The organism is Streptomyces sp. UF-297 (assembly GCF_058245575.1).
Genome location: NZ_JBSIBZ010000078.1, coordinates 1 through 45,587, shown reverse-complemented (window position 1 = coordinate 45,587; position 45,587 = coordinate 1). Strand labels below are relative to the sequence as shown.

Genomic DNA, 45,587 nt, shown 5'->3' with positions numbered 1-45,587 from the left:
CCCCCCCCCCCCCCCCCGCGCCGCGTCCCGTATCCCCGTCCAGCCCGCGTGCGGGCGCGGCGGCGCCCAGCGCAGCTCGCCGACCGGCGAGGCCGCGTACCCGATCCCCCGGAAGGCCGCCACCGGCCCTTCGGTCACGCCCCGCACCCGTCCGCGATCGGTCGCCACGACCGGCGCGACTGCTGTCGTCGTCATCTGCCCCACCTTCTCCGTAGGTGCCCGGTTCCCCTGCCGCCCCCGCTCCGCGTACGCGCCCAGGCCCGTAACCCGTCATCCGTAACGCGTCTCCCGTTGTACGAGCACCGGGCGGCAGACCGCCAGAGGCACCCTCCTGCGAGCAGAAAGTGCGCCATGGCACCCGCCTAGAATGCGACTCATGCGCCACGCGCTCGATGACACGGACCGCCGGATCGCCGCCGCCCTGCTGGCCTCGCCGCGTGCCTCGTGGCGTACGGTCGCCCGCTGTCTGGGCGTCTCCGAGCGCACCGTCGTACGCCGGGCCGGGCCGCTCTTTTACGACGGCGTGCTGCGCGCGACCGCCGTAGGCAACCCCGCCTGCTTCCCCGGGCTGTTCCCGATGGCGCTGCGCATCCGCTGCCGCCCGCGCCGCATCCGCGCGGTCGCCGCCACGCTGGCGCGGCGCCCGGACACCGTGTGGGTCGATGTGCTCGGCGGCGGCGACGAGATCTGCACGGTGGTCTTCCTCGACGGGCCCGACGCCCGCAACGACCTGCTGCTGCGGGACCTGCCCGCGACCGCCGCCGTGGACAGCTGGACCTCCCACACGCTGCTGCGGGTCTTCCCGGCCGGCTTCGCCTGGACCGGCGGCCTGCTCTCCCCGCAGGAGCTGGAGTCTCTGCGCCCCGATCAGCCGTGGACGCCGACCGCCCCTCCCGCGCCGCTCGGCATCGACGACGCCCTGATCGCCGCCCTCACCGAGGACGCGCGCACCCCCTGCACCGAGCTGGCCCGCCGCGCGGGCACCTCCGCCCTCACCGCCCGCCGCCGCCTGGACACTCTGGTACGCGGTCACGTCCTACGCCTGGCCACCGAGGTGGACCTCGCCCTGCTGGGCGCTCACACCCAGATGCTCCTCTGGCTGACCGTCGCCCCCGGCGCCCTTGAGGAGACCGCGCGATCCCTGGCCGCCCATCCGCAGGTCTGGTTCACCGCAGCCACCACCGGCCACGCCAACCTCCTCGTAGCCCTGGCCACATCCGACCCCACCGCCACCTACACCTTCCTCACCGACACCATCGGCCCCCTCCCCTCCATCACCACCACCGAGACCACCCCCATCCTCACCACCCACAAACGCACCGGTCTCCCCCGCCACCCGTCGCCCTGACCCTGGCCCCGTAAGGCGCGCGGGGAACTGCGCGGCCGGCCCCCACCGGCCCGCGGTTCCATGCCCGGCCTTCCAACGGAGCGCTCAGAGCTCCGGGCCGGGCCGGGCCAATACACGCCAATGCACAAGGCCAGCCCTGCGCGCAGGGCTGGCCTTGTGATCAGAGGCGACGGCGGGCGTCAGAGATAGCCGAGGGCGCCCAGGCCACCTATGGCGCCGAGGAGCATGAAGACGGGCATGAGCACCTTCAGCTCGACCCAGCTGCCGGCGCGAAAGCGCATGCCCTTGGGCGGACCGAGGGGGTACCAGCGCTTGCCGGCTATGGGGATGGGCCACAGGACGGGGCAGCCGGAGACGGTCAGGGCGTCGCCGATGTCGTGGACGAGCGCGCCCAGGATGATCGGGAGGCCGAGCCAGAGGTACTCCATGCCCGGCTCGGTGAAGAGCCAGTCCGCGCCGTTGCCCGGCTGGTCCAGGACTCCGGCCAGGATCCAGGCCGCGGCCGCGCCCAGCAGCCACACCAGGATGTCGCTGGAGACCCGGGCCGCCCGCCACAGCAGGCCTTCGATGGCCAGCACCATGTGGACGAAGAGGATGCCCAGCACCGCCCAGCGCCCGCCGCGTACGGCCAGCAGCGACATTCCGGCGCCCACCAGCACCGCCCACAGCCACGTATGGGTGAGGGTGCGGTGGCCGCCCGAGCGCCGTGGGTCGTGCCGCGACTTGGTGGCCTTGTAGACCGCGTAGGAGATGTTGTCGACCACCTCGCACACCATCCGCGACAGCGGTCCGAAGGCGCGCGAGATGGTGGCGGACTTGTGGTCCAGGTCAGGGGCGAGGGCCGCCCCGGCGCAGATCAGAGCACCGACGACGAGCACCGGCCAGGGCATCGGATGCCCCGCGGCAGCGGCCGCCGCGCCCACCCCCAGCCAGGCAGCGGCGCCGGACAGCGAGTGCGCCGGTCCCATCATGGTGCTTCCCCACCCCTTGTTCCCTTGAGTCTGTTCGTTCGGTTTCCACGCTCGGACCGGCCGTTTCTGACACCCGGTCGGCGACTCAGCGTAGCGTCAGATGATCACCGTCCGACCGGCCGGTTCCCTGATCCGGTGCAAAGGAAGGCAGTATGGGGGCGTGACCCTCATCGATCATCTCCCGAACGACGCCGACCCCGATGCCCTCTTCGAAGCCTTTTCGAGCTGGGCCGAACAGCAGGGCATCTCGCTCTACCCTGCCCAGGAGGAGGCGCTGATCGAGGTGGTCTCGGGGGCGAACGTCATCCTGTCCACCCCCACCGGCTCCGGCAAGAGCCTGGTCGCGGCGGGCGCCCACTTCACCGCCCTGGCCAATGACCAGGTCACCTTCTACACCGCGCCCATCAAGGCGCTGGTGTCGGAGAAGTTCTTCGACCTGTGCAAGCTCTTCGGCACCGAGAACGTCGGCATGCTCACCGGCGACGCCTCCGTCAACGCCGACGCCCCGGTCATCTGCTGCACCGCCGAGGTGCTGGCCTCCATAGCGCTGCGCGACGGCAAGGACGCCGACATCGGCCAGGTCGTCATGGACGAGTTCCACTTCTACGCCGAGGCCGACCGCGGCTGGGCCTGGCAGATCCCGCTGCTGGAGCTGCCGCAGGCACAGTTCGTACTGATGTCGGCGACGCTCGGCGATGTCGCGATGTTCGAGAAGGACCTCACCCGCCGTACGGGCCGGGAGACCTCGGTCGTCCGCTCGGCGACCCGCCCGGTACCGCTGTCCTACGAGTACCGCAGCACCCCGCTCACCGAGACCCTGACCGAGCTGCTGGAGACCCGGCAGGCCCCGGTCTACATCGTCCACTTCACCCAGGCCGCGGCCGTGGAGCGGGCGCAGGCGCTGATGAGCATCAACATGTGCTCGCGCGCCGAGAAGGACGAGATCGCCAAGCTGATCGGCAATTTCCGCTTCACCACCAAGTTCGGGCGGAATCTGTCGCGTTACGTCCGGCACGGCATCGGTGTGCACCACGCCGGCATGCTGCCCAAGTACCGCCGGCTGGTCGAAAAACTCGCCCAGGCGGGCCTGTTGAAGGTCATCTGCGGCACGGACACCCTCGGCGTCGGCGTCAACGTCCCCATTCGTACGGTGCTGTTCACGGCGCTGACGAAGTACGACGGAAGTCGCGTACGCACGCTGCGGGCGCGGGAGTTCCACCAGATCGCGGGCCGCGCCGGGCGGGCCGGGTTCGACACCGCCGGCTTCGTCGTCGCCCAGGCCCCCGAGCACGTCGTGGAGAACGAGAAGGCGCTCGCCAAGGCCGGCGACGACCCCAAGAAGCGCCGCAAGGTCGTGCGCAAGAAGGCGCCGGAGGGCTTCGTCAACTGGGGCCAGAACACCTTCGAGAAGCTGATCGCCTCCGAGCCGGAGCCGCTGACCTCCCGCTTCCGTGTCACCCACGCCATGCTGCTGTCGGTCATCGCCCGGCCGGGCAACGCCTTCGAGGCGATGCGCCGCCTGCTGGAGGACAACCACGAGCCGCGCAAGAAGCAGCTGGCGCACATCCGCCGGGCCATCGCGATCTACCGGTCGCTGCTGGACGGCGGGATCGTGGAGCGCCTGGAGACCCCTGATGCGGAGGGCCGGATCGTCCGGCTGACCGTCGATCTGCAGCAGGACTTCGCGCTCAACCAGCCGCTGTCCACCTTCGCGCTGGCCGCCTTCGACCTGCTGGACCCCGAGTCCCCCTCCTACGCCCTGGACATGGTCTCGGTGGTGGAGTCCACCCTGGACGACCCGCGGCAGATCCTGGCGGCGCAGCAGAACAAGGCGCGCGGCGAGGCCGTACAGCAGATGAAGGCCGACGGCGTCGAGTATGAGGACCGCATGGAGCGCCTCATGGACGTGGAGTACCCCAAGCCGCTGGAGGAGCTGCTCTTCCACGCCTACAACCTCTACCGCAAGAGCCACCCCTGGGTCGGCGACCACCCGCTGTCGCCCAAGTCGGTCATCCGCGACATGTACGAACGCGCCATGACCTTCACGGAGTTCACCTCCTTCTACGAGCTCGCGCGCACCGAGGGCATCGTGCTGCGCTACCTGGCGAGCGCGTACAAGGCGCTGGACCACACCGTGCCCGACGACCTGAAGTCCGAGGACTTCGAGGACATCATCGCCTGGCTCGGCGAGATGGTCCGCCAGGTGGACTCCAGCCTGCTGGACGAGTGGGAGCAGCTGGCCAACCCGGCGGAGGAGACGGCCGAGGAGGCCGCCGAGCGCGCCGACCAGGTCAAGCCGGTCACCGCCAACGCCCGCGCCTTCCGCGTGCTGGTGCGCAACGCGATGTTCCGCCGGGTGGAGCTGGCGGCGCTGGACAACGTCCGCGAACTGGGCGAGATGGACGCCGAGTCGGGCTGGGACGCGGACGCCTGGGGCGAGGCCATGGACGCGTACTGGGACGAGTACGAGGAACTGGGCACCGGCCCGGACGCACGCGGCCCCAAGCTGCTGCGGATCGAGGAGGAGCCCGAGCACGGACTGTGGCGGGTGCGGCAGACGTTCGCCGACCCGAACGGCGACCACGACTGGGGCATCTCCGCCGAGGTCGACCTCGCCGCTTCGGACGAGGAGGGCCGCGCTGTCGTGCGCGTCACCGAGGTGGGACAGCTGTGACGGTACGGGCGGCGTGAGCGCGCCGCCCGGAATCAACGGAGGATCACAGGCCATGACCAATCCGGCGGAAAGACTGGTCGATCTGCTCGACCTGGAGCAGATCGAGGTGAACATCTTCCGGGGGCGCAGCCCGCAGGAATCCCTGCAGCGCGTCTTCGGCGGACAGGTCGCCGGGCAGGCCCTGGTGGCCGCCGGGCGCACCACGGACGGGGAGCGGCCCGTGCACTCGCTGCACGCGTACTTCCTGCGCCCCGGCCGCCCCGGAGTGCCGATCGTGTACCAGGTGGAGCGGGTGCGCGACGGGCGCTCCTTCACCACCCGCCGGGTCGTGGCCGTCCAGCAGGGCCGCACGATCTTCAATCTGACCGCCTCCTTCCACCGGCCGGAGCCGGGCTTCGAACACCAACTGCCGATGCGCCGCGAGGTCCCCGACCCCGAGGAGCTGCCGAAGGTCGCCGACGAGGTCCGCGAACACCTGGGCGCACTGCCCGAGGCGCTGGAGCGGATGGCGCGGCGGCAGCCCTTCGACATCCGCTATGTGGACCGGCTGCGCTGGACCCCGCAGGAGATCGAGGGCGCCGAGCCGCGCAGCGCGGTGTGGATGCGGGCCGTCGGGCCGCTGGGCGACGACCCGCTCGTCCACACCTGCGCCCTGACCTACGCCAGCGACATGACCCTGCTGGACGCCGTCCGCATCCCCATCGAACCGCTCTGGGGCCCGCGCGGCTTCGACATGGCCTCCCTGGACCACGCGATGTGGTTCCACCGCCCCTTCCGCGCCGACGAGTGGTTCCTCTACGACCAGGAGTCCCCCATCGCCACCGGCGGCCGAGGCCTGGCCCGGGGCCGCATCTACGACCGCGACGGCCGCATGCTGGTCTCCGTCGTCCAGGAAGGTCTCTTCCGCAAGCTGGGCGGCTGACGCGTCGGCTCGCTCCTGGCCGGGCCATGGCCCGCGCCGTTTGAAGAAGGTGTGCGGGCCTGGTGGCGGGTAGGGCATCGGACTGCCCGTCCGGTTGAGCGCTGGTTACGGTTCGGTCCAGGTAGAAGTCCCGAGAGGGTCATTCCGTCGAGGACAAGCCGTTCGTCCTATGACCGACTCGCCCCGCTTTTGCTGTTCCGGGCGACGTAGTTCAGCGGGCAGAATCGGTGGCACGACCGGATGCACATCGCCGGACGCCATCCCGCCATCACACAACAGGGGCGACGCCATGCCCAAATATCCTGCACGTCCGTACTTCGAGCTGCGCATCGGCGGATTCCGTATGACCGCCGAACGCGTCCCCGCACGCCTCATCACCGCGCTGTCGACGGCCGTGACCGTCAGCTTGGGGACTTGGTGGTGGGCACGGTAGGACAGGACCGAACCACGCACTGTGAAGCGGGGTCTTTCTCCGTGCAGAAGCCGGAAATCCAGAAATGGCACGCTCCTGTCGGGCCTTACCAGGAAGCGGCGGGAGCCGACGTCAATTCGGGGCGGTCGGCGCTTGTGCTGATAGCTGTCCCCCGGGGCGTAGTGGCTGTGTGTCAGGAGAAGTGGGCGTGGTCGGCCACGGGTGGGAAGGGCGGGGCGGGCGGGGGGCCGGGCGGGTGTGGCGGGCGTCTTCCAGGGTGCGGGTGAGGCTGACGCGGTACCACATGACTTCGTCGAAGTCCTGTGCGGTGACGGCCTCTTCGAGTGCGGCGCGGGCCGCCGGGGTCAGGGCCGTCACCGCCGCCAGCTGGGGGCGCAGGCCGCGGAGGCAGAGGCGCTCGACGGGGTCGTCGACCAGGGAGGCGAGTTCCTCCGGGGGAAGTACGGCGGCGATCACTGCCGCGGCCTCCCAGGGGTCGTCGGTCCGGCCCATCAGCTGGGCGACGCGACGGGCGCGCCACTGCCGCCCGCGCCAGTCCTGCCCGGCCTCCAGCATGACCCGCATCGCGGGCGGGGTGTCGCCCCGCATCAACTCCGGCTCGCGGTCGGCGAAGTCCGCGGTCTCGGATGCCAGATAGAGCCAGACCACGGCGCCGTACCGGTTGACGTAGAACCGCACGGGGCTCAGGCAGCCGGCCCGGGCCAGGCGCAGGAAGCGGCCGGGGCTGATGCCCATCGCCTCGGCGGCCGCGGTCGCGCCGAGCGTACGGACCCGCTCACGCAGCGCGTCGGGGAAGCCGTCCTCGGCGCGCAGCCGCTCGATCTCCCGCGCGGGCACCCTCAGCCGCCCGGCTCCGCCCTCGCCGGCGGCCGGGACCACCCGCACCTCACCCAGCGCGCAGGCCAGCTCGAACTCCCCCGTGCGCAGCTCCAGTTCGCGGGCCGCCCGGCCCATCGCGAGGGTCTGCCGCCCGTCGCACTTCATCACTGTCATGTCGCTCACTCCCCCAGAGCCGGCCGATCACCGGCGCGATTACTGACAGTGACGACGATAGCGGCGGGGTGCGACAGTGCGTCAACTCCCGCCTCAAGCCTGTGGATAACTCTCCGGCTGTCGCGCCGCGACGCCCAGGTGCTCGCCCACCCGGTTGACCAACAGCGTCATCTCGTAGGCGATATGCCCCATGTCGGCGTCCGGGCCCGCCAGGACACACAGACAGCTGCCGTCGCCCGCCGCGGTCACGAACAGCACCGCGTCGTCGAACTCCACCATGGTCTGCCGCACCCGCCCGGCCCCGAAGTGGCGCCCCGAGCCCTTCGCCAGGCTGTGCAGCCCCGAGGCGACGGCGGCCAGATGCTCGGCGTCCGCACGCGCCAGACCCTGGCTCGCGCCCGTCACCAGCCCGTCGTTGGACAGCACCAGCGCGTGCCGTACCCGCTCCACCCGATTGGTCAGATCGTCCAGCAGCCAGCCCAGTCCGCTGCTCAGTGCCATGCCGCTTCCTCCCCGTGTCCCCGTGGCCCGCAGCCTCGCGGTCCGCTTCCCCGTTCCCCCGCGCTCCCCGTCGTCCCCACCCGCCGGCGGCTCCCGCGCGACGGTTGTGACTGCCGTGCCAGCCTGGCTCACCCTCCGCCGTCTCGGCAAGCGGTCCGTACGCGGCGGTGCGCCCGTCCCCTCGTATCGCGCCAAATGGCGCAAACTGGCCCCATGGCACGCAAGATGAGCAAGGGCGAGTGGCAGCGGTTCGTCTCCCAGGGCACCCGTACCGGCAAGCTGTCGACCGTACGCGCCGACGGCAGCCCGCACATCGCCCCGGTGTGGTTCCTCCTGGACGGCGACGACCTCGTGTTCAACACCGGCGCCGACACCGTCAAGGGGCACAATCTCGCCCGTGACGGGCGGGTCGCGATCTGCGTGGACGACGAGCGTCCGCCGTTCGACTTCGTCATCCTCCAGGGCCGGGCGGAGCTCAGCGAGGACCTAGAACAGGTCCGCCGCTGGGCGACACGGATCGCCGCCCGCTACATGGGCGAGGAGAAGGCCGAGGAGTACGGCGCGCGCAACGGCGTCCCCGGCGAACTGCTCGTACGGGTCCGTATCGACAAGGCGATCGCCCTCGCCGAGATCGCGCAGTGACGCGCTGAGGGCGCTCAGCCCACCGGGTCCGGCAGCCGGGCGGCCAGCGCCCGCCCGGCGTGCTCGACCAGCCGTATCAGCACTTCCTTGCCCGAGTCGCGGTCCCGGGCGTCGCACAGCACCACAGGGGTGCCGGGGGCCAGGTCCAGTGCGCCGGCCACCTCGCCGGCGCCGTACGCGCGGGATCCGGCGAAGCAGTTGACGGCCACCAGGAACGGGATCTCGCGGCGCTCGAAGTAGTCCACGGCGGGGAAGCAGTCCTGGAGCCTGCGGGTGTCGGCCAGCACGACGGCGCCCAGCGCCCCGTAGGACAGGTCGTCCCACAGGAACCAGAAGCGTTCCTGGCCGGGGGTGCCGAAGAGGTACAGCGACAGGCCGGGGCGGATCGCGATGCGGCCGAAGTCCATCGCCACCGTGGTGGTCTCCTTGCCCACCACGCCCCACACGTCGTCCGCCGCGCGCCCCTCGCCGCTGAGGTCCTCCTCCGTACGCAGCGGCCGGATCTCGCTGACGGCCCCGACCAGGGTCGTCTTGCCCACCCCGAAACCGCCCGCTATCAGGATCTTCAGCGTCGTCTCGGCCCCGGAGGGCGCCTCGCGGCGCGGCGGCCCGGGCGCGCGGCGCGCGGCATTCATCGGTGCGTCCCCGGGGCGGCGGTCCGGCTGCCCCGGCGCGGCGGCGGAATTCATGGCGAGGACCGTACTCCCCTCTCCCGGTGCCGCGCCCTGTAGTTGACGGAGTCCGCCCGGCGGCATCGCGCGAGCGGTACGCGGCGACATCGCGCGGGCACCCGCTCGGCGCCCGGACGGCCGTGCGGGATCATGACGTCATGACGCAGCAGCAGCCACCGCGACGCGCCCCGCGGTCCGGCCCGAACACCTCCGCGGGAGCCGTCGAGCGCAACGGCATCAACCCCGTGCCCGACTCCGAACGGCACGGCACCCCCGCCTCCCTGTTCTGGCCGTGGGCCGCGGCGGGACTCTCGCTCTTCGGCATCGCCTTCGGCGTCTACGTCGTCGGCCTGGGCCTGAGCCCGCTGCAGGCGGTGCTGGCCGGGACGATCGGCTATCTGCTGTCCTTCTTCCTGGTGGGCCTGGTCTCGATCGCCGGGGCCCGTACGGGCGCGCCCACCATGGCGATCGGCCGCGTCTCCTTCGGGCTGCAGGGCAACAAGCTGCCCACACTGATCAGTTATGTCTCCAACGTCGGCTGGGAGACCGTCCTGGTCACCCTCTCCTCGCTGGGCGGCTCCGCCATCCTGGCGCGGCTGGCCCCCGGCACCTTCGCGCGCGCCGACGGCAGCACGCCCACCACCGCGGCGCAGGCCCTGTGCTTCGTGGTGACCGCGGTGGCGGTCGTCCTGGTCGGCATCTTCGGCCATGCGCTGATCATGAAGGTGCAGAAGTATCTGACGGCGGCGATCGCCGTGCTGACGGTCCTCTACATGGTGCTGATGGCCGACCGGGTGGACCTGTCGGCGCTGGGGCGCGGGCCCTCGGCGGACGTGGCGACGTTCGTCGGCGGCTGCGTCTTCGCCATGACGCTGCTGGGTCTGGGCTGGGTCAACTGCGGCGCGGACTACAGCCGTTACCTGCCGCGGGAGAGCAGCGGGCGGGCGATCGCCGGCTGGACGACCTTCGGCGGGGTGCTGGCGCCGCTGGTCCTGCTGGTCTTCGGCGTCCTGCTGAACGCGGGCGACCCCGAACTCGCCGAGGCCGCGGCCGCCGACCCGGTCGGCGCGCTGGCGGCCCAGCTGCCCACCTGGTTCCTGGTGCCGTATCTGCTCACCGCCATCGGCGGGTTCGCCTCCGGCGCGATCATGGACATCTACAGCTCGGGCATGTCCATGCTGGCGCTGGGCGTGCCGCTGCGGCGCCATCTGGCGGTGCTGGTGGACGGCGTGCTGATGGCCGTCGGCGGCTGGTACCTGCTGTTCGTCTCGCCCAGCTTCTTCGCCACCTTCCAGGCCTTCCTCGCGGTCATCGGCGTGGCGATGGCGGCGTGGACCGCGGTCTTCCTGGTGGAGCAGTGGCGGCGGCGCCGCAGCGGCCCGGACCTGTCCCGTGTACGGGCCGTGGGCTGGCCCGCGGTGATCTCGCTGGCCGTGGCCACCGTCGTCGGGCTGGGGCTGATCACCTCGGCCGACCCCCACATCGCCAAGGTGGTGGGGTTCTTCCTCACCGACAGCGCCGCGCACGGCACGCTCGGCGCCATGAACCTCGGTGTCGTGGTGGCGCTCGTCGTCGCGGGCGCCCTCTACGCCGTCACCGCGCCACTCGCCGAGCGGCCCGCCTCCCCTCCCCGTACCCCTGAACGCCCCGAAGGAGCCCGATGAACCACCCCGACTACGACCCGCGGCACGTCAGGGAGTTCTTCGCCGCCCGCGCCGCGAACTGGGACGCCCGTTTCCCCGACGACGGGCCCGCCTACGAGGCCGGTGTGGGCGAACTGGGCCTGCGCGCCGGTGACAAGGTGCTGGACGCGGGCTGCGGCACCGGCCGGGCGCTGCCCGCGCTGCGCTCGGCCGTCGGCCCGGGCGGAGTGGTGCTGGGCGCCGACCTCACCCCCGAGATGCTGCGCGCGGCCGTGGCCGCGGGGCGGGACGGTGCCGCGCGCCTGCTGCTCACCGATGTCGGTGCGCTGCCGCTGCGCGACGGCTGTCTGGACGCGGTCTTCGGCGCCGGGCTCGTCGCCCACCTGCCGGGCCCGCTGAGCGGTCTGCGCGAACTGGCCCGCGTCGTACGCCCCGGCGGGCGCCTGGCCCTGTTCCACCCCATCGGCCGGGCCGCCCTCGCGGCCCGCCAAGGGCGGCGGATCACCCCCGACGACCTGCGCGCCGAGCCCCGCCTCGGCCCGCTGCTGGCCGACGCGGGCTGGCGCATGACCTCCTATACGGACCGGGACGACCGCTTCCTGGCCCTGGCGGAACGGGCGGGCTGAGAGGTACGCGCGGGCTGCGAGGTACGGGTGGGTTGAGTGGTACAGGTGGGCTGAGAGGTACGGGCGGGCCGAGGCGCCTACGCCGACGGCCTCCCGTACTCCCGGGCAAGGCGCCCGCCGGCCGGCTCAGTCGGACATGCTGTGCGGCACCGGGCAGCCGGGGGCGCCGCCCGACGGCTTGGGGAAGGTGCCCAGTTCGGCGACGCGGAAGCCGCCGGGGTAGCTCTTGATCTCCGGGTTCTGCCGGACGTAGTGGGGGCTGCGGCGCGGCGGCAGCAGGCGTACGGCCTTGCCGCGCAGACGCAGCGAACGCTCGACCGCCGCCCGGACGGCCGGGTGGGGCCGCGGGTAGCGGAAGGCCGTCAGCAGCGATTCGTCCAGCAGCGCCATGGAGGCGCCGCGCACCACCGGCGCCAGCGGCCCGTACCAGCCCGCCATCAGGTCCAGCGTCGCGTCCGAGACCCGCCGGGCGCCCTCGTCCCAGCCGAAGTGGGCGTGCTCGTAGTCGTCCAGGCAGCGCTCGAAGTCCCGGTAGCCGCGCGGGATGTCGCTGATGCCCATGTGCTTGCCCAGGGTGCGGTAGTAAACGGCCGTGGCGTGCTGCTCGACCTCGCTCATCCGCCGCCAGCCGTACTGGTCCAGCCAGCGCTTGGGCACCACTACGAACGTGCACAGCACATAGCGCATGTCGTCGTCGCTGATGTCGTAGCTGCGGTGCATCTGGTTGATGCGGCGGATGGCCGTGCGGCCGTCCGTGCTGTCGAAGCCGTGCTCGACGACCGCGTCCAAAAGCAGCGCGGTGTCGTCGTAGCGCTTTTGCGTACGGTCCGTCAGCTCCGCGGTCCGTGCGAGCAGTCGGCCGATACTGGGCACGGCGTAGGTGCGGTAGAGCGCCAGCTCCAGGGCTCGGGTCATGTCCCAGGGGAATTCGTACTGCGCCATGATGCGGTAGATCCGCAGGAAATCCCGCTCCGGATCCAGCCGCAGGATCTCCTTGAGCCTGTCGTATCGCCGCACCGGGCGCCCACCTCTTTTCTCGTGCCGAAGTTCCAACTCTAAGGGGTTGGGGCACACTTGAACGACCGGTGCAGGCGACATTTTCGGCAAGCGGCAAGCGGCGGCAGGAGCCGGCCGCGGTGCGCGCAGGACGGACCGGGGGACCCCATGGTCGGATTCTTCCGCTGGCTCAACAAGACCCTGGACGACGTGCTGGCTCCCAAGCCGCCGCGCCCCCAGCGGCCGGCCGGCACCAAGGGCGCGCACAACCTCTTCGAGGCCGCGGCGATCCATGTGGCGGCGTGTGCGGAGCACGACGAGGAGCGCAGCGCGGAGGCGGCGAGCTGGGTGTCGCCGGAGGCGCTGGCCTTCGGTGTGAACGAGCTGGCCTGCCGCGCGGTGATCGCGCTCGCCAGAGAGCGCCAGCAGACGCCGCAGACCGTGGCCCGATATCTGCTCAACCTCCCGGCCGCCTGAGGCCGCCGTCCGAGGCGCACGGTGCGGGTGGCACGGCTGGTGACAAGGCCCGCCGACGCGCACTAAGGTGCGCCGACGAATCGGACGGACGGCGGAAAGGGGTCCCGGGTGCCCGCGAGCGAGAGCGCCGGTGAGGACCAACTGCTCGTGCTGACGGCGGCGCTGCTGACGGCCGCGCAGTTCCCGAGCGTGCTGGGCGACGACTATCCGCAGGTGTGCGCCGCGCTCGGGCTGGAGCCCGCCGAGGCCGGTTACGGGCTGGTGCTGGGCCAGGACGGGCTGGGCGCGCGCTGGACGGTGGCGACGGACGATGTCCCGCTGGTGGCCTGTGCGATCGCGGCCTGGGACTGCGGCATGGAGTACGCCCTGTCCCTGGACGAGGCCGCTGTGGTGGCCACCCTCCCGGGCTGGCCGCTCGCGCTCGCGGTGGCCGCGCCCGGTGTGCCCGCCCCGCACGACCCCGCGCGGCGCGAGGGGCAGTCGCGGCCGCTGGCGCCGCCGGATACCGAGCGGTGGGGGCCGGCTCAACGGCGGCTGGGCGCGGACGAGATAGCGCTGCAGTGGGCCGCGTGGCGCGCTCAGGTGGCGCAGGACATCACCTTCGTCGACCCGGGCGGCAGTCCGCACGCGGGGGTGCAAAGGGTGCTTCGGGAAGCGCGCGGGTATGTGCGCACACCTCCGCCGCCGGGGCGCATCCGCTCGTCCTTCGCCGCCGGCGAGGCCCGTACGCTGCGGGTGGACGGGCCGGGCTGGAGCATGGTCGCGCGCACCGACGACATCGCCTTCGTCCTGCTGGACGAGGAGCCCGGCGAGGTGCACCCGGTGGGCCGCGGGCCCGAACTGCCCGCCCTGCTCACCTCGTTGGACGCACTGGCGGCGCGCCCCGCCTGAGGCGCGGGCCGCACGCCGCGCACAGCATCGGGTACGACGGCGTCCCGCCCATGGATCGCGCGATCCGCGGGCCCGCTGATGGGGACGTCGTCACCCGTGCCCGTGGCCTGGAGCTACTCCGGGCCGCACGGCGCTCCCTAGCGGCCGATCTCCTTGCGGGTCACCCGGCGCAGCCTGCGCCGCTGGGAGGGATCCAGCGTCAGATACGCCACGACCGGCACCCCGACCATGACCAGCAGGGCCGCCCAGAACGGCAGCAGCCACAGCAGGACGATTCCCACTGCCACGCCGCCGATGGCGACCTTCGCGTTCGTGGACATCCTTCACGACCCTTCCGCGGCAAAGGCCGCGCTCTCGCTCCCGCTGCCGCACCAGCGGCGCGTCTCGCTGTCTTGTTCCATTGAACGCCGCGACGGCCCGGCGGGTTCCATCCAGGACCGGCCGACTCCTGCGCCCGTGGCCCCAGCGGCGGCAGATCGGGGCCGTCACGAGGGCACACCTGGCCCCTGAAGAAAAATCCGAAGACGAGTTCCCCCAAAGTGCGAATCGTCAGGTACCCTCGGCGCCTCCGGACGCGAGTAGTCAAACTTGAGGAGTCCACGGCACAGTGGCATCACTTCCCCTTGCACCACCCGCCACCCTTCTCGATCTCCCCCATTTCCTCCAGCTCGCCCGCTGCGCGGCCGTGTTCCTGCCCGGCGACCCGCCCCGCACCGGACGCGTCGCCTTCTGGCGCCCGGACGGCGAGCCCGTCCTGCCCGGTCCGCACGACCTGCCCGTACAGGAACTGACCGTCGCCGTCCCCGCCGCACAGGACGACGCCGAGGACGAGGCCATCGCCGTCTGCTCCGTACCGGCCGTCGTCCTGTCCGTCGCCCAGGCCCTGCCCGTCCTCACCCGCGCCCGCGCCGCCCGCGGCGCCGACCCCGCGGCGGCCTACTGGGGCGCGGCCTCCGTCCTGGCCCTCCAGCTCGCCGCCCGCGGCAGGCTGCTGCCGGGCCTGAGCCCCACCGACCACGACGCCTGGCGGCTGGGCCCGCTGGACGCGGCCGACCTGGCGCGGCTGCGGGACATGGCCGCCGCCATGCCCCCGTACGCCCACGCCACCCCGCTCCCCGGCACCGACCCGGTCCTGCTGCCCGACCCGGAGCACCTGACCCGGGCCTTTTTGGACGCGGTCGCCGACGGGCTGCCGCGCACCCCCGCGGCAGCACTGGCCACCGGCGGCCCCGCCTTCGCCGCGCCCGCGCCCCAGCACATCCCCGAGCAGCGCGACTGGGCGGCGGACGTGGCCTCGGGCCACGACGCGGGCGTCCGCGTCTCGCTGCGCATCCAGGTCACAGCACCGGACGGCACTCCCTACGAACCGGAAGCGGACGAACCCGCTCTCCCTGTGGCGGAGCCGCTCACCTCCGCCGCCTTCACCGCCGTACTGCAACTGCACAGCCTCACCGACCCGACGCTCGTCGCCGACGCCCGTGAGGTGTGGGCCGCGGCCACCCCCGCGGGAACGGCCTTCGGCCCGCGCGCCCGGATGGACACCCTGCTCACCCTGCGCCGCGCCGCCGACGCCTGGCCCGCGCTGTCCCCGCTGCTGTCGGCCTCCGTGCCCGACGCCATCGCGCTGGCCGACGAGGAGATCGCCGAGCTGCTCGGCCCGGCCTCCCGGGCGCTGGCCGCCGCGGGCGTACAGGTGCACTGGCCCAAGGGGCTGGCGCGCGGGATGACCACCCGCGCCGTCGTGGGGCCGCAGCAGGGCGAGGGGGACCACGGCGAGCACGGCCTGCCCTCCTTCCTGTCCGCCGACGCGCTGCTCTCCTTCAGCTGGCGGTTCGCCGTGGGCGACGCCGAGTTGGACCGCGCCGAACTGGACCGGCTGGCCGAGGCCGGGCGCCCGCTCGTACGGCTGCGGGACCAGTGGGTGCTGGTGGACCCCGAGGAGCTGCGCCGGGCCCGGCAGCGCCAGGACCGCAAGGTCACCCCCCTGGACGCGCTCGGCGCCGCCCTGACCGGCAGCGCGCAGACCGACGACGGCGAGCGCGTCCAGGTGCACGCGACGGGCTGGATCGACCAGCTGCGCGAGCGGCTGGCCGACCCGGAGCGGGCGGAGGCCCGCCCGCCGGCCCAGCCCGCGGCGCTCGCCGCCACGCTGCGCGACTACCAGCTGCGCGGCCTGGGCTGGCTGGACCGGATGACCTCACTGGGCCTGGGCGGCTGCCTCGCGGACGACATGGGCCTGGGCAAGACCATCACCCTGATCGCCCTGCATCTGCACCGCCAGACCGACCCCGCCTCCGCGGGCCCCACCCTCGTGGTGTGCCCGACCTCGCTGATGGGCAACTGGCAGCGGGAAATCGAGAAGTTCGCGCCCGGTACGCCCGTACGCCGCTTCCACGCCGGGCGCCGCAGCCTGGAAAACCTGGCCGACGGCGAGTTCGTGCTGACCACGTACGGCACGATGCGGCTGGACACCGAGCGCCTGGCGCAGGTGGGCTGGGGCCTGGTCGTCGCCGATGAGGCGCAGCACGTCAAGAACCCCTTCTCCGCCACCGCCAAGGCGCTGCGCACCCTCCCCGCCAAGGCCCGGGTCGCGCTCACCGGCACCCCGGTGGAGAACAACCTCTCCGAGCTGTGGGCGATCCTGGACTGGACCACGCCCGGACTGCTGGGCCCGCTCGGCCGGTTCCGCACGCAGTACGCCCGGTCCGTGGAAGGCGGTGCGCTCGCCTCGGCGCAGTCGGGCGCGGCGGCCGAGCGGCTGGCCCGGCTCGTACGCCCCTTCCTGCTGCGGCGGCGCAAGTCCGACCCGGGCATCGCGCCCGAGCTGCCGCCCAAGACCGAGACCGACCTGGCGGTGGCCCTCACCAAGGAACAGGCCGGGCTGTACGAGGCCGTGGTGCGCGAGGGCCTCGGCGAGATCGCGGGCAGCGACGGCTTCGCCCGCCGCGGGCTGGTCGTCAAGCTGCTCACCTCCCTCAAGCAGATCTGCAACCACCCGGCGCAGTACCTGAAGGAGGAGCGCGGCCGAATCCCGGGGCGCTCGGGCAAGGTGGAGCTGCTGGACGAGCTGCTGGACACCATCCTCGCCGAGGGCGCGAGCGTGCTGGTGTTCACCCAGTACGTGCAGATGGCGCGGCTGCTGGAGGGGCATCTGGCGGCGCGCGGGGTGCCGACCCGCTTTCTGCACGGCGGGACGCCGGTGGCCGCGCGCGAGGAGATGGTGCGCGAGTTCCAGGAGGGCCAAGTCCCGGTCTTCCTGCTGTCGTTGAAGGCGGCGGGCACGGGCCTGAACCTCACCAGGGCCGCGCATGTCGTGCACTTCGACCGCTGGTGGAACCCCGCCGTGGAGGCCCAGGCCACCGACCGCGCGTACCGCATCGGGCAGACCCAGCCGGTGCAGGTCCACCGCTTCGTCACCGAGGGCACCATCGAGGACCGGATCGCCGACATGCTCACGCGCAAACAGCAGTTGGCCGACGCGGTGCTCGGCTCCGGCGAGGCCGCACTGACCGAACTGACCGACGCCGAGCTGGCGGATCTGGTCCAGCTGCGAGGGAGCGAGCGATGACCGAGGCGAACCATCCGTACGAGGCGACCTTCGCCGCGCTGCCGCCCGCGCACGGCCGGGGCTTCGCCCAGACCTGGTGGGGCCAGGCCTGGCTCAAGGCGCTGGAGGACACCGCGCTGGACAGCGAGCAGGTCCGCCAGGGGCGGCGCAACGCCCGCGCGGGCGCGGTGGGCGCGGTCTCGGTGCGGGCCGGGCAGATCACGGCCGTCGTCCAGGACCGCGACCGCACCCCGCACCGCTCAGACGTCTTCTTCCAGGAGCTGGGCGAGGAGCAGTGGGACCGCTTCCTGGACATGGTCGCCGACCGCGCCGGGCACATCGCGGCGCTGCTGGACCGCGACATGCCGCCCGCCCTGGTCGAGGACGCGGCCGCGGAGGGCATCGAACTGCTGCCGGGCATCGGCGACTTGGAGCCGGAGTGCGACTGCGGCGCCTGGGACCACTGTGCGCACAGCACCGCGCTGTGCTACCAGATGGCGCGGCTGCTGGACCAGGACCCGTTCGTACTGCTGCTGATGCGCGGGCGCGGGGAGCGGGAGCTGCTGCAGGCGCTGCAGGAGCGCAGCGCCGCCCACGCGGGGGGCCTGGCCGGGGCGCCCGCGGCCGCCGGGGTCCCGGAAGGGATACCGGCGCAGGAGGCGTACGCGGCCCGCGACATCCTGCCGCCGCTGCCCGCTCCCCCGCCGCCCGTCGACGTGCCCGGGACCGCTCCGGTCCTTGGCGGCGGCGCGGGGCCCGCGCCCGGGGTGGACGAGGAGGCGCTTCAGTTCCTGATCACGGACACCGCGGCGCGGGCCCGGAGCCTGCTGGCGGACGCGCTGTCCACCTGGCACGCCGACGCACCCCCTGCCCCGGCCGCCGCCGCGGACGCCTCGCAGGACGCGGTACGGCTGGCCGCGGCCCGTCCGCCCGCCGCGGTGGCCGCACGGCTGGCGTCGGGCTCGGGCCGCGACGCCAAGGGGCTGGCGCTGGCCGTGCGGGCCTGGGAGCAGGGCGGCCCCGAGGGCCTCGCGGTCCTGGAGGAGGAGTGGGCGCCCGGCCCGCAGGAGCTGGCGCGGGCCAGGGACCGGCTCGCCGCCGCCTGGGAGGAGGCGGACCGGCCGGCGCTGCGGGCCACCGGCAACCGCTGGACGGTGACCGGCGGCGACGCGCAGCTGCGCTACGGGCGGGACGGCAGGTGGTGGCCGTACCGCAAGGAGGCGGGGCGCTGGACGCCGTGCGGCCCGCCCGATGAGGACCCGGCCGCCGCGCTGGCGGCGTCCGCCACGGAGGAGTGAGCGCGGAGTGACACAAGGGGCGGCGTCCGGCGGCGGGCGCCGCCCCTCCTCATGTGCGCGCGCCGGGCGGGCAATTGCGCGAGCGAACCCGCGCAGGGTGGTCGCGGTGGCGCGCCGGGGCATGATTCTCTGATGCGACCCCCACCGGCAGGCGAACGTCCCGCAGCGAGGAGGAGCAGTGACCGGCGCCCGGCACGAGAGCGACCCCGACCCCGGCGAGACACCCGGCGCAGCGCACGACCCCGGCCCAGGGCCCGAGCGGCCGACCGCCCCCAACTCCCCCCACCACGGCCCGCCTTACGGCCCGGCGTACTACGAGGACCTCTCGCCCGGCACCGGCGCCCTGCCGCCACGGGCCTGGTATCCGGCCTCCGACGCCCGGCGGATCTCCCTGCACGGCACCTGGCGCCTGCGCCTGTCGCCGACCGCGCGCGGCCACGACGAGTCCTTCGCCCGGCCCGACTTCGACGACGCGGACTGGGAACAGCTGCGGGTACCGGGCCACTGGGTGCTGCGGGACAGCTACGTGTCCGAGGAGGCCTACGAGCGCAGCGGCGCGGCGCCCGCGTACACCAATGTCCGCTACCCCTTCCCCGTCGACCCGCCGCGGGTGCCGGACGAGAATCCCACCGGCGACCACCGGCACGTCTTCGACCTGCCCGAAGGGTGGTCCGAGGGGCCCGCGGTGCTGCGCTTCGAGGGCGTGGAGTCCTGTGCCCGGGTGTGGCTCAACGGGCGGGAGCTGGGGCACTTCAAGGGCAGCAGGCTGCCGCACGAGTTCGCGGTGGGCGATCTGCTGCGCCCGCGCGGCAATGTGCTCGCCGTGCGGGTGCACCAGTGGTCCTCGGGCAGTTACCTGGAGGACCAGGACCAGTGGTGGATGCCGGGCATCTTCCGCAATGTGACGATCCATCAGCGCCCGGCGGAGCCGGTGCGGGACTTCTTCGTGCACGCCTCCTACGACCACCTCACGGGCCGCGGCACGCTGCGCGTGGAGTGCGAGCCGGGCGGCCGCGTCACCGTCCCCGCGCTCGGCCTGGACCTGGCCACCGGCGAGTCGGCCACGGTCCCGGTAGAGCCGTGGAGCGCGGAGAGCCCGCGCCTGTACGACGCCGAACTGGCCACGCCCGGCGAGCGGATCCTGCTGCGGATCGGCTTTCGTACGGTGCGGATCGAGGACGGGCTGCTCAAGGTCAACGGCCGCCGCATCCTGTTCCGCGGCGTCAACCGCCATGAGTTCCACCCGCGCTACGGGCGCGCCGTCGGGCCGGAGACGATGCGCCGCGACCTGGAGCTGATGAAGCGTCACAACATCAACGCGGTGCGCACCAGCCACTATCCGCCGCACCCCGCCTTCCTGGACCTGTGCGACGAGCTGGGCCTGTGGGTGATCGACGAGTGCGATCTGGAGACGCACGGCTTCGTCTTCCAGGACTGGCGCGGCAACCCCGTCGACGACGACCGGTGGACCCCCGCGCTGCTGGACCGCGCCCGGCGCACGCTTGAGCGGGACAAGAACCACCCCGCCGTCATCCTGTGGTCGCTGGGCAACGAGTGCGGCACCGGGCGCGGCCTGTCGGCGATGGCCTCCTGGATGCGCGAGCGCGACCCCTCGCGCCCGCTGCACTACGAGGGCGACCGAAGCTGCGCCGACACCGATGTCTACTCGCGGATGTACGCCTCGCACGCCGAGGTCGAGGCGATCGGCCGGCGCGCCGAGGAGCCCCTGAAGGACCCGGAGCTGGACGCCCGGCGGCGGGCGATGCCCTTCATCCTGTGCGAGTACGCCCACGCCATGGGCAACGGGCCCGGCGGACTGAGCGAGTACCAGGCCCTGTTCGAGCGGTACGAGCGCTGCCAGGGCGGCTTCGTGTGGGAGTGGATCGACCACGGGCTGCGCAAGTTCACCGCGGGCGGGGAGCCGTACTACGCCTACGGCGGTGACTTCGGCGAGGAGGTGCACGACGGCAACTTCGTGTGCGACGGGCTGCTCCTGCCCGACCGGGTGCCCTCCCCCGGGCTGGCCGAGCTGAAGAAGGTCTACGAGCCGGTGCGCATCGAACCGGCCGGCGCGGGGTCGGTGCGGATCACCAATCTGCACGACTTCGCCGATCTGGCCGCCCTCGCCTTCTCCTGGTCCTACGAGGTGGAGGGGGAAGCCGTCGACGAAGGGGCGCTGCCCGTACCGCCGCTGGCCCCCGGCCAGAGCGCCGAGCTGAAGCTGCCGCCGCGCCCCGCCGACGGTGACGGCGCGGGCCGCGAGGCGCTGTGGACGGTACGGGCCGTACTGGCTCGCCCTACGCCCTGGGCCGACGCGGGCCATGAAGTCGCCTGGGGCCAGCTGCCCTTGACGGAGCGTCAAAAACCTGAGCCGCTGGTGGCGGACGTGGCACCACGCAGGGGCGAGGGCAATGTCATCGTGCTGGGCCCCGGCACCTTCGACGCGGCGAGCGGAGCGCTGCGCTATCTGGACGGCATCCAGATCTCCGGGCCCCGGCTGGATGTGTGGCGGGCGCCGACCGACAACGACGAGGGCGCGCCCTGGAAGACCGAGGGGCGCTGCGGCCCCGAGTGGCGGCGGCTGGGCCTGGACCGGATGCGGCACCGCGTGGACGCGATCGAGACCGTGCCCGCGGGTCCGGGGGCGAGCGCGCTGCTGGTACGGACCCGGGTGGCGCCGGCCGGCTCGGATCTGGCGCTGCGGGCCGGCTACCGGTGGACGGCACAGGGCGAGCGGCTGCTGCTGCGGGTCACGGTGGAGCCGGAGGGCGACTGGCCCGCGCCGCTGCCGCGGCTGGGCGTGCGCATGCGGGTGTGCGGCAGCCTCGGGGTGGCCCGGTGGTTCGGCGGCGGGCCCGGCGAGGCGTATCCGGACACCCGGGCCGCCGCGCGCACCGGGCGCTTCACGATGCCGGTGGACGCGCTGCAGACCCCCTACGTACGGCCGCAGGAGAACGGCGCGCGGGCCGATGTGCGCTGGGCGGAGCTGACCCGTACCGACGGAGCGGGACTGCGCATCGAGGGCGATCCCGCCTTCTACTTCACCGCGCGCCGCTGGAGCAGCGAGCAGTTGGACGCCGCCCGGCACACCACCGACCTGGTCCCCCAGGACACCATCGAGGTCCATCTCGACCACGCCCAGCACGGCATCGGCAGCCACTCCTGCGGGCCCGGAGTGCTGCCGCAGCACCGGCTGCGGGCGGCACCGGCCGACTTCACCTTCATCTTCCGTTCACTGCGATGAATTTCACGTTTCATCTCCTCTTGACAGCCGATGTCAGGTGAGGTCTGGACCAATGGCAGGATGGAGGTGATTCGCCCCAACTGACCGAGAGGCCCTGTCCTGCCATGGCGCTCGCCCTTCTCACCCGACTTCGCGACCGCTCCAGCCAGCGCGCCCCATCGCCCATACCCCGCGGCGCCGGCGCCCTGGACCTGACCGTCCTCGACCCGGTCGGGCTGCCGATGGCCGGGGCGGACGTGCTGGTCAGGAGCTCCGAGGGCAAGGAAGTGATGCACGGGAAGACCGACCCCAACGGCATCTTCACCGCGACCCTGCGGCCCGACGCGTACCACCTCGTGGTCACCAGCGACGGCTTCCGGCCCGAGCGCAGGGACACCCAGGTCACCGAGGCGCAGCGGATCCCGCTGCGCCCGGTCACCATGGAGCTCGCGCCCGCCCCGCCGATGCCGACGCCGGGCCAGTGGCGGATCGACCCGGACCACACCTCGATCCGCTTCACCGCCCGGCACATCGGGCTGGCGCAGATCCACGGCCGGTTCAACCGCTTCGAGGGCAACCTGTGGATCGCCGGGGACATGCGCGACTCCCGGGTCGAGGTGACCATCGCCGCGGCCAGCATCGACTCCGGTGTCGCCATGCGCGACGACCATCTGCGCGGGCCCGACTTCCTGGACGTGGAGCGCTTCCCCTATCTGCAGTTCTCCGGCGACCGGTTCGTGCACAAGGGCGGCAGCCGCTGGACCGTGCAGGGCGTGCTGCACCTGCACGGGGTCAGCCGCTCCGTCCAGCTGGAGACCCGCTACCTGGGCATCGGCACCGGCATGATGGGCGAGACCCGCACCGCCTGCACGGCCACCACCGAGCTGCACCGCGAGGACTTCACGCTGGACTGGCGCAAGCTGCTGTCCAAGGGCATCGCGGCCATCGGCGCTACGATCCAGATCGAGATGGACATCCAGGCCGTACAGCACGAATAGACCGCCGGGGAGGCCGCCGATGCCGGACACCGCCCTACCGCTGGCCGCCGCGCTCGCCGCCGGCCCCCTCGTCCTGGACGGCGGACTGTCCAACCAGCTGGAGTCGGCCGGGCACGACCTCGGCGACGCGCTGTGGTCGGCCCGGCTGCTGGCCGAGGACCCCCAGGCGCTGGTCCGGGCGCATCTGGCGTACTACACCGCGGGCGCACGGGTGGCCATCACCGCCAGCTACCAGGCCACCTTCGAGGGCTTCGCCCGGCGCGGCATCCAGCCCGAGGAGGCGGCCCGGCTGATGCGACGCAGCGTGGAACTGGCGCGCGAGGCCGCGCACCAAGCCGGTGCGCAGGGCGTACCGGGTCCGCTGTACGTGGCGGCGTCGGCGGGCCCCTACGGTGCGATGCTCGCGGACGGCTCGGAGTACCGCGGCCGCTACGGGCTGACGGTGGCGCAGCTGGCGGCCTTCCACCGGCCGCGCCTGGAGGTGCTGGCCTCGGCCGCGCCGGACGCCCTGGCGCTGGAGACCGTGCCGGACACCGACGAGGCCCGCGCCCTGCTGCGCGCCGTGCGCCAACTGGGCGTGCCCGCCTGGCTCTCGTACAGCATCGAGGGCGAGCGCACCCGCGCCGGGCAGCCGCTACAGGAGGCCTTCGCGCTGGCCGCCGAAGCGGACGAGGTGATCGCGGTGGGCGTCAACTGCTGTGCGCCCGCCGATGCCGACCGCGCCGTCGAACTGGCCGCGGCCGTCTCCGGCAAGCCGGTCGTGGTCTACCCCAACAGCGGTGAGCGCTGGGATGTCCGCGCACACGGCTGGCAGGGCGCCGCGACCTTCACCGCCGAGCGGGTCGTCTCCTGGACGGCGGCCGGGGCCCGGCTGATCGGCGGCTGCTGCCGGGTGGGACCGGACTCCGTCGCCCGGCTCGCCGCGCTGCTGCCCCCGGCCGCCTGAGGGCACGTCCCACACGGCGCGCGTACGGCCCCGGGGTCCAGGTCGTTACGCGGTCGCAACGCAACCGGCGGCGACAGCGGGCGGCACCGGTGGCAGGATGCAGGCCAACTCTCCACAGGTCAGCTCGTGTTGGTGCCGTTCACGCCCAGGAGGCCCGGTGTCCGCTCGCACTACTTCGCCCGTCATAGCCGCCGCGCTCACGCTCGTCTTCGTGGCGGCCTGCACCAGCACCACCTCCTCCGGGAGCGGCACCGGCGGGATCGCGCTGGCACAGTCCGGAAAACTCCTGACCTGCACTCAACTCCCGTACGAGCCCTTCCAGGTGAAGAAGGGCAACGAGGTCGTGGGCTTCGACGTCGACATGATCGACCTGGTCGCCAAGGAGCTGAAGGTCAAGCAGGAGATCGTCGACACGCCCTTCGAGGGCATCAAGAGCGGCGAGGACCTCAACACCAACAAGTGCGATGTGGCGGCGGCCGGGATGACGATCCTGCCCGAGCGCGCCAAGAACTTCGACTTCTCCGACCCCTACTTCACCGCGACGCAGTCGCTGCTGGTCAAGAAGGGGGCCCCGTACACCTCGATGGCCTCCCTGAAGGGCAAGACGCTCGCCGTACAGCTGGAGACCACCGGCGAGATCTACGCCAAGAAGCACGCCAAGGGCGTGGAGCTGCGGCAGTTCGAGGACCTGGGGCTGCTGCTCAGTGCCGTCAAGGCGGGCAAGGTCGACGCGGGCATCAACGACAACGGTGTGCTCTACGACTTCGTGAAGAAGAACACCGACATGCAGGTCACCGCGGACTTCAACACCGGCGAGAAGTACGGGTTCGGGGTGCGCAAGGGCAACGACAAGCTGCGCGCGAAGATCAACGAGGTGATCAAGAAGTCGCGGTCCGACGGCAGTTACGACCGCATCTACAAGAAGTGGTTCGGCACCGCACCCAAGAAGTGACACCTCAATCTGCCCTTCTCACCGAGGAGTTGCTTGTCCCATGGCCCTGTCCCGTCGCAAGCGGGCGCGCGTGCTGCGGGCCGTCCAGTACGCGGTGCTGGCCGGCGCGGTGCTCGCGCTCGCCCTGCTGACCGACTGGGGTGAGGTCCGCCGGGCGTTCTTCGACGTCGAGGTGGCCAAGGCCCAGTTCCCCGACATCATCACCACCGCCCTGCTCAACACCGTCATCTACACCGCGCTCGGCTTCGGGTTCGGCCTCGCGCTGGGGCTGGCACTGGCCCTGATGCGGCTCTCGCAGGTGCCGCCGTACCGCTGGCTGGCGGTCATCTACATCGAGTTCTTCCGCGGCGTCCCGGCGCTGCTGGTCTTCATCACCCTCGGCTTCGGTGTGCCGCTGGCCTTCCAGGTGTCCCTGGACATCTACGTCACCGTCATGCTGGCGCTCGGCCTGGTCGGCGCCGCCTATATGGCCGAGACCATCAGGGCGGGCATCCAGGCCGTGCCCAAGGGGCAGATGGAGGCGGCCCGTTCGCTGGGCATGTCGCACGGCCGGGCCATGGTCTCCATCATCATTCCGCAGGCCTTCCGGATCGTGCTGCCGCCGCTGACCAACGAGCTGATCCTGCTGACCAAGGACTCCTCGCTGATCTATCTGCTGGGGCTCTCGCTGGGCCAGTACGAGCTGGCGAAGTTCGGCCGGCAGGCCCTGAATCAGTACCGCAGCCTGACCCCCATCCTGGTCGCGGGCCTGTTGTATCTGGTCATCACCCTCCCGCTGGGCCATCTGGTCCGGCGCCTGGAGGCCCGTACGGCGAGAGCCAGGTGAGCGCGGTGAGCAACGGTCGGGCAGTACACGACGATGTGCCCCGGGAGGCCTCCGGGGCCGCGATCGACGTACGGGATCTGCACAAGTCCTTCGGTGACCTGGAGGTGCTGCGCGGCATCGACTTCTCGGTGGGGCGCGGCGAGGTGGTCTGTCTGATCGGCCCCTCCGGGTCGGGCAAGTCGACGCTGCTGCGCTGTGTGAACCTGCTGGAGGAGCCGACCTCGGGGCAGGTGTCGGTCGCCGGGACGCTGGTCACCGACCCGGACGCGGACATCGACCGGGTGCGGCGGCGCATCGGCATGGTCTTCCAGGCCTTCAACCTCTTCCCGCACCTGACGGCGCTGAAGAACCTCACCATCGCCCAGCAGCGGGTACTGCGGCGCGACAAGGCCGAGGCACAGCGGATCGCGCGGGCCAATCTGGAGCGGGTGGGGCTCAGCGACAAGGAGTCCGCCTACCCTGCGCAGCTCTCCGGCGGGCAGCAGCAGCGGGTGGCCATCGCCCGTGCGCTGTCCATGGACCCGGAGCTGATGCTCTTCGACGAGCCGACCTCGGCGCTGGACCCGGAGCTGGTGGGCGATGTGCTGGCGGTCATGCGGACGCTGGCCGACGAGGGCATGACGATGCTGGTGGTCACCCACGAGATGAGCTTCGCGCGCGAGGTCGCCGACCGGGTGGTGTTCCTGGACGGCGGGGTCATCGTGGAGGAGGGCGTGCCGGAGCAGGTGGTGGGGCATCCGCGGCACGAGCGGACGCGGACGTTCCTGGCGCGGGTGCTGGACCCGGCCGCCGCCCGAGTCGGGGAGGTGGCGGACACCGGGCCCAACACCAAGCGCGTGGACCGCTGAGGCGGCCGGTGCGCGGTTCGGCCGGCGCTCGCCCGCAGTTCACCTGCCGTTCGAACGGGGCGAGGACGCTGGGCCGGTCCGTGTGCCGGGTGTCTCTGGAGGTCCCATGTCCCCTCGTGTGCTGCGCCGTCCGCTCGTCCTGGCGCTGCCTCTGGCGCTGCTCGCCTCGGCCGCGGCGAGCAGCGGCGCCGCGCAGGCCGGGCCGCCGCCCGCCACGGTGACCGGCACGGCGACGCTCCAGGACGTCCCGCTGGGCGCGTTCAGCAACGCCATGCTCCCCGGCAGCGTGGCCGACGACCGCGAAATACGGCTCGGCGGCATCGGCAGCGACCTGTTCCCGGCCGGGCGCCCCGGGGAGTTCTGGACCGTCACCGACCGCGGGCCCAACGGGCAGATCAAGGTGGACGGCACCAAGCGGCGCACCTTCCCGGTGCCCGGCTTCGACCCGGCCATCGTCAAGATCAAGGTGCGCGGGAAGCGGGCCACGGTCCTCACGTCCGTGCCGATCACCACCCGTTCGGGCCGGGCCGTGACGGGGCTGCCCAACCAGAAGGGCCGCGACGAGGCCCCGTACACCTATGACGCCTCCCGGCCGCTGCCCTACCGCGCCGACGGGCTGGACCCGGAGGGGATCGTGCGGGCCGCCGACGGCACCTTCTGGCTGGCGGAGGAGTACGGTCCCTCGCTGGTCCATGTGTCGGCCTCCGGGAGGGTGCTGGCCCGCTACGTACCCAAGGGGCTGCGGCTGACGGGCACCGGCTATCCCGTGATCGAGGCGCTGCCGGGCGCCTTCCTGGCGCGCAAGGCCAACCGCGGCTTCGAGGGCCTGGCGCTGCTGCCGGACGGCGACCTGGTGGCGGCGCTGCAGAGCCCGCTCTCGCTCCCCGGCAAGGCGGCGGGCGAGGCCTCCCGTACGACGCGGCTGCTGCGCTTCTCCCCCGCCGAGCGCGCCGTCACCGCCGAATACGCCTACCGCTTCGACCCGGTGGGCGTGGTCGACCCCGGCGAGAAGGACACCTCCGAGCTGAAGATCTCCTCCGTGGTGGCGGTGGGCCGCGACCGGCTGCTGGTCCAGGAGCGCACCGACCGCACGGCCCGGCTGCACCTGGTGCGCCTGCGCGAGCGGGACAGCATCCTCGGCTCGCGCTGGGACGACCCGGCGAGCACGCCCTCCCTGGAGGAGTCCGGGGACGCGGTGCCCGCCCTGGCCAAGCGCCTGGTGGTGGACCTGGGCAAGGTGGCGGGCGTACCGGGCAAGATCGAGGGGATCGCCGTCACCGGGCCGCGCACGCTGACGCTGGTCAACGACAACGACTTCGGCATGACGGACGGCCCCGGCGCCTTCGATGACCGGGGCCGTCTCGTGGACAGCGGGGTGAGAACGACCGTGACCACCGTCCGGCTCAGGAAAGCGGCTTGGTGAGCTTTCGGGTGTTGTCCTTGTTGCCCGTCATGCTGCAGCTGACGGACTTGATGCCGATCCGGTAGCCGCGGGCGTTGGGGAACTGGACGTAGGTGCCCTCGGCGGTCCCGGCGGGCTGCCGGCGGCCCACCCGCGCCAGGTCCGCCTTGCACAGCTCCGAGGCCTTGGCCTTGATCTCGGTGTCCGTGGTCAGCCCCGAGGAGAGCTGGTGGATGGAGACGACCTCGGCGTCGTGCGGGGAGTAGCAGGACTTGGACTCGTTGTAGCCGTTGCCGCTGCCCGAGACGTTGAAGCAGTCGCCCCGCTTGAGCTGGAAATAGGAGATCTTCCCGCCGTCGGGGGTGGCCGACGGGCTGGAGTAGCTGTCCGAGCCCGAGGGGTTGTTGTAGCTGTCCGACGGGGACGGGGAGGGCGTGCTGCTCACGGACGGCGAGGGGGAGGAGTTGGTCCCGCCCGCCTGCGGGGGCGCGGGCGGGTCGTCGTCGCCGGTGGCGATCACCACACCGGCGATGGTGCCCGCCAGCACGACCGCACCGGCCGCGATGATCGCCGCGATCTTCCCGCCGTTCCCGCCGCCGCTGGGCGGCACGGGCGGTCCGGGCGGGGCCGGCGGGGGCCAGGAACCGCCGGGGCCGCCGGGGCCCGCGGGTCCGGGAGGACCGTAACCGCCGCCCGCCGGGGGGCCGAAGCCGCCGGGCGGGGGCGGGCCACCGGCGGGCGGACCTCCGGCAGGGGGGCCGTAGGGGCCAGGGCCCGGCCCGAAGCCGCCGGCAGGCGGGCCGAACCCACCCTGGTTGTCATGGGGTGGCTGCTGCGGCGGAGGTGCGGGAAAACTCATGACACAAATGATCGCCTCTCCCGGCGCTCCTGATGACCACAGTGACAAAGCCGGTACAAAGCCGAATCCGAACGCAGTGCCAAAAGACCTGGCCGACCACGGTCGCCCGGAACCACTGCGACCGAAGAGGGCAGTTTTGTCCGCCAATGACGTGCGGGCGGCACCGGCGGCCCGCAGCTACCGGGCGCTGGACAGGGCGCGCGCCGGTGCGCCCGCGCTCCCCGGCAGCGCGCTGCGCGGGCTCTCCGCTCCGCGCCCGCCTCCTGGATGACACACCCGTATCTTCCCGGGCGCGGCCGAATTACTATGCCGCAGCGCCCGGGTGTCCCTGGCGCCGACGGCAGGACCCGGGCGCTGCGGCGCGGCACACAGGGAGAGCACGATGGGCACAACGGCAGCGGGACCGCTCGTCGTCGGTGTGGACAGCTCCACCCAGTCCACCAAGGCCCTGGTGGTGGACGCCGAGACGGGCAGGGTCATCGCGCGCGGACAGGCCCCGCACACCGTCCGGGGCGGACCGGGCGGCGCGGGCAAGGAGAGCGATCCGGCGCAGTGGTGGCAGGCGCTCGGCGAGGCGCTGCGCCGGTGCGGCGGCCCGGCCGCCCGGGCGACGGCGGTCTCGGTCGCGGGCCAGCAGCACGGCCTGGTCACACTGGACGCCGCCGGAGCGCCGGTGCGTCCCGCGCTGCTGTGGAACGATGTGCGCCCCGCGCCCCAGAGCCTGCGCCTGATCGAGGAGTTGGGCGGCGCACCGGAGTGGGCGCGCCGCATGGGCAGCGTGCCGGGCCCCTCCTTCACCGCCGCCAAGTGGTCCTGGCTGCGCGAGCACGACCCGGCGGCGGTGGCGGCGACGGCCGCGGTACGGCTGCCGCACGACTACCTGACCGAGCGGCTCACCGGCCAGGCGGTCACCGACCGCGGTGACGCCTCCGGCACCGGCTGGTGGGATTCGCTCACCGGCCGCTACGACCAGGAAGTGCTCCACCACATCGGCCTGGACCCCGCCCTGCTGCCGCGGGTCGCGCTCCCCGGCGAGGCGGCGGGCACGGTACGCGCCGAGGACCTGCCGCTGCCCAAGGGCGCGCTGGTGGCCGCCGGGACGGGCGACAACATGGCGGCGGCGCTCGGCCTCGGGCTGCGCCCCGGGCGCCCCGTACTGAGCCTGGGCACCTCCGGCACGGTCTACGCCGTCGCCACCCGCAGGCCCGCCGATCCCACCGGCACCGTCGCGGGCTTCGCCGATGCGCGCGGCGACTGGCTGCCGCTGGCCTGCACCCTCAACTGCACGCTGGCCGTGGACCGGATGGCCGCCCTGCTGGGCCGCGACCGCGAGGCCGTGGAGGCGGGCGGCTCGGCGGTCGTGCTGCCCTTCCTGGACGGCGAGCGCACCCCCAACCTCCCGCACGCCTCGGGCCTGGTGCACGGCCTGCGGCACGCCACGACCGGCGGCCAGGTGCTGCAAGCCGCGTACGACGGCGCGGTCTTCGCGCTGCTGCGGGCGCTCGATCTGGTCCTGGACCAGGGCGCCGACGCCCGCGCCCCGCTGCTGCTGATCGGCGGCGGCGCCAAGGGGCAGGCCTGGCGGGAGACCGTACGCCGCCTGTCGGGGCGGCCCGTAGTGGTGCCCGGGGCACAGGAGTTGGTGGCGCTGGGCGCCGCGGCGCAGGCCGCCGGGCTGCTGTTCGGGATGGATCCGGCGGCGGTGGCCAGGCGGTGGGGCACGGCGCGGGGCGAGGAGTACGGGCCGGTGGAGCGCGACGCGGCGGCCTGGGAGCGGCTGGAGCGGACGCTGGAGGCCGTGGAGGCGCTGCCGTACGGCTGACGCCGCGGGTCCGGTGGGCTGTAAGGCCAACTCCCCTGCCCCTCTTGGCTCTTGACCGTCCGCCGCCCTCTGGGGCACATAGGCTCCGGCTGCATCCCCCGCAATGGAATCCGCTAAACCTATCCAGCCGGATTCGGTTCTAGTCCACTCATTCGAGCGATTGTGTCGATAAAAACAGCGGCACTATCTTCGCTGTTCGGCGAACGATATTTGTTCAGGTATCAGCGATCGATGGGGCGACTGTGACTGTTCCGGAAGTGACACTTCCCGGCCTCGAAGGCGATTCCAAGAATTCAAGTCTGGCCACCGGCGCCGCGCGGAATTTGGCGACCACCACCAAGACCGTCCCGCAGATGCAGGGCATCACCTCCCGGTGGCTGCTGCGGCTACTGCCCTGGGTCCAGGTCTCCGGCGGCACGTACCGCGTCAACCGCCGCCTGACCTACACCGTCGGCGACGGCCGCATCGACTTCGAGGTCAGCGGCTCCGAGGTCGCGGTCATCCCGGACGAACTACGCGAACTGCCCGTACTGCGTGACGTCGAGGACGGCGCGGCGCTCAGCGCGCTCGCCGAGCGCTTCACCCAGCACGAGTACGCCCCCGGCGATGTGATCGCCGAGGAGGGACAGCCCGCCGACCGCCTGGTACTGATCGCCCACGGCCGGGTCGACCGGCTCGGCAGGGGCAAGTACGGCGACCAGGCGGTGCTGGCCGCCCTCGCCGGCGGCGACCACCTGGGAGACATCCAGCTCACCGATGCCGACACCGCCTGGAGCGCCACCTACAAGGCCGTGACCCGGGTCACCGTCGTCGAACTGCCGCTGGCGGCGGCGCAGGAGATCGCCGACCGCTCGCCGTCGCTGCGCGAGCACCTGGACCAGTACGCCGCCCGGCCCGAGCAGCCGCACAACGCCAGCGGCGAGGCCGCCGTGGCACTGGCCTCCGGCCACCACGGCGAGCCGGTCATCCCGCACACCTTCGTCGACTACGACCTGGCGCCGCGCGAGTACGAACTCAGCGTCGCGCAGACCGTGCTGCGCACCCACACCCGCGTCGGCGACCTCTACAGCGACCCCATGGACCAGGTCGAGCAGCAGTTGCGGCTGACCATCGAGGCGCTGCGCGAGCGCCAGGAACACGAGATGGTCAACAACCGCGAGTTCGGGCTGCTGCACAACGCCGACCTCCGGCAGCGCATCCCCACCCGCTCGGGCCCGCCCACCCCCGACGACCTGGACGAGCTGCTGGCGACGGTCTGGAAGAAGCCCGGCTTCCTGCTCGCCCACCCCAAGGCGATCTCCGCCTTCGGCAGGGAGTGCAGCAGCCGTGGCCTGTATCCGACGGCGGTGGACTTCATGGGGCACTCGCTGCCCTCCTGGCGCGGCGTCCCCATCTTCCCGTGCAACAAGATCCCGGTGACCGCCGAGGGCACCAGCTCGTTCCTGGTCATGCGCACCGGCGAGGCGGACCAGGGCGTGGTCGGTCTGCACCAGACCGGTATTCCCGACGAATACCAGCCGGGCCTGTCGGTGCGTTTCATGGGCGTGAACGACAAGGCGCTCCTCAATTACCTCGTCAGCGCCTACTACTCGCTGGCCGTGCTCGTCCCGGACGCACTGGGAATTCTGGAGGACGTGGAGGTCGGCCACTGACGAACTCCGCGTGACGTCAAGGACCGAGAAAAGATTTGAGGAAATTTTGGCGTGGCCGACGCAACATTTCGCACTGCTCGAATTATTCACGCCATCTGAGGCGTGGCTCGATCCGCACCCGGACTCCGGGCGCCCCGCCGGCTCCGGCGCGCGCCGGGACCCTCAGCCGTCCCGCAGCACAGCCACCCGTAACGCACTTGCACAGGAATAGGTGAGTATCTCCCATGACCACTTCGGTCGACCCCACGCCCGAGCTGGACGGCTCCGACTCCGCCACCGCCGCGTCGAGCCTGGCAACGGCCGCGGCACGCAATCTTGCGACCACCACCAAGACCGTGCCGCAGATGCAGGGGATCTCCTCCCGCTGGCTGCTGAAGGTCCTGCCGTGGACCGAGGTCTCCGGCGGTACGTACCGCGTCAACCGCCGCCTGACGCACACCATCGGCGACGGCCAGGTGGAGTTCACCACCACCGGTGCCGAGGTCCGGGTCATCCCGGCCGAACTGCGTGAACTGCCGCCGCTGCGCAGCTTCGAGGACCAGCCCGTCCTGGAGGCGCTGGCCGGCCGCTTCGTCCAGCAGGAGTACGCGCCGGGCGACGTGCTGGTGGAGAAGGGGCGGCCCACCGACCGGGTCATCCTGATCGCGCACGGCAAGCTCGACCGCGTCGGGGAGGGCAAGTACGGCTCCGACACCACGCTCGGCGTGCTCGCGGACGGCGACTACGTCGGCGAGGCGGCGCTGCTGGCGCCGGACGCCATCTGGGAGCACTCGGTCAAGGCCGTCACGCGGGTGACCGTACTCTCCCTGACGCGCGCCGAGTTCGAGGCGGTCGCCGGGCAGTCCGAGGGGCTGCGCGACCACATCGAGAGCTACCGCTCCGCGCTCGTACCGCCGCAGAACAAGCACGGCGAGGCCGCCATCGACGTCACCTCCGGCCACGTCGGCGAGCCGGTGCTGCCGGCCACCTTCGCCGACTACGAGCAGACCCCGCGGGAGTACGAACTCAGCGTCGCGCAGACCGTGTTGAAGATCCACACCCGGGTCGCCGACCTCTACAACGACCCGATGAACCAGCTGGACCAGCAGCTGCGGCTGACCATCGAGGCGCTGCGCGAGCGCCAGGAACACGAGATGATCAACAACCGCGAGTTCGGGCTGCTGCACAACGCCGACCTCAAGCAGCGCCTGCACACCCGCTCGGGCCCGCCCACCCCCGACGACCTGGACGAGCTGCTCGCCCGGCGCCGCAAGACGCAGGTGCTGCTGGCCCACCCGCGCACCATCGCGGCGATCGGCCGGGAGTGGAACGCGCGCGGCATCTACCCCTCGGGCGTGGAGTTCGGCGGCGCCGAGGTGCGCGCCTGGCGCGGCGTACCGCTGCTGCCCTGCAACAAGATCCCGATCAACCCCGACCAGACCAGCTCCGTCATCGCGATGCGGCTCGGCGAGGAGAACCAGGGCGTGGTGGGCCTGCACCAGACCGGCATCCCGGACGAGTACCAGCCGGGCCTGTCGGTGCGCTTCATGAACATCAACGACCAGGCGATCATCAGCTACCTGGTCAGCGCCTACTACTCCGCCGCCGTCCTGGTCCCCGACGCCCTCGGCATCCTGGAGGACGTCGAGATCGGCCACTGACCCCCGCACCGGGTTCCGTCGTCACGCGCCCCTCCCCCGCTCCTCGTCCGCGAGGGGGTGGGGGAGGCGGCCGTTGAGCGAAAGGCGGGCCATTGGTCAGGCCATTGGCGGTGCGGCCGTCTCCTTGGCACGGCGGGCGCGGTTGCGCATGATGAACTCACCGCGTCCGCCTGACATGTACGCGACCTTCAGTTCCGGTCGCCGGCACAGACAGGAGCTCCGTATGGAACCCGCGCGCAGCCGGCCCTCCCGCCGCCGCCTCCTCCAGGGCGCCGCCCTCGCCGCGGCGGCGGCCGCGCTCACCCCGGCCGGCGCCGCCCGCGCCGCCTCCCGCGCCGACTACCCGCCCACCCACTGGACCCCGGCCAGCTCCGCCAACTACACCGTCGCCGACCGGCCCCGGCAGTACCCCGTCCAGTTCGTCGTGGTGCACGTCACCCAGGAGTCCTACGCCGACACCATCAGGATCTTCCAGAATCCGGCCAAGAAGGTCTCCGCCCATTACGTCGTCAGGTCCGCGGACGGCTACATCGGACAGTGCGTGCGCGAGCGCGATGTCGCCTGGCACGCCGGCAACTGGGACTACAACACCCGCAGCATCGGCATCGAGCACGAGGGCTGGGTGAGCGACCCGAAGTGGTTCACCGAGGTGATGTACCGGCAGTCGGCCCTGCTGACCGCCGCGATCTGTGACCGCTACGCCATCCCCAAGGACCGGCGGCACATCATCGGCCACGCCGAGGTCCCCGGCTCCGACCACACCGACCCCGGCCAGTACTGGGACTGGTCCCACTACATGTCCCTGGTCAAGGCGGCCTGAGACGGACATCACGCCGCCCGCGCCGGGCAGGTCGCGCCACGGGGGACAGATGCCGCACCGATAGGCTTTACGGGTGAGTGGCGAGATATCAGACACCAGTGTCGCTGCGGCGAAGGCCAGGGCGGGCCGTCTCCTGCTGGCCTTCCGGCACGGCAACCAGCAGGCGTTCGACGAGGCTCTGCCGCAGGAGATGACCGCGGAGGAGAGCCGGGACCTGGTCTCCGCGCTCGCCTGGGTCGCCAACGAGGCGGTGCGCAAGGCCTACCGGGCCGAGGTCGCCGACCAGGTGCTGCGCCATCTCGCCCGCAAGTCCCCCGACGACGCGCACTGGGTGGAGACCGACGAGGAGGCCGCTCCGGACGTGGCCCTGCTGCTCGAAGCGCTGCGGGACGGCGACGTGGACGGTGTACGCACCTTGATTCGCACCACCCCTGACACCACCTTCGTCCTGGGCCGCCTGACCCTGGCCACGGCGATGCTGCTGCCCTCCGTACCGCAGGACACCCTGCGCGACGTCCTCGACGAGCTGCGTACGCCCGCGCACGACGACCCCCGCGAGCAGTCCGGCTGAGGTGTCCTGACGGGCGTCTTGACACCGGCGGCGCCCCCTTCCGCCCGTCCCGCGCCATGGTGAACTCCCCTGCCCCGTGCGACAGTTGGCGGGACCTCTGGGGGGATCGTGAAGCTGCGGTTCGGCCGTGTGCGTACGGCGTTGACGGTTCTGGTGGCGTGGGGCGTGCTGGTCGGGGGCGGCGTGGCCGGCGGGGTGTCGGCCGCCTCCGCGGACGCCAGGGTGCGGGTGGCGGGCGGTGCGCCCATAGCCCCCGGGGTGGAGTACCGCGCCTTCTCGGTGACGGTGCCGCGCGGCACGGCCCGCGGCCATCTGCTCACCGTCGACCTCACCGAGCCGCGGGTGGCGGTGGACCTGCTGTACGCGGGCGCGGTCGGCGCCCGCCAGGTGGTGTCCCAACAGGCCGATCTGCGCGGCGCGGTGGCCGCCGTCAACGGCGACTTCTTCAACATCGTGGAGACCCAGCACCCGGGCGTGGAGCCGACCGGCGCCCCGGTCGGCCCGGCGATCGCCTCGGGCATGCGGCTCAAGGCGGCGGTGCCCGACGGGCAGCGCTTCGGCCCGGCGCTGCCGCCCGGCACCAGCGCCCAAGACGTCATCGGCGTGGGCCGCGACCGCCGGGCGCGCGTGGACCGGCTGACGCTGTACGGCGTGGCGCTCACCCCGCAGGGCCCGCTGCGGCTGCGCGGCCTGAACCAGTACGCCCTGCCGGTGGACGGCATCGGCGCGTACACCCCGCTGTGGGGGCCCACCTCGCGCATCCGGGCGACCTGCGGCACCGACACCGACCGGGCCGCGCCGTGCAGCGCCGAGACCTATGAGGTCACCGTCCGGCAGGGGCGGGTGAGCCAGGTCGCCGAGGTGCCGGGGCGGGGCGGGGTCGCCGAGGGCAGCGTCGTGCTCGTCGGGCGGGAGGAGGGGGCGCGCTGGCTGCGCAAGCTGGCGGTCGGCGACCCGGTGCGGGTGGCGCACCGGCTGGCCGCCCGGCACCCGGTGCCGCTGCGCTTCGCGGTCGGCGGCTTCCCGATCCTGCGCGCGCAGCGGCCCCTGGACGGCCTGGACACCGTCGCCGCCGCCATCCGCTCCGCCGCGGGCATCGGCGAGCACGGCCGCGTACTGCGGCTGCTCGCGCTGGACGGCGCGCCGGGCAACGCCGGTCTGACGGTGAGCGAACTCGCCCTTTTGATGCGCGAGTTGGGTGCGCGGGACGCGGTGAATCTGGACGGCGGCGGGTCCTCTACCCTGGTGGCCCGCGAGCCGGGAAGCGAGCGGGTGAGCGTGCGCAACCATCCGTCGGGCGGGGCCGAACGGCCCGTGCCCAACGCGATAGGCGTCTTCGCCCGCGACCGGTAGACCTGCCCTCTTGTTGGTATATACCTGACGGTAGGGTGCGGATCTTGTCCGTATCACTACGACAAGGGGGGACCTTGCGTACGCACCTGGCCGAGACGGCCCATCAGCTGGCGGCCGTCCTGTGGCAGCAGCACACCGTGTACCGCGACCGGGCCGGCACCATGATCATCCGGGGGGACCACGTCCAGCGGTGGATCAGCATCGCGCCGACCGGTTCGCGCGGCGAGGTCCTGCTGCGCGCGGGGCGCATATTGGAGGGCGGGACGACCGCCCCGGCCCGCTCGGAGGCGGTGATCCCGCTCGCGCACGGCACGACCGAACTGGCCGCGGCCTGCCGCCGCCTGCTGGCGGAGGCCGCGACGGACGCAGAGGCGCCGCGAAGACCCCAGCGGCAGCCGCGCGCACAGGAGCCGCGGGGCCGAAGGAAGCAGAAGAGGCAGCAGGGCCGGAACAAGCAGCGGCGGGAGCGGCGCACGCCGTCGCGGCGGACCAGCTTCTCCTCCTGGGTGATCATCGCGGCGGTGGCCGGGACCATCCTCCTGATCGCCCTGTCCACCTACGGCCTGCTGCCGGGCCTGTAGCGGCGGGGATACGTCAGCGGCGGCGCCCCGTGGGGTGGACTCCCTTGCCGGGCAAGGGAGTTGACCGTTCCGCGGGGCGCGCCCGCGTCACGGGCGCACGCTGGAGACGGCGTGCGCCGCGCCCTGGAGCCCGTTGCGGATGTCCGGCGCGATGCCGGAGCCCGCGAGGTAGAAGCCGAGCAGTGTGCAGACCAGAGCGTGCGAGAACCTGAGCTTTCCGCTGCGCAGAAGGGTGGCGGCGAGGATGGCGAGCAGGACGACGACCGAGACGGAAAGAGTCATGGGAAACCTCCTCCGCTGCCGGATCGAGGCAGCGATTGGCGGCTATTTTTGCGCATTGCGCGGTTTGTCCGGTTCGCTGTCCGGTGCTCCATACAGGTGATCGTCGCGGGTCACCGCGCCGCCCTCCAGGCTTTTGGCCTGCTTGATCTGCGCGTACAGATGCGCCCGCAGACGCGCGAAACGCGGGTCGGAGCGGGTGGTGATCTGGTCGCGCGGCCCCGGCAGTTCGACGGCGAGATCCTCCTGGACGACGGTGGGCGCGGCCGTGAGGACGACCACCCGCTGCGCCAGATAGACCGCCTCGTCGATGTCGTGCGTGACCACCACGGTGGTGATGCCCAGGCGCCGCCACAGCGCGAGCAGCAGATCCTCCAGCTCGGCGCGGGTCTGCGCGTCCACGGCGGCGAACGGCTCGTCCATGAGCAGCACTTGGGGTTCGTAGGCGATGGCCCGGGCGAGGGCGACCCGCTGCTGCATACCGCCGGAGAGCTGCCAGGGATGGGCGGCCGCGGCCTCGGCGAGCCCCACCTGCGCCAGCGCCTCCTCGACCAGCACACGACGCCGCGCCGCGCCCACCTTCTTCGCGCGCAGCGGGAGTTCGACGTTGCGCCACACCGTCATCCACGGAAAAAGGCTGCGCCCGTACTCCTGGAAGACCACGGCCGTGCCCGGCGGCGGGCCGTGAACGGGGCGTCCCGCCAGGCGGATCTGCCCGGTGGTGGGAGCCAGCAGGCCCGCGGCACAGCGCAGCAGGGTGCTCTTGCCGCAGCCGGACGGCCCCACGACACAGACCAGTTCGCCCTCGGCCACCGTCAAGTCGATCCGGCGCAAGGCCTCGACGCCGCCGCGCCCGGTGTAGGTCTTGCCCAGCCCGTCGATCTCAAGCATCGTTCTCCCGGTCGCCGCCGCCCCTGCCGCTGTCCGAATGCCAGGACAGTATGCGGCGTTCCGCGGCCCCGAAGGCCAGCGAGAGCCCGAATCCGATCAGGCCCAGGACCGCGATGCCGCTCCACATCTCGGGGATGGCGAAGCCGCGCTGGAAGAGGACGACGGTGTGGCCGATGCCGGAGGTACTGGCGAACATCTCCCCGACGACCATGAGGATGATCCCGATGGACAGCGCCTGCCGCAGCCCGGCCATGATCTGCGGGCTCGCCGCGGGCAGCACGAGGTGCCACAGCCGGGCGGGGCCGCGCAGCCCGAAGCAGCGGCCGGTGTCGGCCAGCACCTCGTCCACCGCCCGTACGCCCTCGACCGTGTTCAGCAGCACCGGCCACAGACAGCCGGAGACGATCACCAGGATCTTCATCGCGGTGTCCAGGCCCGCCAGCAGCATGATCAGCGGCACGAGGACGGGCGGCGGGATGGCGCGGAAGAACTCCAGGACGGGTTCGGCGGCGGCCCGCAGGGCGCGCGAGGAACCGATGGCCAGGCCGAGCGCGATGCCCAGCAGCCCGGCGAGCACGTACCCGGCCAGCAGCCGGCCCAGGCTCGGCAGCACGTCCTGGGTGATCCGGTCGCTGAACCACACCTCGGCGAAGGCGGTGGCCACGGCGGCGGGCGAGGGCAGATAGAAGCCGGGGCGAGCGGCGCTGTAGGCCCACCAGCCCAGGATCAGCACGGCGGGCAGGCCCAGCGCGCGCAGCAGCCGCGCGGCCCGCCGCTTCACCGGGGCACCTCGCCGCGTACGGACGGGTGCCAGGCCAGCACCCGCCGCTCCACCAGGCGCACCGCCGTATTGACGGCGACGCCGACCAGGCCCGCCAGCACGATCAGCGCGTAGACCTCGGTGACCGCGCCGCCGGACTGCGCGAGCTGGATGCGCAGCCCCAGCCCCGGGCTGCCGATGACCAGTTCGGCGGTGACGGCCAGGATGAAGGCCACCGAGGCGGCCAGCCGCAGCCCGGTCATCACGTACGGCAGGGCGGTGGGCCACACCAGGTGGCGCAGGTAGGCCCAGCGCCCCAGCCGGTAGCTGCGGGCGGTCTCGCGCGCGACGGGGTCGATGTCGGCGACGCCGTACAGGACCTGGATGAGGACCTGCCAGAAGGCGGCGTAGACCACCAGCAGGAGGGTGGAGCCGAGCTCCGCGCCGTACAGGAGGGTGGCCAGCGGGATCAGGGCGACGGAGGGGATGGGGCGCAGGAAGTCGATGGTGGAGGCGGTGGCCGCGCGCAGCCCCGGCACCGCGTCGATGACCAGGCCGACGGCGAGGGCCAGCGCGAAGGCGATGGCCAGGCCCAGCGCCCAGGAGCGCAGGGTCTGGCCCAGGGCGGTCCACAGCCCGGCGTCGCCGCACTCCTGGGCGAGGCGGCGCAGGACGGCGGTGGCCGGCGGCAGATGGCGGCGGTCGACCAGGCCGAGCCGGGGGACGGCCTCGGCGACGGCGAACAGGCCCGCCAGTCCGGCCAGCCCGTACGCCGCCGCGCGCGGTCCGGCCGGGGCGTGCCGCTCCCTCACGGGAGCAGGGCGTCGAGGTCGGCGCGCTTGGTCAGGACGCCGTCGCCGCGGGCGAGGTCCGCGACGGCCTGTAGGGAATCGCGGTTGATCCGCGTCGGGAACTTCGGCAGCACGATCTTGGGGATGACCTGCGGCGGGATCTTGGTGTAGGTGGGCAGGACGTCCCGTACGGCCTGGGGGTGGCTCTGGGCGTAGGCCAGGGACTCGTTGATCGCGGCGGTGAAGCGGCGCGCGAGGTCGGGGCGCTCGCGCACCAGCTTGTCGGTGGTGAAGTACATGGACACGGTCAGGTCGGGGGTGGCCTGGGCGAAGGGCCAGGCCACCTCGCGGGAGCCCTGGGCGACGGCCTGGGCCATGAAGGGCTCGGCGGTCCAGATGGCGTCGACCCGGCCGGAGGCGAGCGCGGCGTTCATGTCGGGCAGCGGCATCTCGACGAACTTGATCGTCGAGGGGTCCGCGCCGGCCTTGCGGACGGTGGCGCGGATGGTGGTGTCGCCGATGTTCTTGAGCTGGTTGACGGCGATGGTGCGGCCCGCCAGCTGCCGGGCGCTCTTGACCGGGCTGTCCTTGGCGACCACGACCGCGCTGTAGTCCTGGCGCGGCCCCGCCCTGCCGGTGGAGGCGACGCCGTTGGCCACGACCTTCAGCGGCAGCCCCCGCTCGCGGGCGGTGAGCAGGGAGGTCGCGTTGGCGAAGCCGAAGTCGAAGCGGCCGCCGACCACCCCCGGAATGCTCACCGCGCCGTTCTGCACCGAAGTGATCTTCGCCTCGATGCCGTGCTTGGCGAAGAAGCCCTTGGTCCGCGCGAGATGGACCGGCGCGTTGTCCACGATGGCGAGCGCGCCGATCTCGACCCGGTCCGCACCGTTCTTGCCCTTGCCCTTGCCGCTGCCGCCGTTGCCGGATCCGGAGTCACCGCAGGCGGTGAGGACCGTCAGGAGCGCTGCTGCCGCCGCCAGGGCGGCCCGTAAGCGATACACGCGGGAACCGTAGGGGTGCCGGGTGATGTCGTCAACCATGCGAAGTGGCATGGATCACATCACTCAACGCAACGAGAAGTCGATGTTTTCCGTCTTAGCGCCAGACATCGCCGACGTTCACCCGAAGGAAAGACGGACCGCACGCCCATGAGCCAGTCCCCCGCTCACCGCCTTCCCCGGCACCCCCGCACCGTCCGCGCCGCTCTGGCGCTGGTGCCGCTGATCGGGATCGGCGCGCTGAGTGCCTGTGGCGGCAGCGCGGGCGCGGCCCAGCAGGGCAAGCCGGTCAAGGTCGCGCTCGGCGCGGCCGACGGCACCCGGACGGTGAAGGCGGGCGATCAGCTCAAGGTGAGCGCCTCGGGCGGGGAGCTCACCGAGGTCGTGGTCACCGACCCCAAGGGCAAGCAGCTGGCGGGCCGGATCGCGGCGGACGGCGGCACCTGGACCTCCAGCGCGAAGGCCGCGCCGGACACCAAGTACTCCCTCGTCGCCAGGACCAAGAACGCCCAGGGCGGCCGGTTCGAGGCCAAGGAGTCGCTGACGACGGCCAAGGCCGACAAGCTCAACAAGCTGACGCTGGGCCCCGGCTCCCAGGGTGCGGTGGTCGGTGTGGCCCAGCCGGTCACGATCACCTTCGACCACCCGGTCACCGACCGGGCGGCGGTGGAGAAGCAGCTGAAGGTCTCCACCGACAACAACACCACCGGGTCGTGGGGCTGGGTCAAGGACTACAGCGGCCGCGACCGGGTCGACTGGCGGCCGGAGAAGTACTGGAAGCCCGGCACCAAGGTCAGCCTCCGGGCCGACCTGAGCGGAATCGACTCCGGTGGCGGCCGATACTTCGCCAAGGACTACGCCCTGAAGTTCACCATCGGCACGAGCCAGGTGGTCAAGGTGGACCTCGACAGCAAGCACCTGACGTTCGTGGACAGCGGCAGGGCGATCAAGGAGATACCCTTCTCTGCCGGTAAACCGGACGCCACGCACTCCACGTGGACGGGCATTTTCCCACTGATGGCCAAAGAGGGCACGATCAACATGAACTCCGAGACCGTCGGCCTGGGTGACGCCTACAACAAAATGGTCCGCGACGCCATGAAGCTGACCAATTCGGGCACTTACGCCCACGCCGCACCGTGGAATGCCTCCAAGGTCGGCAGCATCAACGACAGCTCCGGCTGCATCGGTCTGACCGACGCGGACGCGGACTGGCTTTACTCCAAGGTCCGCGTCGGTGACCCCTTCGAGGTCACCGGGTCCTCCGTACGGGGGAACGCCAAGGAGAACAACGGACTCGGGGACTGGATGGTCCAGTGGTCCGAGTGGCAGCGAAAAAGCGCCCTCTCATCGAGCAGCTGACCCCTTTCAGAGCCTAATGTGACGGAATGAGCACCGTGCAGGACCAGGACCAAATAACGGCGTGGGAACGGTTCCGACGCCGTGTCCCCAACGGCTTCGCCATCTTTTTCAGTCTTCTCGGACTGTATTGCGCCCTGACGGCGCTGATCAGCCCGCTGCGACGCGCATTGCGGCCGGTGACCTACTGGCTGGACACTCTCACCGTCCCGGTGCAGTCCAACTTCGCGTACGCCGCGTTCCTCTTCTTGCTGGCCGCGGCGATGACCGCGCGCAAGCGGGTCGCCCTGTGGTTCGTCACCGCGTACATGACGCTGGTGCTGCTGATCGACGTGGTGATCCTGTCGGCGGGCTACTGGCAGTACGCCGTCTCGCCGTTCCTGTGCCTGGCCGGACTGATCCTGCTGCTGGTCTCGCACCGCGAGTTCTACGCGATCACCCGGCGCGGCGCGTTCCTGCGGGCCGGCGGGGTGCTGGTCGCCGGACTGGCCGTGGCCACGCTCGTGGGCTGGGGCCTGGTCGCCCTGTGGCCCGGCACGCTGGAGGCCGGCAGCGGCAACCGTCTGCTGTGGGTCCTCAACCGCGTCTGCGGTGGCCTGGTCACCGGTGAGCGCCACATCTCCGGCCACCCGCCGCACTGGCTCTACACCCTGCTCGGACTCTTCGGCGCGCTCGCGCTGCTGAACGCCGCCCTGGTCCTCTTCCGCTCCCAGCGCATGGAAGCCGCCCTGCACGGCGACGAGGAGCCGCGCATCCGCGCCCTGCTCAAGCGCTACGGCGGGGACGACTCGCTGGGCTACTTCGCCACCCGCCGCGACAAGGCCGTCGTCTTCGCCCCCAGCGGCAAGGCGGCCGTCACCTACCGCGTGGAGGCCGGTGTCTGCCTGGCCTCCGGTGACCCGGTCGGTGACCGCGAGGCCTGGGTTCCCGCGATCCAGGAGTGGATCAAGCTGGCCGGCCGCTACGGCTGGCAGCCCGCCGTCATGGGCGCCAGCGAGGACGGCGCCAAGGCGTACGCGCGCTGCGGCCTGGGCGCGCTGCAGCTCGGCGACGAGGCGATCCTGCACGTCAAGGACTTCGACCTGGACGGCCGCGAGATGCGGGTCACCCGCCAGGCCGTCAACCGCGTCGAGCGCACCGGCGCCACCGTCCGCATCCGCCGCCACTCGGCGCTCACCGACGAGGAGATGCAGGAGGTCATCCACCGGGCCGACGCATGGCGCGACACCGAGACCGAGCGCGGCTTCTCGATGGCGCTGGACCGCCTGGGCGACCCCGAGGACGGCGACTGCCTGCTGGCCGAGTGCTTCGACGGCGACGGCAACATGATCGCGCTGCTGTCCTTCGTGCCCTGGGGCAAGGACGGCATCTCGCTGGACGTGATGCGCCGTGACCGCAGCGCGCCCAACGGCGTCATGGAGTTCATGGTCGCGCAGCTGTGCGTGCAGGCCGGACAGTTCGGCTACCGCCGTATCTCGCTGAACTTCGCGGTCTTCCGCGCCGCCTTCGAAGAGGGCGCGCGCATCGGTGCCGGACCGATCCTGAAGGTCTGGCGCAGGCTGCTGCTGTTCTTCTCCAAGTGGTGGCAGCTGGAGGCGCTGTACCGCTCCAACGCCAAGTACGACCCCGAGTGGTACCCGCGCTTTTTGTGCTACGCCGACACCGGCGCGCTGGCCCGTATCGGCCTGGCCTCCGGTATCGCCGAGGGCTTCGTGGCCGTACCGAGCCTGGGCAAGCTGTGGGGCAAGGGCCACAGCAAGCGCCGGGTGCTCGCCCCGACCAGCACCGCGGGCCTGCCCTCCCTGGACGAGCTGGGCCTGGCCGAGCAGCCGCCCGCCAGCGAGGAGGAGCTGCGCGAGCGCGAACTGGCGGCGCTGCCCGAGCAGGTGCGCATCCGCCACCGCAAGCTGGAGCGGCTGCGCGAGGAGGGCATCGACCCGTACCCGGTGGGCGTGCAGCGCACACACACCCTGCAGCAGGTCCGCGACGAGCACCCGGCGCTGGCCGCCGGCGCCCGTACCGGCAAGGTCGTCACCATCGCCGGGCGGGTGCTGCTCACCCGTGACCACGGCGGTGTGCTCTTCGCCGAGCTGCGCGACTGGTCCGGCGACCTGCAGATCGCCCTCACCCGCCAGGACAGCGGCCAGGAGCTGCTGGACCGCTTCGGCTCCGACATCGACCTGGGCGACCACGTCGAGGCCGAGGGCGAGGTCGGCACGTCCGACCGCGGCGAGCTGACGGTGTTCGTCACCAGCTGGCGCCTGACGGCCAAGTGCCTGCGCCCGCTGCCCGACAAGCGCCTGGGTCTGTCCGACCCCGAGGCCAAGGTCCGTCAGCGCTATGTGGACCTGGTCGTCTCGCCGGACGCGCGCGAGACGGTACGGGCGCGCAGCACCGCCGTTCAGGCACTGCGCCAGGGCCTGATCGAGCGCGGCTACCTCGAGGTCGAGACGCCGATGCTCCAGCAGATCCACGGCGGCGCCAACGCCCGCCCGTTCCAGACCCACATCAACGCCTACGACCTGGACCTGTACCTGCGTATCGCGCCGGAGCTGTACCTCAAGCGGCTGTGCGTGGGCGGTATGGAGAAGGTCTTCGAGATGGGACGCACGTTCCGTAACGAGGGCATCTCCTACAAGCACAACCCCGAGTTCACGATGCTGGAGGCCTACCAGGCCTTCGCCGACTACGACGTGATGCTCAACCTGACCCGGGAGCTGATCCAGGGCGCGGCCATCAACGCGTTCGGCAGCGCCACCGCCCGCAAGGCGGACAAGAACGGCAAGCTCGTCGAGCACGACATCTCGGGGATCTGGCCGGTCAAGACCGTCTACGGCGCGATCTCGGAGGCGCTGGGCGAGGAGGTGACGGCCGACACCGACCAGGAGAGGCTGCGCCGCCTGTGCGACGCCTCGGGCGTGCCGGTCAAGCCCGAGAACGGGCGCGGGGACATCGTCCTGGAGATGTACGAGCGGCTGGTCGAGGAGAAGACCACGCTGCCGACCTTCTACAAGGACTTCCCCACCGACGTCTCGCCGCTGACCCGTCAGCACCGCAAGGACCCGCGCCTGGCCGAGCGCTGGGACCTGGTCGCCTTCGGCACCGAGCTGGGCACCGCCTACTCGGAGCTGACCGACCCGGTCGAGCAACGCCGGCGTCTGACCGCCCAGTCGCTGCTGGCGGCGGGCGGCGACCCGGAGGCGATGGAGCTGGACGAGGACTTCCTCCAGGCCCTGGAGTACGCGATGCCCCCGACCGGTGGTCTGGGCATCGGCGTCGACCGCCTGGTGATGTTCCTGACCGGTCTGTCCATCCGCGAGACGCTGCCGTTCCCGCTGGTACGGCGCCGCTGAGCCGGGGGGGGGGGGGGGGGGGGGGGGCGG

The 45,587-nt window shown here is 72.2% G+C and carries 41 protein-coding genes; 28 read left to right on the top strand and 13 right to left on the bottom strand.

Annotation, left to right across the window (positions count from 1 at the left end; translation table 11 throughout):
• On the bottom strand, positions 1–195 hold a 195-nt coding region (locus tag AC4IJH_RS33370), incomplete at its 3' end, for a carboxylesterase family protein (RefSeq protein WP_490855682.1).
• 181 nt (positions 196–376) lie between these two features.
• Here AC4IJH_RS33370 and AC4IJH_RS33365 point away from each other — a divergent pair.
• Positions 377–1,348, top strand: a complete 972-nt coding sequence (locus AC4IJH_RS33365) for an Lrp/AsnC family transcriptional regulator (protein ID WP_490855681.1) — start codon at positions 377–379, stop codon at positions 1,346–1,348.
• Positions 1,349–1,527: 179 nt separating this feature from the next.
• Here the strand turns inward: AC4IJH_RS33365 and AC4IJH_RS33360 are convergent, their stop codons facing one another.
• Positions 1,528–2,319 carry a metal-dependent hydrolase gene (locus AC4IJH_RS33360; RefSeq protein ID WP_490855680.1) on the bottom strand — a complete coding sequence of 264 codons (792 nt, stop codon included), beginning with the start codon at positions 2,317–2,319 and terminating at the stop codon, positions 1,528–1,530.
• Positions 2,320–2,479: 160 nt separating this feature from the next.
• On the opposite strand from AC4IJH_RS33360, the gene AC4IJH_RS33355 reads away from it, so the two are divergent.
• The 3 genes from AC4IJH_RS33355 to AC4IJH_RS33345 all read left to right on the top strand — a co-directional run bounded on the left by AC4IJH_RS33355 (position 2,480) and on the right by AC4IJH_RS33345 (position 6,348).
• A complete protein-coding gene (locus AC4IJH_RS33355) occupies positions 2,480–4,993 on the top strand; it encodes a DEAD/DEAH box helicase (protein ID WP_490855679.1) in 2,514 nt (837 codons plus the stop codon).
• Positions 4,994–5,045: 52 nt separating this feature from the next.
• Positions 5,046–5,915 (top strand): acyl-CoA thioesterase, encoded by an 870-nt coding sequence (locus tag AC4IJH_RS33350; protein WP_490855678.1) that lies wholly within the window; start codon positions 5,046–5,048, stop codon positions 5,913–5,915.
• A gap of 289 nt (positions 5,916–6,204) precedes the next feature.
• Positions 6,205–6,348, top strand: a complete 144-nt coding sequence (locus AC4IJH_RS33345) for a hypothetical protein (RefSeq protein WP_490855677.1) — start codon at positions 6,205–6,207, stop codon at positions 6,346–6,348.
• Between the two features lie 111 nt (positions 6,349–6,459).
• Here AC4IJH_RS33345 and AC4IJH_RS33340 read toward each other — a convergent pair whose 3' ends face one another.
• Both AC4IJH_RS33340 and AC4IJH_RS33335 read right to left on the bottom strand, forming a co-directional pair.
• Complete coding sequence (locus AC4IJH_RS33340; RefSeq protein ID WP_490855676.1) at positions 6,460–7,341, bottom strand: DUF6397 family protein; 882 nt, start codon at positions 7,339–7,341, stop codon at positions 6,460–6,462.
• A gap of 93 nt (positions 7,342–7,434) precedes the next feature.
• Positions 7,435–7,842: a roadblock/LC7 domain-containing protein gene (locus AC4IJH_RS33335; RefSeq protein WP_490855675.1), complete on the bottom strand. Its 408-nt coding sequence runs from the start codon at positions 7,840–7,842 to the stop codon at positions 7,435–7,437.
• A 213-nt stretch (positions 7,843–8,055) separates the two neighbouring features.
• On the opposite strand from AC4IJH_RS33335, the gene AC4IJH_RS33330 reads away from it, so the two are divergent.
• Complete coding sequence (locus tag AC4IJH_RS33330; RefSeq protein WP_490855674.1) at positions 8,056–8,484, top strand: PPOX class F420-dependent oxidoreductase; 429 nt, start codon at positions 8,056–8,058, stop codon at positions 8,482–8,484.
• A 14-nt stretch (positions 8,485–8,498) separates the two neighbouring features.
• On the opposite strand, the gene AC4IJH_RS33325 is transcribed toward AC4IJH_RS33330, so the two are convergent.
• A complete protein-coding gene (locus AC4IJH_RS33325) occupies positions 8,499–9,119 on the bottom strand; it encodes a GTP-binding protein (RefSeq protein WP_490855683.1) in 621 nt (206 codons plus the stop codon).
• A gap of 194 nt (positions 9,120–9,313) precedes the next feature.
• Here AC4IJH_RS33325 and AC4IJH_RS33320 point away from each other — a divergent pair, with 194 nt between their 5' ends.
• Together AC4IJH_RS33320 and AC4IJH_RS33315 are read left to right on the top strand one after the other, a co-directional pair.
• Positions 9,314–10,819 (top strand): purine-cytosine permease family protein, encoded by a 1,506-nt coding sequence (locus AC4IJH_RS33320; RefSeq protein ID WP_490855673.1) that lies wholly within the window; start codon positions 9,314–9,316, stop codon positions 10,817–10,819.
• Entirely contained in the window at positions 10,816–11,424 is a 609-nt protein-coding gene (locus AC4IJH_RS33315) for a class I SAM-dependent methyltransferase (protein ID WP_490855672.1), read from the top strand. The genes AC4IJH_RS33320 and AC4IJH_RS33315 overlap by 4 nt, the downstream gene beginning before the upstream one ends.
• 126 nt (positions 11,425–11,550) lie before the next feature.
• Here AC4IJH_RS33315 and AC4IJH_RS33310 read toward each other — a convergent pair whose 3' ends face one another.
• On the bottom strand, positions 11,551–12,441 hold the full coding sequence (locus AC4IJH_RS33310) for an oxygenase MpaB family protein (protein WP_490855671.1): 891 nt from the start codon (positions 12,439–12,441) through the stop codon (positions 11,551–11,553).
• Between the two features lie 147 nt (positions 12,442–12,588).
• On the opposite strand from AC4IJH_RS33310, the gene AC4IJH_RS33305 reads away from it, so the two are divergent.
• Together AC4IJH_RS33305 and AC4IJH_RS33300 are read left to right on the top strand one after the other, a co-directional pair.
• Positions 12,589–12,897, top strand: coding sequence for a hypothetical protein (locus tag AC4IJH_RS33305; RefSeq protein WP_490855670.1), 309 nt, complete (start codon positions 12,589–12,591; stop codon positions 12,895–12,897).
• A gap of 108 nt (positions 12,898–13,005) precedes the next feature.
• A complete protein-coding gene (locus tag AC4IJH_RS33300) occupies positions 13,006–13,788 on the top strand; it encodes a hypothetical protein (RefSeq protein ID WP_490855669.1) in 783 nt (260 codons plus the stop codon).
• A 137-nt stretch (positions 13,789–13,925) separates the two neighbouring features.
• On the opposite strand, the gene AC4IJH_RS33295 is transcribed toward AC4IJH_RS33300, so the two are convergent.
• Complete coding sequence (locus tag AC4IJH_RS33295) at positions 13,926–14,108, bottom strand: tail-anchor membrane protein (protein ID WP_490855668.1); 183 nt, start codon at positions 14,106–14,108, stop codon at positions 13,926–13,928.
• Positions 14,109–14,395: 287 nt separating this feature from the next.
• Between AC4IJH_RS33295 and AC4IJH_RS33290 the strand changes: the two genes are divergently transcribed.
• From AC4IJH_RS33290 to AC4IJH_RS33250, 9 genes are all read left to right on the top strand, one after another.
• On the top strand, positions 14,396–17,356 hold the full coding sequence (locus AC4IJH_RS33290; RefSeq protein ID WP_490855667.1) for an SCO1167/SCO6262 family helicase: 2,961 nt from the start codon (positions 14,396–14,398) through the stop codon (positions 17,354–17,356).
• Positions 17,353–18,633 (top strand): SWIM zinc finger family protein, encoded by a 1,281-nt coding sequence (locus AC4IJH_RS33285; RefSeq protein ID WP_490855666.1) that lies wholly within the window; start codon positions 17,353–17,355, stop codon positions 18,631–18,633. Before AC4IJH_RS33290 ends, AC4IJH_RS33285 begins: the two co-directional genes overlap by 4 nt.
• A gap of 178 nt (positions 18,634–18,811) precedes the next feature.
• Complete coding sequence (locus AC4IJH_RS33280) at positions 18,812–21,877, top strand: glycoside hydrolase family 2 TIM barrel-domain containing protein (protein WP_490855665.1); 3,066 nt, start codon at positions 18,812–18,814, stop codon at positions 21,875–21,877.
• 104 nt (positions 21,878–21,981) lie between these two features.
• Positions 21,982–22,854: a YceI family protein gene (locus AC4IJH_RS33275; RefSeq protein ID WP_490855664.1), complete on the top strand. Its 873-nt coding sequence runs from the start codon at positions 21,982–21,984 to the stop codon at positions 22,852–22,854.
• Positions 22,855–22,873: 19 nt separating this feature from the next.
• Positions 22,874–23,800, top strand: coding sequence for a homocysteine S-methyltransferase (gene mmuM / locus AC4IJH_RS33270; protein WP_490855663.1), 927 nt, complete (start codon positions 22,874–22,876; stop codon positions 23,798–23,800).
• A gap of 157 nt (positions 23,801–23,957) precedes the next feature.
• Positions 23,958–24,752 carry a transporter substrate-binding domain-containing protein gene (locus AC4IJH_RS33265; protein ID WP_490855662.1) on the top strand — a complete coding sequence of 265 codons (795 nt, stop codon included), beginning with the start codon at positions 23,958–23,960 and terminating at the stop codon, positions 24,750–24,752.
• A 40-nt stretch (positions 24,753–24,792) separates the two neighbouring features.
• Entirely contained in the window at positions 24,793–25,578 is a 786-nt protein-coding gene (locus AC4IJH_RS33260; RefSeq protein ID WP_490855661.1) for an amino acid ABC transporter permease, read from the top strand.
• A 5-nt stretch (positions 25,579–25,583) separates the two neighbouring features.
• Complete coding sequence (locus AC4IJH_RS33255) at positions 25,584–26,426, top strand: amino acid ABC transporter ATP-binding protein (RefSeq protein WP_490855660.1); 843 nt, start codon at positions 25,584–25,586, stop codon at positions 26,424–26,426.
• 106 nt (positions 26,427–26,532) lie between these two features.
• A complete protein-coding gene (locus AC4IJH_RS33250) occupies positions 26,533–27,849 on the top strand; it encodes an esterase-like activity of phytase family protein (RefSeq protein WP_490855659.1) in 1,317 nt (438 codons plus the stop codon).
• Here AC4IJH_RS33250 and AC4IJH_RS33245 read toward each other — a convergent pair.
• Positions 27,830–28,438 carry a hypothetical protein gene (locus AC4IJH_RS33245; protein ID WP_490855658.1) on the bottom strand — a complete coding sequence of 203 codons (609 nt, stop codon included), beginning with the start codon at positions 28,436–28,438 and terminating at the stop codon, positions 27,830–27,832. The genes AC4IJH_RS33250 and AC4IJH_RS33245 overlap by 20 nt on opposite strands.
• A 385-nt stretch (positions 28,439–28,823) precedes the next feature.
• On the opposite strand from AC4IJH_RS33245, the gene AC4IJH_RS33240 reads away from it, so the two are divergent.
• The 8 genes from AC4IJH_RS33240 (at position 28,824) to AC4IJH_RS33205 (ending at position 37,126) form a co-directional block, all read left to right on the top strand.
• Positions 28,824–28,958 (top strand): hypothetical protein, encoded by a 135-nt coding sequence (locus AC4IJH_RS33240; RefSeq protein WP_490855657.1) that lies wholly within the window; start codon positions 28,824–28,826, stop codon positions 28,956–28,958.
• Positions 28,959–29,069: 111 nt separating this feature from the next.
• Entirely contained in the window at positions 29,070–30,509 is a 1,440-nt protein-coding gene (xylB, locus tag AC4IJH_RS33235) for a xylulokinase (protein WP_490855656.1), read from the top strand.
• Positions 30,510–30,766: 257 nt separating this feature from the next.
• Positions 30,767–32,161: a family 2B encapsulin nanocompartment shell protein gene (locus AC4IJH_RS33230; protein WP_490855655.1), complete on the top strand. Its 1,395-nt coding sequence runs from the start codon at positions 30,767–30,769 to the stop codon at positions 32,159–32,161.
• 224 nt (positions 32,162–32,385) lie between these two features.
• Positions 32,386–33,801 (top strand): family 2B encapsulin nanocompartment shell protein, encoded by a 1,416-nt coding sequence (locus AC4IJH_RS33225; protein ID WP_490855654.1) that lies wholly within the window; start codon positions 32,386–32,388, stop codon positions 33,799–33,801.
• A gap of 223 nt (positions 33,802–34,024) precedes the next feature.
• Positions 34,025–34,621: an N-acetylmuramoyl-L-alanine amidase gene (locus AC4IJH_RS33220; RefSeq protein WP_490855653.1), complete on the top strand. Its 597-nt coding sequence runs from the start codon at positions 34,025–34,027 to the stop codon at positions 34,619–34,621.
• A 73-nt stretch (positions 34,622–34,694) separates the two neighbouring features.
• On the top strand, positions 34,695–35,192 hold the full coding sequence (locus AC4IJH_RS33215; protein ID WP_490855652.1) for a hypothetical protein: 498 nt from the start codon (positions 34,695–34,697) through the stop codon (positions 35,190–35,192).
• A 108-nt stretch (positions 35,193–35,300) separates the two neighbouring features.
• Positions 35,301–36,545, top strand: a complete 1,245-nt coding sequence (locus tag AC4IJH_RS33210; RefSeq protein WP_490855651.1) for a phosphodiester glycosidase family protein — start codon at positions 35,301–35,303, stop codon at positions 36,543–36,545.
• Positions 36,546–36,619: 74 nt separating this feature from the next.
• Positions 36,620–37,126, top strand: coding sequence for a hypothetical protein (locus AC4IJH_RS33205; protein WP_490855650.1), 507 nt, complete (start codon positions 36,620–36,622; stop codon positions 37,124–37,126).
• A gap of 87 nt (positions 37,127–37,213) precedes the next feature.
• Here AC4IJH_RS33205 and AC4IJH_RS33200 read toward each other — a convergent pair whose 3' ends face one another.
• From AC4IJH_RS33200 to AC4IJH_RS33180, 5 genes are read right to left on the bottom strand one after another with little or no spacing between them, the layout of a single operon-like run.
• Positions 37,214–37,408: a hypothetical protein gene (locus AC4IJH_RS33200; protein WP_490855649.1), complete on the bottom strand. Its 195-nt coding sequence runs from the start codon at positions 37,406–37,408 to the stop codon at positions 37,214–37,216.
• Positions 37,409–37,450: 42 nt separating this feature from the next.
• A complete protein-coding gene (locus tag AC4IJH_RS33195) occupies positions 37,451–38,296 on the bottom strand; it encodes an ABC transporter ATP-binding protein (RefSeq protein ID WP_490855648.1) in 846 nt (281 codons plus the stop codon).
• Entirely contained in the window at positions 38,289–39,077 is a 789-nt protein-coding gene (locus AC4IJH_RS33190; RefSeq protein ID WP_490855647.1) for an ABC transporter permease, read from the bottom strand. Before AC4IJH_RS33190 ends, AC4IJH_RS33195 begins: the two co-directional genes overlap by 8 nt.
• On the bottom strand, positions 39,074–39,868 hold the full coding sequence (locus AC4IJH_RS33185; protein ID WP_490855646.1) for an ABC transporter permease: 795 nt from the start codon (positions 39,866–39,868) through the stop codon (positions 39,074–39,076). Before AC4IJH_RS33185 ends, AC4IJH_RS33190 begins: the two co-directional genes overlap by 4 nt.
• Complete coding sequence (locus AC4IJH_RS33180) at positions 39,865–40,848, bottom strand: ABC transporter substrate-binding protein (protein ID WP_490855645.1); 984 nt, start codon at positions 40,846–40,848, stop codon at positions 39,865–39,867. The genes AC4IJH_RS33185 and AC4IJH_RS33180 overlap by 4 nt, the downstream gene beginning before the upstream one ends.
• A gap of 147 nt (positions 40,849–40,995) precedes the next feature.
• Between AC4IJH_RS33180 and AC4IJH_RS33175 the strand changes: the two genes are divergently transcribed.
• Together AC4IJH_RS33175 and lysX are read left to right on the top strand one after the other, a co-directional pair.
• Positions 40,996–42,207, top strand: coding sequence for a L,D-transpeptidase (locus AC4IJH_RS33175; RefSeq protein ID WP_490855644.1), 1,212 nt, complete (start codon positions 40,996–40,998; stop codon positions 42,205–42,207).
• A 26-nt stretch (positions 42,208–42,233) separates the two neighbouring features.
• On the top strand, positions 42,234–45,557 hold the full coding sequence (lysX, locus tag AC4IJH_RS33170; RefSeq protein WP_490855643.1) for a bifunctional lysylphosphatidylglycerol synthetase/lysine--tRNA ligase LysX: 3,324 nt from the start codon (positions 42,234–42,236) through the stop codon (positions 45,555–45,557).
• Positions 45,558–45,587 lie beyond the last annotated feature (30 nt).

Excerpts from the sequence above, each read along its gene's own strand:
- AC4IJH_RS33320 (WP_490855673.1), top strand. The coding sequence starts at position 9,314 with ATGACGCAGCAGCAGCCACCGCGACGCGCCCCGCGGTCCGGCCCGAAC.
- AC4IJH_RS33175 (WP_490855644.1), top strand. The coding sequence starts at position 40,996 with ATGAGCCAGTCCCCCGCTCACCGCCTTCCCCGGCACCCCCGCACCGTC.
- AC4IJH_RS33195 (WP_490855648.1), bottom strand. The coding sequence starts at position 38,296 with ATGCTTGAGATCGACGGGCTGGGCAAGACCTACACCGGGCGCGGCGGC.
- AC4IJH_RS33360 (WP_490855680.1), bottom strand. The coding sequence starts at position 2,319 with ATGATGGGACCGGCGCACTCGCTGTCCGGCGCCGCTGCCTGGCTGGGG.
- AC4IJH_RS33335 (WP_490855675.1), bottom strand. The coding sequence starts at position 7,842 with ATGGCACTGAGCAGCGGACTGGGCTGGCTGCTGGACGATCTGACCAAT.
- AC4IJH_RS33295 (WP_490855668.1), bottom strand. The coding sequence starts at position 14,108 with ATGTCCACGAACGCGAAGGTCGCCATCGGCGGCGTGGCAGTGGGAATC.
- AC4IJH_RS33260 (WP_490855661.1), top strand. The coding sequence starts at position 24,793 with ATGGCCCTGTCCCGTCGCAAGCGGGCGCGCGTGCTGCGGGCCGTCCAG.
- AC4IJH_RS33315 (WP_490855672.1), top strand. The coding sequence starts at position 10,816 with ATGAACCACCCCGACTACGACCCGCGGCACGTCAGGGAGTTCTTCGCC.
- mmuM (WP_490855663.1), top strand. The coding sequence starts at position 22,874 with ATGCCGGACACCGCCCTACCGCTGGCCGCCGCGCTCGCCGCCGGCCCC.
- AC4IJH_RS33350 (WP_490855678.1), top strand. The coding sequence starts at position 5,046 with ATGACCAATCCGGCGGAAAGACTGGTCGATCTGCTCGACCTGGAGCAG.
- AC4IJH_RS33285 (WP_490855666.1), top strand. The coding sequence starts at position 17,353 with ATGACCGAGGCGAACCATCCGTACGAGGCGACCTTCGCCGCGCTGCCG.
- AC4IJH_RS33225 (WP_490855654.1), top strand. The coding sequence starts at position 32,386 with ATGACCACTTCGGTCGACCCCACGCCCGAGCTGGACGGCTCCGACTCC.
- AC4IJH_RS33305 (WP_490855670.1), top strand. The coding sequence starts at position 12,589 with ATGGTCGGATTCTTCCGCTGGCTCAACAAGACCCTGGACGACGTGCTG.
- AC4IJH_RS33250 (WP_490855659.1), top strand. The coding sequence starts at position 26,533 with ATGTCCCCTCGTGTGCTGCGCCGTCCGCTCGTCCTGGCGCTGCCTCTG.
- AC4IJH_RS33345 (WP_490855677.1), top strand. The coding sequence starts at position 6,205 with ATGCCCAAATATCCTGCACGTCCGTACTTCGAGCTGCGCATCGGCGGA.
- lysX (WP_490855643.1), top strand. The coding sequence starts at position 42,234 with ATGAGCACCGTGCAGGACCAGGACCAAATAACGGCGTGGGAACGGTTC.
- AC4IJH_RS33365 (WP_490855681.1), top strand. The coding sequence starts at position 377 with ATGCGCCACGCGCTCGATGACACGGACCGCCGGATCGCCGCCGCCCTG.
- AC4IJH_RS33200 (WP_490855649.1), bottom strand. The coding sequence starts at position 37,408 with ATGACTCTTTCCGTCTCGGTCGTCGTCCTGCTCGCCATCCTCGCCGCC.
- AC4IJH_RS33330 (WP_490855674.1), top strand. The coding sequence starts at position 8,056 with ATGGCACGCAAGATGAGCAAGGGCGAGTGGCAGCGGTTCGTCTCCCAG.
- AC4IJH_RS33275 (WP_490855664.1), top strand. The coding sequence starts at position 21,982 with ATGGCGCTCGCCCTTCTCACCCGACTTCGCGACCGCTCCAGCCAGCGC.
- AC4IJH_RS33325 (WP_490855683.1), bottom strand. The coding sequence starts at position 9,119 with ATGAATGCCGCGCGCCGCGCGCCCGGGCCGCCGCGCCGCGAGGCGCCC.
- AC4IJH_RS33340 (WP_490855676.1), bottom strand. The coding sequence starts at position 7,341 with ATGACAGTGATGAAGTGCGACGGGCGGCAGACCCTCGCGATGGGCCGG.
- xylB (WP_490855656.1), top strand. The coding sequence starts at position 29,070 with ATGGGCACAACGGCAGCGGGACCGCTCGTCGTCGGTGTGGACAGCTCC.
- AC4IJH_RS33220 (WP_490855653.1), top strand. The coding sequence starts at position 34,025 with ATGGAACCCGCGCGCAGCCGGCCCTCCCGCCGCCGCCTCCTCCAGGGC.